This window comes from Allorhizobium ampelinum S4, from assembly GCF_000016285.1.
Taxonomy (GTDB): domain Bacteria; phylum Pseudomonadota; class Alphaproteobacteria; order Rhizobiales; family Rhizobiaceae; genus Allorhizobium; species Allorhizobium ampelinum.
Genome location: NC_011989.1, coordinates 2,179,474 through 2,237,144 on the forward strand (window position 1 = coordinate 2,179,474; position 57,671 = coordinate 2,237,144).

General features: G+C 58.5%; 51 protein-coding genes and 1 riboswitch (2 of these 52 only partly in view). Of the genes, 10 read left to right on the forward strand and 41 right to left on the reverse strand.

Going from position 1 to position 57,671, the window contains the following annotated elements:
• From cobJ to AVI_RS10375, 5 genes are all read right to left on the reverse strand, one after another.
• On the reverse strand, positions 1–247 hold the beginning of the coding sequence (gene cobJ, locus AVI_RS10355) for a precorrin-3B C(17)-methyltransferase (protein WP_015916312.1). The gene continues 1,592 nt to the left of window position 1, outside the view; the window shows 247 of its 1,839 coding nt (coding positions 1–247); it begins with the start codon at positions 245–247; its stop codon lies off the left edge, out of view.
• Positions 247–981, reverse strand: coding sequence for a precorrin-2 C(20)-methyltransferase (cobI, locus tag AVI_RS10360; RefSeq protein ID WP_015916313.1), 735 nt, complete (start codon positions 979–981; stop codon positions 247–249). Before cobI ends, cobJ begins: the two co-directional genes overlap by 1 nt.
• Positions 978–2,204, reverse strand: coding sequence for a bifunctional cobalt-precorrin-7 (C(5))-methyltransferase/cobalt-precorrin-6B (C(15))-methyltransferase (locus AVI_RS10365; protein WP_015916314.1), 1,227 nt, complete (start codon positions 2,202–2,204; stop codon positions 978–980). Before AVI_RS10365 ends, cobI begins: the two co-directional genes overlap by 4 nt.
• Positions 2,197–2,838: a precorrin-8X methylmutase gene (locus AVI_RS31405; protein WP_041698059.1), complete on the reverse strand. Its 642-nt coding sequence runs from the start codon at positions 2,836–2,838 to the stop codon at positions 2,197–2,199. The genes AVI_RS10365 and AVI_RS31405 overlap by 8 nt, the downstream gene beginning before the upstream one ends.
• A 1,010-nt stretch (positions 2,839–3,848) precedes the next feature.
• Positions 3,849–5,180 (reverse strand): sirohydrochlorin chelatase, encoded by a 1,332-nt coding sequence (locus AVI_RS10375; RefSeq protein WP_015916316.1) that lies wholly within the window; start codon positions 5,178–5,180, stop codon positions 3,849–3,851.
• A 336-nt stretch (positions 5,181–5,516) separates the two neighbouring features.
• On the opposite strand from AVI_RS10375, the gene AVI_RS10385 reads away from it, so the two are divergent.
• The 3 genes from AVI_RS10385 to AVI_RS31800 all read left to right on the forward strand — a co-directional run bounded on the left by AVI_RS10385 (position 5,517) and on the right by AVI_RS31800 (position 6,914).
• Positions 5,517–6,302: a TSUP family transporter gene (locus tag AVI_RS10385; RefSeq protein ID WP_015916317.1), complete on the forward strand. Its 786-nt coding sequence runs from the start codon at positions 5,517–5,519 to the stop codon at positions 6,300–6,302.
• Positions 6,303–6,366: 64 nt separating this feature from the next.
• Positions 6,367–6,615, forward strand: a complete 249-nt coding sequence (locus AVI_RS10390; protein ID WP_015916318.1) for a type II toxin-antitoxin system ParD family antitoxin — start codon at positions 6,367–6,369, stop codon at positions 6,613–6,615.
• Positions 6,612–6,914: a type II toxin-antitoxin system RelE/ParE family toxin gene (locus AVI_RS31800; RefSeq protein ID WP_015916319.1), complete on the forward strand. Its 303-nt coding sequence runs from the start codon at positions 6,612–6,614 to the stop codon at positions 6,912–6,914. Before AVI_RS10390 ends, AVI_RS31800 begins: the two co-directional genes overlap by 4 nt.
• Positions 6,915–6,948: 34 nt before the next feature.
• Here the strand turns inward: AVI_RS31800 and cobO are convergent, their stop codons facing one another.
• The 6 genes from cobO to AVI_RS10425 all read right to left on the reverse strand — a co-directional run bounded on the left by cobO (position 6,949) and on the right by AVI_RS10425 (position 14,321).
• A complete protein-coding gene (gene cobO, locus AVI_RS10400; protein ID WP_015916320.1) occupies positions 6,949–7,593 on the reverse strand; it encodes a cob(I)yrinic acid a,c-diamide adenosyltransferase in 645 nt (214 codons plus the stop codon).
• Complete coding sequence (cobN, locus tag AVI_RS10405) at positions 7,590–11,372, reverse strand: cobaltochelatase subunit CobN (RefSeq protein WP_015916321.1); 3,783 nt, start codon at positions 11,370–11,372, stop codon at positions 7,590–7,592. The genes cobO and cobN overlap by 4 nt, the downstream gene beginning before the upstream one ends.
• A gap of 3 nt (positions 11,373–11,375) precedes the next feature.
• The gene (gene cobW / locus AVI_RS10410; RefSeq protein ID WP_015916322.1) at positions 11,376–12,449 is read right to left on the reverse strand and encodes a cobalamin biosynthesis protein CobW; all 1,074 of its coding nucleotides are present in this window, start codon (positions 12,447–12,449) and stop codon (positions 11,376–11,378) included.
• A 3-nt stretch (positions 12,450–12,452) separates the two neighbouring features.
• Complete coding sequence (cobU, locus tag AVI_RS10415; protein ID WP_015916323.1) at positions 12,453–12,980, reverse strand: bifunctional adenosylcobinamide kinase/adenosylcobinamide-phosphate guanylyltransferase; 528 nt, start codon at positions 12,978–12,980, stop codon at positions 12,453–12,455.
• 4 nt (positions 12,981–12,984) lie between these two features.
• The gene (locus tag AVI_RS10420; RefSeq protein ID WP_015916324.1) at positions 12,985–13,287 is read right to left on the reverse strand and encodes a hypothetical protein; all 303 of its coding nucleotides are present in this window, start codon (positions 13,285–13,287) and stop codon (positions 12,985–12,987) included.
• 140 nt (positions 13,288–13,427) lie between these two features.
• Positions 13,428–13,810, reverse strand: a riboswitch (cobalamin riboswitch).
• A gap of 46 nt (positions 13,811–13,856) precedes the next feature.
• Entirely contained in the window at positions 13,857–14,321 is a 465-nt protein-coding gene (locus AVI_RS10425; RefSeq protein ID WP_015916325.1) for a hypothetical protein, read from the reverse strand.
• A 450-nt stretch (positions 14,322–14,771) separates the two neighbouring features.
• Between AVI_RS10425 and AVI_RS29565 the strand changes: the two genes are divergently transcribed.
• Positions 14,772–14,915: a DUF1127 domain-containing protein gene (locus AVI_RS29565; RefSeq protein WP_015916326.1), complete on the forward strand. Its 144-nt coding sequence runs from the start codon at positions 14,772–14,774 to the stop codon at positions 14,913–14,915.
• Between the two features lie 153 nt (positions 14,916–15,068).
• Positions 15,069–16,526, forward strand: a complete 1,458-nt coding sequence (gene trmFO, locus AVI_RS10430) for a methylenetetrahydrofolate--tRNA-(uracil(54)-C(5))-methyltransferase (FADH(2)-oxidizing) TrmFO (protein WP_015916327.1) — start codon at positions 15,069–15,071, stop codon at positions 16,524–16,526.
• 71 nt (positions 16,527–16,597) lie between these two features.
• Here the strand turns inward: trmFO and AVI_RS10435 are convergent, their stop codons facing one another.
• The 5 genes from AVI_RS10435 to yajC form a co-directional block, all read right to left on the reverse strand.
• Entirely contained in the window at positions 16,598–17,062 is a 465-nt protein-coding gene (locus AVI_RS10435) for a hypothetical protein (protein ID WP_041696704.1), read from the reverse strand.
• 243 nt (positions 17,063–17,305) lie between these two features.
• Positions 17,306–18,169, reverse strand: coding sequence for a phytoene/squalene synthase family protein (locus AVI_RS10440; RefSeq protein ID WP_041698060.1), 864 nt, complete (start codon positions 18,167–18,169; stop codon positions 17,306–17,308).
• 4 nt (positions 18,170–18,173) lie between these two features.
• On the reverse strand, positions 18,174–18,560 hold the full coding sequence (locus AVI_RS10445; protein WP_015916330.1) for an Mth938-like domain-containing protein: 387 nt from the start codon (positions 18,558–18,560) through the stop codon (positions 18,174–18,176).
• Positions 18,561–18,563: 3 nt separating this feature from the next.
• Positions 18,564–21,134, reverse strand: coding sequence for a protein translocase subunit SecDF (gene secDF, locus AVI_RS10450; protein WP_015916331.1), 2,571 nt, complete (start codon positions 21,132–21,134; stop codon positions 18,564–18,566).
• A gap of 209 nt (positions 21,135–21,343) precedes the next feature.
• Positions 21,344–21,715 (reverse strand): preprotein translocase subunit YajC, encoded by a 372-nt coding sequence (gene yajC, locus AVI_RS10455; RefSeq protein WP_015916332.1) that lies wholly within the window; start codon positions 21,713–21,715, stop codon positions 21,344–21,346.
• A 209-nt stretch (positions 21,716–21,924) separates the two neighbouring features.
• On the opposite strand from yajC, the gene AVI_RS10460 reads away from it, so the two are divergent.
• The gene (locus AVI_RS10460; RefSeq protein WP_015916333.1) at positions 21,925–22,791 is read left to right on the forward strand and encodes an ATP-binding protein; all 867 of its coding nucleotides are present in this window, start codon (positions 21,925–21,927) and stop codon (positions 22,789–22,791) included.
• 115 nt (positions 22,792–22,906) lie between these two features.
• Here the strand turns inward: AVI_RS10460 and AVI_RS10465 are convergent, their stop codons facing one another.
• The 13 genes from AVI_RS10465 to AVI_RS10525 form a co-directional block, all read right to left on the reverse strand.
• Complete coding sequence (locus tag AVI_RS10465) at positions 22,907–24,550, reverse strand: LysM peptidoglycan-binding domain-containing M23 family metallopeptidase (RefSeq protein ID WP_041696707.1); 1,644 nt, start codon at positions 24,548–24,550, stop codon at positions 22,907–22,909.
• 224 nt (positions 24,551–24,774) lie between these two features.
• On the reverse strand, positions 24,775–25,428 hold the full coding sequence (locus AVI_RS10470) for a protein-L-isoaspartate(D-aspartate) O-methyltransferase (RefSeq protein WP_015916335.1): 654 nt from the start codon (positions 25,426–25,428) through the stop codon (positions 24,775–24,777).
• Positions 25,425–26,195 (reverse strand): 5'/3'-nucleotidase SurE, encoded by a 771-nt coding sequence (surE, locus tag AVI_RS10475; RefSeq protein WP_015916336.1) that lies wholly within the window; start codon positions 26,193–26,195, stop codon positions 25,425–25,427. The genes AVI_RS10470 and surE overlap by 4 nt, the downstream gene beginning before the upstream one ends.
• Before the next feature lie 134 nt (positions 26,196–26,329).
• Entirely contained in the window at positions 26,330–27,613 is a 1,284-nt protein-coding gene (serS, locus tag AVI_RS10480; RefSeq protein ID WP_015916337.1) for a serine--tRNA ligase, read from the reverse strand.
• A gap of 41 nt (positions 27,614–27,654) precedes the next feature.
• Positions 27,655–28,467: a twin-arginine translocase subunit TatC gene (gene tatC, locus AVI_RS10485; protein ID WP_015916338.1), complete on the reverse strand. Its 813-nt coding sequence runs from the start codon at positions 28,465–28,467 to the stop codon at positions 27,655–27,657.
• Positions 28,464–29,414, reverse strand: coding sequence for a Sec-independent protein translocase protein TatB (tatB, locus tag AVI_RS31805; RefSeq protein ID WP_015916339.1), 951 nt, complete (start codon positions 29,412–29,414; stop codon positions 28,464–28,466). Before tatB ends, tatC begins: the two co-directional genes overlap by 4 nt.
• Positions 29,415–29,508: 94 nt before the next feature.
• Positions 29,509–29,724 carry a twin-arginine translocase TatA/TatE family subunit gene (locus AVI_RS10495; RefSeq protein ID WP_015916340.1) on the reverse strand — a complete coding sequence of 72 codons (216 nt, stop codon included), beginning with the start codon at positions 29,722–29,724 and terminating at the stop codon, positions 29,509–29,511.
• Positions 29,725–29,918: 194 nt separating this feature from the next.
• The gene (gene scpB / locus AVI_RS10500) at positions 29,919–30,635 is read right to left on the reverse strand and encodes an SMC-Scp complex subunit ScpB (protein WP_015916341.1); all 717 of its coding nucleotides are present in this window, start codon (positions 30,633–30,635) and stop codon (positions 29,919–29,921) included.
• A gap of 5 nt (positions 30,636–30,640) precedes the next feature.
• Positions 30,641–31,522, reverse strand: coding sequence for a segregation and condensation protein A (locus AVI_RS10505; protein WP_041696712.1), 882 nt, complete (start codon positions 31,520–31,522; stop codon positions 30,641–30,643).
• Positions 31,522–32,538 carry a beta-N-acetylhexosaminidase gene (nagZ, locus tag AVI_RS10510; RefSeq protein ID WP_015916343.1) on the reverse strand — a complete coding sequence of 339 codons (1,017 nt, stop codon included), beginning with the start codon at positions 32,536–32,538 and terminating at the stop codon, positions 31,522–31,524. Before nagZ ends, AVI_RS10505 begins: the two co-directional genes overlap by 1 nt.
• A gap of 164 nt (positions 32,539–32,702) precedes the next feature.
• Entirely contained in the window at positions 32,703–35,270 is a 2,568-nt protein-coding gene (locus AVI_RS10515; RefSeq protein WP_187152351.1) for an SPOR domain-containing protein, read from the reverse strand.
• 194 nt (positions 35,271–35,464) lie between these two features.
• Positions 35,465–37,222, reverse strand: coding sequence for an arginine--tRNA ligase (argS, locus tag AVI_RS10520; protein ID WP_015916345.1), 1,758 nt, complete (start codon positions 37,220–37,222; stop codon positions 35,465–35,467).
• Between the two features lie 62 nt (positions 37,223–37,284).
• On the reverse strand, positions 37,285–38,502 hold the full coding sequence (locus tag AVI_RS10525; protein ID WP_015916346.1) for a deoxyguanosinetriphosphate triphosphohydrolase: 1,218 nt from the start codon (positions 38,500–38,502) through the stop codon (positions 37,285–37,287).
• A 194-nt stretch (positions 38,503–38,696) separates the two neighbouring features.
• Between AVI_RS10525 and erpA the strand changes: the two genes are divergently transcribed.
• A complete protein-coding gene (gene erpA, locus AVI_RS10530) occupies positions 38,697–39,029 on the forward strand; it encodes an iron-sulfur cluster insertion protein ErpA (protein WP_015916347.1) in 333 nt (110 codons plus the stop codon).
• Between the two features lie 86 nt (positions 39,030–39,115).
• Positions 39,116–39,910 carry an exodeoxyribonuclease III gene (xth, locus tag AVI_RS10535; RefSeq protein ID WP_015916348.1) on the forward strand — a complete coding sequence of 265 codons (795 nt, stop codon included), beginning with the start codon at positions 39,116–39,118 and terminating at the stop codon, positions 39,908–39,910.
• A 23-nt stretch (positions 39,911–39,933) separates the two neighbouring features.
• Here xth and exoR read toward each other — a convergent pair whose 3' ends face one another.
• From exoR to AVI_RS10570, 6 genes are all read right to left on the reverse strand, one after another.
• Positions 39,934–40,749 (reverse strand): exopolysaccharide production regulator ExoR, encoded by an 816-nt coding sequence (exoR, locus tag AVI_RS10540; RefSeq protein WP_015916349.1) that lies wholly within the window; start codon positions 40,747–40,749, stop codon positions 39,934–39,936.
• A gap of 706 nt (positions 40,750–41,455) precedes the next feature.
• Positions 41,456–42,397 carry an outer membrane protein transport protein gene (locus AVI_RS10550; protein WP_244427782.1) on the reverse strand — a complete coding sequence of 314 codons (942 nt, stop codon included), beginning with the start codon at positions 42,395–42,397 and terminating at the stop codon, positions 41,456–41,458.
• A gap of 762 nt (positions 42,398–43,159) precedes the next feature.
• Entirely contained in the window at positions 43,160–46,003 is a 2,844-nt protein-coding gene (locus tag AVI_RS10555) for a valine--tRNA ligase (RefSeq protein WP_015916351.1), read from the reverse strand.
• A gap of 213 nt (positions 46,004–46,216) precedes the next feature.
• Positions 46,217–47,140, reverse strand: a complete 924-nt coding sequence (locus AVI_RS10560; protein ID WP_015916352.1) for a PopZ family protein — start codon at positions 47,138–47,140, stop codon at positions 46,217–46,219.
• A 305-nt stretch (positions 47,141–47,445) separates the two neighbouring features.
• Positions 47,446–48,849 (reverse strand): TolC family outer membrane protein, encoded by a 1,404-nt coding sequence (locus AVI_RS10565; RefSeq protein ID WP_322267440.1) that lies wholly within the window; start codon positions 48,847–48,849, stop codon positions 47,446–47,448.
• 625 nt (positions 48,850–49,474) lie between these two features.
• Positions 49,475–50,128, reverse strand: coding sequence for a protein-L-isoaspartate O-methyltransferase family protein (locus AVI_RS10570; protein ID WP_041698063.1), 654 nt, complete (start codon positions 50,126–50,128; stop codon positions 49,475–49,477).
• Positions 50,129–50,693: 565 nt separating this feature from the next.
• On the opposite strand from AVI_RS10570, the gene AVI_RS30520 reads away from it, so the two are divergent.
• The gene (locus tag AVI_RS30520) at positions 50,694–51,209 is read left to right on the forward strand and encodes a hypothetical protein (RefSeq protein ID WP_015916355.1); all 516 of its coding nucleotides are present in this window, start codon (positions 50,694–50,696) and stop codon (positions 51,207–51,209) included.
• A gap of 655 nt (positions 51,210–51,864) precedes the next feature.
• Positions 51,865–52,368 (forward strand): hypothetical protein, encoded by a 504-nt coding sequence (locus tag AVI_RS29575; RefSeq protein ID WP_015916356.1) that lies wholly within the window; start codon positions 51,865–51,867, stop codon positions 52,366–52,368.
• Between the two features lie 337 nt (positions 52,369–52,705).
• Here the strand turns inward: AVI_RS29575 and AVI_RS10595 are convergent, their stop codons facing one another.
• The 6 genes in view from AVI_RS10595 to AVI_RS10620 are tightly spaced (at most 16 nt apart) and all read right to left on the reverse strand, a layout consistent with a single transcriptional unit that may run on beyond the window.
• Positions 52,706–53,515, reverse strand: a complete 810-nt coding sequence (locus tag AVI_RS10595; protein WP_049777183.1) for an inositol monophosphatase family protein — start codon at positions 53,513–53,515, stop codon at positions 52,706–52,708.
• 1 nt (position 53,516) lies between these two features.
• Positions 53,517–54,317: a glycerophosphodiester phosphodiesterase gene (locus tag AVI_RS10600; RefSeq protein WP_015916358.1), complete on the reverse strand. Its 801-nt coding sequence runs from the start codon at positions 54,315–54,317 to the stop codon at positions 53,517–53,519.
• A gap of 16 nt (positions 54,318–54,333) precedes the next feature.
• Positions 54,334–55,200 (reverse strand): ABC transporter permease, encoded by an 867-nt coding sequence (locus AVI_RS10605; RefSeq protein ID WP_015916359.1) that lies wholly within the window; start codon positions 55,198–55,200, stop codon positions 54,334–54,336.
• A 1-nt stretch (position 55,201) separates the two neighbouring features.
• Positions 55,202–56,119, reverse strand: coding sequence for an ABC transporter permease (locus AVI_RS10610; protein ID WP_015916360.1), 918 nt, complete (start codon positions 56,117–56,119; stop codon positions 55,202–55,204).
• The gene (locus AVI_RS10615) at positions 56,116–57,165 is read right to left on the reverse strand and encodes an oligopeptide/dipeptide ABC transporter ATP-binding protein (protein WP_015916361.1); all 1,050 of its coding nucleotides are present in this window, start codon (positions 57,163–57,165) and stop codon (positions 56,116–56,118) included. The genes AVI_RS10610 and AVI_RS10615 overlap by 4 nt, the downstream gene beginning before the upstream one ends.
• A protein-coding gene (locus AVI_RS10620) for an ABC transporter ATP-binding protein (protein ID WP_041696726.1) crosses the window boundary here: on the reverse strand, positions 57,162–57,671 show its 3' portion. It continues 438 nt past the right edge of the window; the window shows 510 of its 948 coding nt (coding positions 439–948); its start codon lies off the right edge, out of view — the gene reads right to left on this strand; its stop codon occupies positions 57,162–57,164. Before AVI_RS10620 ends, AVI_RS10615 begins: the two co-directional genes overlap by 4 nt.

Consider the following 57,671-nt stretch of genomic DNA (forward strand, 5'->3'; position numbering starts at 1 on the left):
ATGGGGCCAGCAGCCGGATCAAGGCACCCGATGCCATGACGGCAACGATCGGGCGGCCAGCAGAAAACAACGCCCGGACATCGCTTTTCACATCGTCAAAGGCCTGATCTGCCCCGTCCACGCGGGATGCGGCAGCATGAACCTCACCGCCAACGGCCTCGGCAATGCGCCGCGCCAAGGCCAGCGCCGTTGGCATCAGAATGACAATGGCAGGCTTTACATTGCTAGTCTTTTGAGGCGTTGTCATCAAAGTCTTTCCGTCTGCGGAGCCGCACCGAGCGCCCAGCCCTCAGCCCCCTTGTAAATCAGGATCATCGAGAAATACGGGGCAACGTCTTCCGCGACATCACCCAGCGGCAGCAGGCGTTCGCTATGCAGCGACACCCGCTCGACATAACCGGCATTGGCAGTCAGGCCCATGGCGTCGATCAGCGCCCGGATGCGGGGGAAATGCCGTCCCAGCTTAATGATGGCGACGGCAGAGGCGCTTTCGATCCGGGCGCGCAGCACATCATTCTCCAGCGGGCCTGGTAGCACGGTCAGCACATCGTTGCGGGCCGCCAGCGGGCGGCCATAGGCAGCGGCGGCGGCCATCATCGACGAGACACCGGGAACAACTTCGGTCGGATAGCGATGCGCCAGTCGCTCGAACAGATACATGAACGAGCCGTAGAAAAATGGATCGCCCTCACACAGCACCGCCACATCCGAACCGGCATCCAGATGATGCGACAGGGTGACAGCGGCGGCGTCATAAATTTCCTGGGCTGGGTATCGCTCGACCCGCATCGGCACGATCATTGGCACTTCCAGCTGGTCGGCCCGCAGATAGGGCGCGGCAATCTGGCGGGCAAAGCTTGCACCGGTATCAGGTGCCGGATAGGCAACAACCGGCGCGGAGGTCAGGATGCGATGCGCCTTCAAGGTCATCAGTTCCGGGTCGCCGGGGCCGAGACCAAGGCCATAGAGTTTACCTGTCATTTGGAAACACTCCATGTTGTCACCGGCATCAGCGATTTCCAGCCGCAGAACCGACCGACGGGTGCGGCGCGCGACACGGAAATCCGGCTCATCTCACCGCCATGCAGGCTGCGCAAAGTCACAAGCTGTGCCTCGCTTTCCAGCGTCACGGCATTGGCGACCAGCCGCCCGCCTGGCTTCAGCGCCTGCCAGCAGGCCTCAAACAGACCTTCGGTGGTGATGCCGCCACCGATGAAAACCACATCCGGCGGATCAAGCTTCAGCAATCCCGCTGGTGCTTCGGCCTCGACAATCTCCAGATCCGGTACGCCAAGAACCTCGGCATTGTCGCGCATCATCGCCAGCCGCTCCGGCTTCGGCTCGATTGCGATAGCGCGGGTACCCATTCCAGTCCGCAGCCATTCGATGGCGATGGAGCCGCAACCGGCACCAACATCCCAGAGCAAAGCATTGGGAAACGGTGCCAGATGCGCAAGCGTTGCAGCCCTCACCTCACGCTTGGTCAATTGCCCATCGTGGCGGAAGGCATCGTCCGGTAGGCCCGGCACCGGCGACAGCAGCATTCCGGCAGCGGCGCAATCCACGGCTAGCGTGTTGAAATCCGCGATCCCCGGCGGTTGCGATAGCAAGTCTTGCGCGGTGACATGCAGGATGCGCTCCAGCGCGCCGCCCATATGTTCCAACACATGCAACATGGACGCCCCAAAGCCGCGCCGCGCCAGCAGGTCGGCAGCCTCAAAAACCGTTTCGGCATTGGAGGTCAGGGCGAGGATGCGCGCACCCGGCAGCACATGCCGGTTGAGGTAGGACAGCGGGCGGCCATGCAGCGAAATCTGCGCGACGCTTTGCAGCGGCCAGCCAAGCCGGGCGGCGGCCAGCGAAAAGGCCGAGGGGCTGGGCAGGACGCGCATTTCCTCTGGCTGCACATAGCGCCGCAGCGTCGCACCTATGCCGAAATGCATGGGATCGCCGGTCGCCACCACCACGACCGGCGTGCCGCGCAGTGCCAGAAGCTGATCCAGCGTTTCCCGAAAACCAGCACCCCAGGTGAGGATGCGCCGCACATTGGGAATGGCATCGGCCACCGCATGTTCCAACCGCTCGCCCAGCACCAGCACCTGGGCTTCGCTGAGATGGACAAGCTGCTGCGGCGTCAGGCTGGCGAGACCGCCATCACCGATGCCGATAATGGTCAGCCACGGATCTCTGGACACCTCAGTCATTGGCGCCAAGCCCTCCCGCCAGCGCATTGACCGCAGCCGATGCCATGGCGGAACCGCCTCGCCGGCCTTGAACGGCAATGAACGGCACGCCTCGGCTGTTGGCGGCAAGTTCAGCCTTGCTTTCGGCGGCACCGACAAAGCCAACCGGCAGGCCGAGGATCAATGCAGGTTTCGGCGCACCCTGATCCAGCAATTCCAGGAGGCGAAACAGCGCCGTTGGTGCATTGCCGATGGCAACGACAGCGCCTTCCAACTGACCGGCCCAAAGATTGACCTGCGCTGCCGAGCGGGTATTGCCGGCCCAGGCGGCCAGTGGCCGCACCCTGACATCATTGATGAGGCAGATCACTTCGTTTTCCACTGGCAGAAGACTGCGGATAATACCGTGCCGAACCATTTCCGCATCGCAGAGAATGGGCGCACCGGCGGCAAGTGCCGCAGCACCTGCCTCAAACGCGCCCTGCGAAAACACGATGTCATCAGCCAGATCGATCATCCCGCAGGCATGGATCAAGCGGATCACCAGCGGCTGCATGACAGCAGGAAACCGGTCGAGATTGGCCTCGCGCCGGATGGTCTCGAAGGACTGGCGATAGATCTCGGCTGGCTGGCGGATATAGTCGAGTGCCGGAATCTGCCTGACGTCTTCCGTTGCGTCATCTGGCTCGCCTAACGGAAGCTCCGCAGCTGTTGCGGCCAGATCTTCGTGGCCGATGCCCAGCACCCAGCCCTCTTCCTGCGTCGTCACGTCAATCTCCTCATCCGAGAGCATGCCGGGCCGTTCAAACAGCCGACCCAACATCCCGGCTGCATCGAACCCGGCAAAGGCTCTCGCCACCCGGCGCACCTGCGCGGCATCCTTCACTTCAGTCTCATGATCCCCCAGCGAAAACAGCGAGGGATAAATTTCCGCCAAAACCACATGATGGTTGCCGCTGGAACTGCCCGGATGGCCATCGAGTCGCCGAAAGGCACCGTCTCGTTTTTCCGCATTTCCAGCCGTAAAGCCAGTCTCAAACGGCCAGACCGCAATCTTGTCACGGTTCGGATGCCCGTCGAGAAAGCGGCTCAGCCGGGCAATGCCCAACAGGCTCTGGCTTCCCACCGACCCGGCATAGGCCAATTGCCAGACGGATTTTGCCCCGCGCGCATGGCGCTCCGCAAGCCGCATGGTAAAAGGCGCGCTGGTCGGTGTGGGAGGCTTGGTTGCGGACAGGCCGTCCAGATCCAGCGCCTGCGGCCTGCCCCAGAAGCGCAACTCCCGAGCAAAATAATCCCGGTTCCAACGGGCAGCCAGCGCGAAACGGTTATTGGCATTATCAGCACCGTCTTCAATCTCACGGGCAATGGCGCGCCACAGGCCTTGCCAACCCGGCTCACCCGTCACCCGCTCTGCTGTGCCCGTGGGATAACCGAAGGCGAAATCAAAACCGGCCAGCAGGCGCTTGTCCGCCGCCAGCGCATCGCTGACCACAGCCTCAAACCGCGCCATGAAGGCGGCACGGGTGGGGAAGTTTTCCAGCCAGACGATCTCTGCTCCTGCCTCACCACAATCGACAAGGCAGGCCCAGATGGAGTTCTTGCCCGTCACCGGCTTGGCTGCGCCGGACCAGTCCACGATCAAGATGCGGTCGAATAAGGCCATCAGGTCTTCTTCATGGATTTCGGACCCAGCGGATGATCCGCATGGGGGTAAGGCGCGTGGGTATGGCTATGCCCGTGGTCATGATGGTGGTTATGACCGTGTGAGTGATCCCCGTGGTCATGTGTGTGGTCATGGTGCTCATGTCCATGGTGGTCGTGGCTATGATCATGACCACAGCCGCAATCCGGCCCGTGTTCGTGGACATGCGCCTTACCGCTGGACGGCGCATTCATCACCGCTTCCAGTCCCGCATCTGGGCTGGCATTCAGCAAATGCCCGTATTTGCCGCCAAGCGTTGTCGATGCGCCATAGTCGAAGGCGGGTTGCAGCGGAGCCGGATCGGCATGGCTATGCACCGGCGTCCACGGCAGGCCATGTTTAAGACAGAACGCCTGATCGCGGCAGGAGGCGTCGCAATCGCCCTTGCACGGACAGTCTTCCAGCCCGCCGCCAATGCCCTCGACATGGTGGTGGTGGCTTTCCTGCGGCTGGCCGATATCGGCCTCGAAGCCTAAAACCTGTTCGCGGTATTTGCACATCTGGCAGTTCATCACCGCCGCCCCTTCGAGGATTTCGCGCACCCGATCCTGAAAGGCATCCAGCACCAGCGGATGGTCGTTGAGATAGCTGGCCTTGACGAACTGGATATCCGGGTGGCGGGCTGCCACCTCATCGGTATAGCTGTAGATCCTCTTCACCAGCACGCCGGTAAACAGGAAATAGGGGAAGACGATAATGCGTTTGTAACCCAGCTTGGCAGCATGGGTCAGGCCCGGCTCCACCAGCGGAAAGGTCACACCGGAATAACAGGTTTCGCCCCAGCCAAAGCCCATTCCTTCCCACAGCATCCGCATCACCTTGGTGGCGTTGGAATTGGCATCGGGATCAGAGGAGCCGCGCCCGACCACCATCAGCAGCGTGTCATGCTTATCGACAAAACCCAGTTGCTCATTCGCCTCATCTACTGCTGCCTGGATGCGGTCACCGGCAGCACGGATCATCTTCAGGTCAATACCAAGCTCGCGCCCATAGTTGATCACCATGCCGGGGTTCTGCGCCTGATAGGTATTCAGCACGGAGGGAATATCGTTCTTGGCATGGCCCGCAGCAAACAGCATGCCCGGCACGGCTAAGACGCGGGTGACGCCCTTTTCCCGCAAGCTGTCGAGACCTGCCGAAATCACCGGATTGCAGAATTCCAGATAGCCGTATTCGACCGGCAGGTCGGGATTGCGCGCCTTCAGCCCTTCAGCGATGACAGCGAATTCGCGCGCCGCATTCTGGTTGCGGCTGCCATGTCCACAGACCATGATTCCGAGTTTTTCTGCCATGACAAAAGGCTCCCTGCTTCGTTTCGTTTTATGTACGAAGCGCCGGAGCTGCCGGTTTTCCGGCATCTCCTATGGCCTTTGGGACAGCTCCGGAATTGGCCCCCTGATTGGGTCAGCCGCACCGGACGATTCCAGCCTGTCGAACAGGCGCCGTCGCACATCTTGAGGGGCAGGAATAGCGAAGCGCCCGAGCCGGGTCAAACCGCAATTTCAGCCGGAGACGATCCACCCACGATCAAGATCATTCTCACGGAAAATTTTCCTCTCAAACCGATTACCGTTTCGCAGGGAATGCAGTAAGAGGCTTGATACGCCCCTCTTCTGCGGATTTCCCCGATGACCGATATTGCCATCCAAGCCCTGATCTTCCTGTTTTTTGCCGCCTTCATTGCGGGTTTTGTCGATTCCATTGCCGGTGGTGGCGGGTTGATCACCATTCCCGCCATGCTGATTGCCGGTATTCCACCGCTGGAAACGCTGGGAACCAACAAATTGCAGGGCATGTTCGGCTCGGCCTCTGCCACCATCGCCTATGGCCGCAAGGGTCATGTCAACCTGAAGAAACAATTGCCGATGGCCGCCATGTCGGTGCTGGGCGGCGCGATTGGCGCTGTCATCGCAACCTATGTGCCGGGCGATGTGCTGAAAGCACTGATGCCGTTTTTGCTGGTGGCGATTGCCGCCTATTTCGCCCTGAAGCCGAATATTTCCGACGTCGATAGCCACCAGCGGATGACGCCTTTCCTGTTTGGCCTGACCCTTGCCCCGCTGATCGCCATTTATGACGGCGTCTTCGGCCCCGGCACCGGCTCTTTCCTGATGCTGGCCTTCGTTTCGCTCGCCGGTTTCGGGATGTTGAAAGCCACCGCCCACACAAAACTGCTGAATTTCGGCTCCAATGTCGGCGCCTTCCTGGTCTTCGTGTTCAATGGCGTGGTTTTGTGGAAAATCGGCATTGTCATGGGCATCGGTCAGTTCCTGGGCGCACAGACCGGCTCGAAACTGGCAATGAAAAGCGGCGCCAAAATTATCAAGCCGCTGCTGATCGTCACCTGCATCGGGTTGGCGATAAAGCTGCTACTGGACCCGACCAATCCCGTGCGGGTCTGGATGGGGATTTGAACCACGTTGCTATGTTTACAACCATCCACTATATTCATTTTGAATACAGGATAGAGGTTTACCCATGGCAACAACCAGCCTGACACTTGGCCCGCATTGGGAAGGCTTCATCAAGCAGCAGATAAGCAGTGGCCGCTACGCCTCTGCGAGCGAAGTGGTGCGAGACGCGCTCCGCGAGTTGGAGGAGCGGGAAGAAAAGCTGAAAATTTTGCGCCATCAGATCGACAAGGGCTGGCAACAAGCAGATCGTGGAGAATTTGCTGAGGATTGGTCGCTCCAGTCACTCAATGAAAAACTCGACCGCGAACAATGAGCGGCAAAAGCTATCGGGTCACTGAAATAGCACGTCTCGATGTCGAGGATATCGGTCGTTACACCAACAAAACCTGGGGCAAGCGTCAGAGAAACGATTATCTACGAGCCTTGTTCATCAGGTTCGAGTTTCTCGCTGAATTTCCCTATTCTGGACAAAAGCATGACCACATCAGGGAAGGCCTTTTCGGTTTTTCCGAGGGCGCGCATGTGATCTTTTACCGGATCAATGCCGGTGGGATCGACATCCTCCGTGTCCTTCATCAGCGCATGAGCCTGGTAACAGCCCCGATCAAATAACAGCGCGCGCCCCAGAATACTCAGTTCTGTGCCATCAGAATTCCACACCCAGCTGCGCCTTGATGCCAGAACGGAACGGGTGTTTGACCAGCTCCATTTCCGTGACAAGATCGGCAATCTCGATCAGCTCGTCCTTGGCATTGCGTCCCGTCAAAACGACATGGGTCATGGGCAGCTTTTCTTCCGACAGGAAGGCGACGACTTCGGCCAGGTCAATATAGTCGTAGCGGATGGCGATATTGATTTCGTCAAGCAGCACCATGCTGTTGGCGGGATCGCGGATCAGTTCCTTGGCCTTGTCCCAGGCGGCTCTGGCCATGGCCATGTCGCGGGCCTTGTCCTGGGTTTCCCAGGTAAAGCCCTCGCCCATGGTGTGGAAAGCGCAGAGGTCGGAAAAATGCCGCAGGATCAGATCGCGCTCTCCAGTTGACATCGCCCCCTTGATGAATTGCACCACCGCGCATTTCTTGCCATGGGCGATATGGCGGAAAATCATCCCGAAGGCTGCCGAGGACTTGCCCTTGCCCTTGCCGGTATGGACGATGATCAGGCCCTTTTCGCCGGTCTTGGTCGCCATGATCTTGTCGCGCGCCGCCTTTTTCTTCGCCATTTTCTCGGCGTGGCGGGCAAGATCGTCCGATGCTACTGCAACGGCTCCGCTATCGACGGTTTCGGTCATAGGGCATTCTCCAATTCAATCGTCTGTAAAAGCTCGGCTTGGGAAAGTTGGGACAGATGATATCTCGCCGAATTGCTGCGCGGCGTCCAGAGGCCACGGTCGATGGATTCCAACAACCGCTGCGACATGTCCTTCAAGGCAGCCGGGTTTTTATCGGCCATGAAAGCCCGCACCCGGTCATCGCCAATAAAAGCCCGGTAGACGGCTTCGAAATGCGGCTGGCGCACGGCGCCGGTGGTGGCGGCAAAGGCGAACAGATAATCCACGGAGGCGGCAATTTCGAACGCGCCCTTATAGCCGTGACGCATCACGCCTTCGATCCATTTCGGATTGACGACGCGGGCGCGTACCACCCGGCCAATCTCTTCCTCCAGCGTACGGATCACAGGCTTTTCCGGTCGGGAATGGTCGTTGTGATAGACGGTTGGCCTGCGACCCGCGAGCTGCTCGACCGCTGCCGTCATGCCGCCCTCGAATTGATAGTAATCGTCGCTATCCAGCAGATCATGCTCGCGATTGTCCTGGTTTTGCACCACGGCCTGCACGCCCTGCAAGCGCTCTTCGAACAGGCCGCGCTCGGCCCTGCCTTCTTCGCCCGCGCCGTAAGCGTAAGCGCCCCAGACCAGATAGGCCTCGGCCAGATCGGCCCGGCGCTCCCAGCCCTTTTCATCGATCAAGGCTTGCAGCCCCGCGCCGTAAGCGCCGGGTTTCGACCCGAACACCCGGTAGCCCGCCCGGCGGCTGGCGGTCTTTTCGTCCAGCCCCTGTTGCTGGAACAAGACTGTTTCAGCCTTGATGCGCGCTGCAATCGGGTTATCCGCCGCGTCCTCATCCAGAGCGCCAACCGCCCGCACCGCCTTGTCGAACAAGGCGATCTGCTCAGGAAAGGCATCGCGGAAAAACCCTGAAATCCGAAGTGTCACGTCAACGCGCGGGCGACCCAAAATCGCCTGGGGAATGATCTCATAGCCGGTCACCCGGCGCGAGGCGCTGTCCCAGAGCGGCTTGACGCCGATCAGCGCCAGCGCCTGGGCAATATCATCGCCGCCCGTGCGCATATTGCTGGTACCCCAGGCGGTAATGCCAAACGATACCGGCCATTCGCCATGGTCCTGCACATAGCGGGCAACCAGCAGTTCGGCGGATTTCTGGCCGAGTTGGTAAGCGGCAGGCGTCGGCACGGCGCGGCTATCGACGGAGTAGAAATTACGCCCCGTCGGTAGCACATCCGGTCGTCCCCGCGTCGGCGCACCGGACGGACCGGGAGCGACGAAGCGGCCAGACAGTCCTTTGAGCAGTCCGGCGATTTCCGCTGGGCCGGATTTGATCACGCTCGGTTTCAGCCGGGCTTCAACCTCATCCAGAACAGCGCTTGTGTTTTGCCAGCCTTGGGGACAGGCAAACCTGCACGACACCATGTCTGCGGCCAGCAATTCGATCCGCTCGACCGTATCGCCCTTGGTGCGCCAGGGGGCTTGCGTCAGGTTTCTCAGAAGTTCCGGCTGCGGCCCGTCCCATATATCGGAAAACACACAGTCCAGAGGGTCGAAATCGGCCCAACCGCCAAGCGCATCGGCAGCAATCGCCCGGTGCAGACTGGCATCGCCGCCCTGGCCCCCTTGGCTCTGCCCTTGTCCACGCGGCACCCGCGCCAAGGCCACGACCAGATCGGTCAGCAACCGGCCTTGCGGTGCCTGCCCGAAAATATGCAGGCCGTCGCGGATCTGCATTTCCTTGAGGTCGCAGAGATAGGCGTCGAGCTTGGTCAGCTTGACCTCCTCCGCCTCACCACCGGCAATACCTGCATCCTCATCCAGACCGATATCGGCGACCAGATCGAGGATCTGGGTTTTCAACAGGGTAACCCGGCGCGGATCACCGCCCATCGCCTGGTAATATTCATCGACCAGCGCTTCCAGATCCTTCAGCGAGCCATAACTTTCCGCCCTAGTCAGCGGCGGGGTCAGATGGTCGATAATGACGGCGCTCGCCCGGCGCTTGGCCTGCGTACCCTCACCGGGATCGTTGACGATGAAGGGATAGAGATGCGGCACCGGACCCAGCACCGCTTCGGGATAACAGCTCTCGCTCAGCGCCAGTGCCTTGCCCGGCAACCATTCCAGATTGCCGTGCTTGCCCATATGAATGATGGCGTGAACGCCAAATCTCTGGCGGAGAAATGCGTAGAAGGCGAAATAGCCGTGGGGCGGCACCAGATCCGGCGAATGATAGCTGTCCTTCGGATCGATATTATAGCCCCGCGCTGGCTGAATGCCGACCATCACCTTGCCAAACCGCAGCAGCGGCAGCGCGAAACCATCCCCGGCAAAAAACGGATCGGCCTGCGGCTCCCCCCATCTGTCGCTAATCTCCCGCCTGATCTTGTCAGGCAGGCTCCCGAAAAACCGCTGGTAATCGGCAAGTGGCAGGGTCTCGCGGATCACCCTGCCCTTCACCGCTGCATTGGTGACACCTGCCATCAGTGTCGTCATCAGCGCATCAGAGTTGGCGGGCAGGATGCCGGTGTCGTAGCCCTCGGCTTTGAGGGCCTTCAACACTTCAAGGCTGGCGGCAGGGGTATCCAGCCCGACACCATTGCCAAGGCGCCCATCCCGGTTGGGATAGTTGGCCACGATCAGGGCGACCTGCCGTTCTGGCGCAGGTGTGTGCCTCAGCCGCGCCCAATTGGCAGCCAGGCTGGCGACGAAGGCCATGCGGCCCGGGTCCGGCGCATGGCTGACCAGTGTGGTTTCCACCCGCGCATCGTAGCGGGCAGCGGATTTGAAGGACACGGCGCGGGTCAGCACCCGCCCGTCCACCTCCGGCAGCGCGACATTCATGGCGAGATCGCGGGCGCTCAGCCCTTGCATCGAGGCTTCCCAGACGGAGCGTGGCGACGAGGAAAACAGCGCCTGCAACACCACCGCGCCGTGCTCGTCCAGCACGGTCGAGGGCGCATCGGCACCCGGAACGGACACGGCAAAGCCTGTCGTGTTGACCGCCACATCCGGTGCGGCCTGCTTAAAAATCATCCGCAGCGTCTCAACGCAGACAGCATCTTTCAGACTGGCGACAAACACCGGCAAGACCCGCAGGCCCTGCGCTTGCAACGCCTCGATCATCGCCTCAACCGGCGCGGTCTCGCCGCTCTGGACGAGGGCGCGGTAAAAGCACAGGGCAGCAATCGGCCCCTCACCTGCAAGCGCCTGCCATGCCGGAACGTCGATCGCCCCTCGCCCTGGCCACCACAGCCCGGCTTTCAGCAGCGGCAAAGCCTCCTGCGGTTTCGGTGCATTGGTCAGCAGCGCTTGCGCAAAAGCCACGAAATGGCTGGCATTACTATCGCCGCCTTCGATCAGATAGGCCCAAAGCGCCGATAGATCCGAGGCATCCAGGTTTGAAAAAGCCTCCAGCCCGGCATCCGGCTTGTCGTCGCCGGGCAGGACGGCAATTTTGATCCCATGGCGGCGGGCGCAGGCGTGCAGCGCTTCCAGCGCATAATGAAAATAGCTGGCCCCACCCAAAGCCTTGACCACAATCAGTTTCGCATGGCGGGCGGTGCGCTCGATATAGGTATCGACCGACATCGGATGTTTCAGCGCCATCAGGCTGGCGAGCCGCCATGTCGCGGTCTCGGATTGCCGCGCCAGCGCCGCCGCGATGGCGGACAGCTCGGTATCGGCGGCGGACAGAAACAGGATATCCCCCGGCGTCTGGCCAAGGTCTATCGCGTCATCCCCGTCGCTGATCGAGCCTTGCTGGGCAAGCAGAAGATGCATGGCTTACGCCGCCGCCCGGATGGCATCGGCAATCGCCGATTGGTCGAGATCATGCAGGCCGATCACCACTAGCCGCGTCGCCCGCTGTTCGCCGGAGGCCCAGGGCCGGTCGTAATATTGGTCGATGCGGTTGCCGACCGCCTGCACCACAAGCCGCATCGGCTTGCCCGGCACATCGACGAAGCCTTTCAGCCGCAGCACGTCATGCGCTTCGATCACGGTCTTCAAGCCATCGACAAAACGGTCCGGCTCGCGCACCTGCGGCAGATCGACGACGAAACTATCAAATTCGTCGTGGTCGTGATGATGGTCATGGTCCTCACCGCTGGCATGCAGCGCCTCATGCTCCAGCTCGTGATGGGACTTGCGATTATCGATATCGGCTTCCGAACCCGCTCCAATGCCAAGCAGCACCATAACAGGCACATCGCCATTCTTCGCCTCGATCAGGGTCGGCTTGCGGGACATCCGGGCGGTCACATCGCTCCGCACTTTGGCAAGACCATCGGCATCAAGCAGGTCGGTCTTGTTGAGCACGATCAGATCGGCGCAGGTCAATTGGTCCTCGAACAGCTCCTCGATCGGGCTTTCGTGATCGAGACTGTCATCAGCGGCGCGCTGGGCGTCGATCCGGTCATGGTCGTCAGCAAACCGGCCAGCGGCGACAGCAGCGCTATCGACCACCGTCACAACACCATCCACGGTCACGCGGGTGCGGATATCCGGCCAGTTGAAGGCGGCCACCAGCGGCTGGGGCAAGGCAAGGCCGGAGGTTTCTATGACGATATGGTCGGGCAGCACATCCCGTGCCAGCAGCTTTTGCATGGTCGGCACGAAATCATCGGCAACCGTGCAGCAGATACAGCCATTGGTCAGTTCGATAATGTCGTCCTCGGTGCAGGTCTCGGCGCCGCAGCCTTTCAGCACTTCGCCATCCACACCCAGATCACCAAACTCGTTTATGATCAGCGCGATTTTCTTGCCACCCGCATTCATCAGCATATTGCGGATGATCGTCGTTTTGCCCGCTCCGAGAAAACCGGTGATAACAGTGACGGGAATTTTCTGTTGCAACATTGTTCAGCCTTTCATTTTCAGGGGCAGGCCAGCCGCGACGAAGTAAACCTCGTCAGCGCTTGCCGCGATCAGTTGATGAAGCCGTCCGGCATGGTCACGGAAATGGCGCGCCATGCGGTTTTCCGGCACAATGCCAAGGCCGACTTCATTGGAAACAAGCACGATGGAGGCGGAAAGGCGGGGCAGCAGATCCGCAAGGGCTTGCGCCTCAGCAGCCATGTCGCGCCCCTCCTCCATCATCAGATTCGTGACCCAGAGCGTCAGGCAGTCAACCAAGATGACCCGGCCCGGCGCATCGATAAACTTCAGCCGACCCACCAGCGCCAGTGGCTCTTCATGCGTCACCCAGAGCGGACCACGATCCTGCTGGTGCTGGTCGATCCGGGCGCGCATTTCCTCGTCCCAGGCCCGCCCGGTTGCCAGATAATGACGCTCCAGGCCGGTCTCGGCACAAAGCTGTTCTGCAAAATGCGACTTGCCGGACCGCGCGCCTCCGAGAACGAAGACACGTTTCGAAACTGTGTCTGCCATGGCGTCAGTTTCCACCCGTAGGCGGCGTGTAGAGCCCGCTGGAGCGCGGCACGAAGCCCGGCCATGCGGATGGGGCTGCATCGGCAGCATATGGCGCAGACGTCCGCACATCCGACCTTGGCTGCGACAGCGCCCCGCCAAAGGTGGAATTGGAACCGGACGGTGCGTGGAATTGTTGCTCAGCGGGCCGCTGAGAAGGACCAGAAGGCGCATGACGGGAAAACGGCAGCAACGCAAAAACCAGCGCCGCCAGCACAAGCAGAGCTAAGGCGGCACCTATGCTGCGTGATGACACGAGCGTCATCATGACCTGCCTCCGTTAGGCGCAGGCGGCATACTGCAAAACGGCCAAAAGACCGTGGAGCGGAGGCTGGAAGGCCCGCGATCAATCTGTTGCGCCACGACAACCTCCGTGCTGGCGTCGGGGATCTCTCCCCCAATTGGGCGTAAAGCCCGTCACGGACGGCAGGTCTCCTGGCTCACAGCGTCAAACCGGTACCATAACGGCACCCGTTCGCAGATTTCCCTCACCTTCCCGGAGGTCATAGCAAAAGCGAAAAGGCGGACGATTCGTAGATAAAGAGGCGTCCAACCCCGGCAGATCGCTTTGCCACTCCAGTGGCTTTTCCGGTCCGTCCGCTCACCGCACCGGCCACACCACGCGGCCCGCCATGCAAGGATCGTCAAAACCGGATGGAAAACCCTCGCTGTTCTACAGTCGCGGGGTCGGCTGCGTTTGGCATGCCCTGTCTGGGTCCACGCCTTCGCATTCCCTTTTGCTTTCCAGCCTCAATCTCTTCAGGCCGAAAACCATCCACCTTTAGGGTTAGCAGAATGAGGCTTTAAGTCAATCTGCAAGCCATGAGCCAATACCCGCTATAGCTTTGGCGCGGTCAGGGAAAACAGCGAGCGTATCCGGGCTGAAATTTCTTCCGCCAGGCTTTCAGGGCCAAGCGTCTGGTCATTGGTAATGGTCAGCACCTTGAACGCGCCCTGAGCGACCACATCACCGGTTTCAACCGAGGCAGCACTGACTTTGACCTCGGCCTCGTTATGCTGCTTGTCCAGCCCAAGCCCACTCGCCATCGCCTCGACCCTGACCGTCAGAATCACCCGTGGCAGAACCTCGCTGCGCACCGTAGCGGCGACGGCAGCCGACAGACGCCGCTCCACACCCTGAACCAGAACCAACGGCACTTTTGGACCAGCCAGTACGGTGACCGCACGAATATCATAGTAGAACTTCTTCCGATCTGATTGAAACAGTCCTGCCATGCACCCGGCAAGCGCCATGCAGATCGATAGAAAGGCAAGAACGCGCAAATACCGCAGCAAGGTCATACTCCGCACAAAGATATGGCACGGACCATCAAAGCCAGAGCTTGCCGCAAGCTTACGCTATAAGTCCGCAACGGAGATAGACGTGATGACGGCGTTTTGACGAATTATGCCGCCTTTTGCTGGCCACAAAGCAGGGAATGTTGCGCAAAAGAAAATATCCGCTGGATTCTTGTTAAACAAAGCCATTATGGGACCGTCTTGCGCCTGAAGGTCGGCGATTCCACACCCTCGGACCGGTGAGAATTTCACTCGAAAAAGGCGTGTTTTGAGCGTCCCAAGATCACGCTCAAATCTTAGCCGAAGCACAATTAATAGCCATGAATCTGCACAAACGCATAGCAGTCGCCCATTTATTGCACTGCCATAAAGACCTTCCCCGATGTATAAGCATGTCAACAGCTGAGGCGGGAGAGACCGCCGGATCAGCAACCAAGATCTCGAGGAAACGTCATGAACCCGATCCGCATTGCAAAAAACTGGATTAGCTATCGCCGCACTCTGTCCGAGCTGGGCGGCCTGTCCAACCAGACCCTGTCCGACATCGGCATCACCCGTTACGACATCCGTCACATTGCCAACCGTTCGTTCCGTTAATCGGATCCGGTTTTAAAGTTGAAATTGACTGTATGAACGGCGCTTTTGGCGCCGTTTTCTATTTCTGGATCTCCAAACCAAGCTCGCATCTCCAAAGTGCAATTTGATCGGTTGAAGATTGGAAGCGGCGGCAAGGCGTGATAAGCAGCCGCCATGACAGACAACAACACCTATTTCCCTATTCACATCATTGGCGGCGGGCTGGCTGGCTCCGAAGCCGCCTGGCAGATCGCCGAGGCGGGCGTGCCGGTCATTCTTCATGAGATGCGCGGCCTTCGCGGTACCGACGCCCATAAGACCGATAGCCTGGCCGAGCTTGTCTGCTCCAATTCCTTCCGCTCCGATGATGCCACCGCCAATGCGGTCGGGGTTATCCATGCGGAAATGCGGCTGGCCGGCTCGTTGATCATAGCCTGCGCCGACCGTCATCAGGTACCGGCAGGCGGCGCGCTTGCCGTTGACAGAGATGGCTTTGCCGAAGCTGTGACGCAGGCGCTGCATGCCCACCCGCTGGTAACCGTGGTGCGCGAGGAAATCACCGGCCTGCCGCCACGCGATTGGGATCTCAGCATTATCGCCAGCGGACCGCTGACATCACCGGCGCTGGCCGAGGCCATCCGCTCGGAAACCGGCGAGGATGCCCTTGCCTTTTTCGACGCCATCGCCCCCATCGTCCACCGCGACAGCATCAATATGGATATCTGCTGGTATCAATCGCGCTATGACAAGGTGGGGCCAGGCGGTACGGGCAAGGATTACATCAACTGCCCACTGGATGAGGCCCAGTATAACGCCTTCGTTGATGCATTGATTGCCGGTGACGCGGTCGGCTTCAAAGAATGGGAAGGCACCCCCTATTTCGACGGCTGCCTGCCCATCGAAGTCATGGCGGAACGCGGGCGTGAAACCCTGCGCCACGGGCCGATGAAGCCGATGGGGCTGACAAATTCCCATAATCCGACCGTGAAAGCCTATGCTGTCGTGCAGCTGCGCCAGGATAATGCGCTGGGCACGCTCTATAATATGGTCGGTTTTCAGACCAAGCTGCGCTACGGTGCCCAAGCCGAGATTTTCCGGATGATCCCCGGTCTGGAAAACGCCGAATTCGCCCGGTTGGGTGGCCTGCACCGCAATACCTATATCCATTCGCCCGTGCTGCTGGATCAATCCCTCTCCCTAAAGAGCAGACCGGGCCTGCGCTTTGCCGGGCAGATCACCGGCTGCGAAGGCTATGTCGAGAGCGCCTCCATCGGCCTTCTGGCCGGTCGCTTTGCTGCTGCCGAGCGCAAGGGCGAGGCCTTCAGTCCACCGCCTGTGACAACGGCGCTCGGTGCGCTGCTCAACCATATTACCGGTGGCCATATCGTTTCCAACGACGAGCCCGGTAAAAAGTCTTTCCAGCCGATGAACATCAATTTCGGCCTGTTTCCGGATCTGGAGCCGGGCTCCATCGTCAAGCCCGAGGGCGTGAAGCGATTCCGGGGCAAGGACAAGACTGTCATGAAGCGCCAGTTGATCGCCATCCGCGCCTTGGCCCATTGCCGGGAATGGTTGGGCCTGCCGCCGCACATCCCACAGCCGGTTGAGCAACTGGAAGACGCGGGCCTGTAATTTCAAGGCCCGACAATCTCAATGGACCTGATGGACCTGATGGACCTGATGGACCTGATGGACCATCCTACTCACGAGGACGTCTTGTCAAATCTGTCTTCCGCCGGTTCCAAATCGTTCGGCGCGATATAGTTGCCGAGCAGCCATAGCGACACTTCTGCTGCCTCGGCGGGTTTGGCGAAAATATAGTCGCCGTTATGCTGGGCGGCATCGAGAAACGTGACGTGAAAACCGTGAACGCTCTCCAGTGGTCGGACCTGCACATGCCCCGGCTCGATCAGATGGCAGGCATAATGATTGCGAAGATTGCGCATGAAACCCGCGCGGTTGTCATGTAGCCTGACGAAAACCGCCTTGCCATCAGCCGTGGCATGCAGGCTGCGGATCGCTTCGCCAGGAAAGGCCCGGCCGAATTCCAGGATGGCAAGCCCGACATCGCTTAGGGTTTCGCCGTCATTGCGCTCCGCCATGCGCGAAACGTACCACGCGAAGGCGATAATGCCCAAAAACACAAAAATACCGATCCCAACGCCCACTGGCAACCTCCGGATGATGCAAGAGCAGCAATGCCGATCGAGGATCGTGCAATTGCGGCAACACTTTATATCTGCTGCATAATCCTTTGAATCGATTCCAACTTGCGGATTTTGCAGTCGACAAGATCTAACGGATGAGCCTTGCGTGAGTTTGGAGTTTGGTTGGAGCCAAGGCAGCATTTGCCAAGGAAAAGGGAAAACCTGTGTTCTCAACCGGCTGGTTCAGTATCAACCGGACAAACTCTAGAATCGTCCCGTCATGCTAGCGCGGAGCAGCGTCAGCTGGCGGCGCCACTGGGCTCGGCGGATCGGTGTTTGCAGAATATCGGCGCCGCGCCGGCGAGCATCCCGCAGAATCGGACCGGCAAGCGCCACGGGCAGATAGGCCGGAACCAGAGACGCAGGAAGCTTGCCGCCAGCCCGCGCCTTGGCAAGATGATCAAGCCCCAGACCGGCAAAGGCTTCGATTGCTCCATCGATTCTCATCTCGTCCCTGCCCGACAGGAAGGCCTCGCGGTCAAGGCCAGTCGCCGCCAGGATTTCGTCGGGAATGTAAAGTTGCCCCCGCGCCCGATGCTGCGGCATCAGCGCCAGCAGGCCGGCAATGGACTGAGCAACCCCGGCATGACCGGCAATGGTTGCGCAATTCAGCGCGGCCCCGGCATCCAGCACCAGGCTAGCCAGTTGGATCAGCGCCGAGGCGGTCTCTCCCGCATAGCCTTCCAGCGCCGATCTTGGCCCGATCGGATCGTCGTAAAGATCGGCAATCCGCGCATCGATCATGTCGAGCAAGGGTTGAACCGGTAAACGATAGGATTCCACCGCCGCCAAAAGCCCTGCCGCCAGCGGATTGGCCGTGGTATCGCCATGCCCCTTGCCCGAAAGCAGGTCACGCCAATATTGCAGCCGGATTTCGCCCGGCAAGGGCTCCCGCACCAGATCGCGCACCCGGGCAAGTTCGGCATTGAAGGCATAGAGCGCTGCCAAGGCAGGCTGTTTTTCCGGCGGGGAGAGAAGGCAGGCCAAATACCGGTCGCGGTCGATCTCCCGCAGCATAGCCAGGCAGACATCCGGGACCAATGGCGATGGTTTTGCACTTTCCGCCATGCGATCAGACTGCAATCAATGCGGCGGCCACGGGCCGTTCTTCCGCCAGCATCACATTATAGGTCCGCACCGCAGCTCCTGTACTCATCGGGTCAGAACCGATGCCAGCAGCGGTCAGAACGGCTTTAACGTCACTGGGGATACGGCGCAGTCCCGCGCCCGTGCCGAGCAACAGGAACTCGACCTTATCCGCCTCGTCCAGCAGGCGCTGGAGGGCGGCGACCGTCAGGTCCTCGCCCTCGCGCATATCCCAGCCATAAATGCCTGATGGTAAGAGCAAAAGGGAGCCGCGATGCGACATATCCGCGAACCGGAACCCGCCATTGCCATAGGCATCAATGGGGGACCGGCCCGGAAAATGCGCCTCGCGGATGATAATGCCCTTTGCCAATGCCTATGCTCCCGCCTTGCCCGTCGCGCCATTCTTTTCCGGCTTTGCTTTTCCAGCCTTATCCGGCTCGCCCTGGCCCTCAGGGCGCAGACGGAAGGCGATCAGCACCGGCGCCGCCATATAGATAGAGGAAAATGTGCCGACAAGAACCCCGAACAGCATGGCAAAGGTGAAGGAGCGGATAACTTCGCCACCGAACAGGAACAGGGCCAGAAGAGCCAGAAGCGTCGTCACCGATGTCAGGATGGTCCGCGACAGGGTCTGGTTGATCGACGTGTCGATCAACACATCCAGCGGCATTTTCTTGTAACGGCGCAGGTTCTCGCGCATGCGGTCATAGACGACCACGGTATCGTTCAGCGAATAGCCGACAATCGTCAGGATAGCCGCGATACTACTGAGGTCGAATTCCACCCCGGTGACCACGTAGAGGCCAAGCGTCAGGATGACGTCATGCAGGGTTGCGATGATCGCGCCTGCCGCAAACTGCCACTCAAACCGGATCCAGATATAGACCAGGATCGCCATCAGCGAAATCAGCACGCCGATGGTTGCCGATTTCGTCAGCTCACCAGACACGGACGGCCCGACCACTTCGGTGCGGCGGAACTCATAGGCCTGTTCCAATGCGCCCCGCACCTTGGCAACAGCCGATTGTTCGCCGTTTTCACCCTCGTCCTGGGCCTGCAAACGGACCAGCACACTGCTCGGATCGCCAAAACCCTGAACCTGGACATCGCCGAGGTTGAGACTGCTCAATTGTTCGCGAATGGCGGCGGGATCAGCATTGCCCTGACGCGCCTTCAATTCGATGATCGAACCGCCGGTAAAATCGATGCCGAGTTTCATACCAACTGTGCCGAAACCAACGAGAGCGGCTATAGACAAGGCCGCCGACAGCAGGAACGTGTAACGGCGGACACCCATGAACGGGATGTTGGTTCCGTCGAAAATTCCGGTCCGAACCCCCTTGGGAAGAGCCTTGGGACGGCGCGTGTTGACCCAGACGGTAAACATCCAGCGGGTCAAGCCAAAGGCGGTAAATACGGTGGTGATGATACCGATGGCCAGCGTCACCGAAAAGCCGCGTACAGGACCGGAGCCAAGGAAGAACAGCACGCCAGCAGCAATCAGCGTCGTAACATTGGCATCGACAATCGTCGCCAAGGCCTTGTTGAAGCCGATATCGATCGACTGGATCAGGGAACGCCCGCTCTTGTATTCCTCTCGGATACGCTCGTAGATCAGCACGTTGGAATCAACCGCCATACCGATGGTCAACACAATACCGGCGATGCCCGGCAGCGTCAGCGTCGATCCAAGCAGCGTCAGGATGGCAATAATCATGACGATATTGGCAAACAGCGCCAGAACGGCCAGCACACCGAAGAAGCCGTAAAGCCCGATCATCAGCACGACGACAAGCGCGGCCCCGATGAATCCAGCCGAAACACCTGCGCGGATCGAATCGGCGCCAAGGCTTGGGCCGACGGTGCGCTCTTCGACCACGGTCAAGGTTGCCGGCAGTGCGCCAGCGCGCAGCAGGACGGCCAGGTCATTGGCGCCCTGCACCGTGAAATTACCAGAAATCTGGCCGGAGCCACCGACAATCGGTTCACGGATCACAGGCGCGGAAATCACCTGATTGTCGAGCACGATGGCAAAGGGCCGCCCGACATTCTGTTGGGTCGCCTGGGCAAACCGCTGCGCACCACGGCTATCGAAGCGGAAGCTGACGACCGGTTCGTTATTTTGCTGATTGAAGCTTGCCTGCGCATCGACGAGATCCTCACCGGACACCAGAACCCGCTTTTCGACCAGATAAGGCACCGCGGCCTCATCCTGGCTGTAGAGCACTTCGGACGTGGCAGGCGGGCGGCCGCTGATCGCTTCGGTTGCCGACATGCTGGTATCGACCATGCGGAAGCTTAGTTTCGCGGTCTGGTTCAGAAGATTCTTCAAACGCTGCGGATCATCCAGACCCGGCACCTGCACGATGATGCGGTCGGAGCCCTGACGCTGGATCAACGGCTCGGTATTGCCAAGCTCATCGACGCGGCGGCGCACGACTTCGATGGACTGGGTGAGCGCCGAGGACATGCGGTAATCGATACCGGCATCGGTGAGGTTAAACTTCAACACCCCATCGCCGCTATCGTCCAGTGTCGCTTCCTGGACGCTGCTCGACCCGAAACCGCCGGTGCTGACAGGCGCGGTTAGTGTCTGCAAGGCCTTGCGCGCCGCATCAAGCTGAGCCGGATCGGTAATGCGGACCTGGACCGCCTGGCCAACGCCATTCAGCCCGGTATAGCGAACGCCCGCATCGCGAAGACTGCTGCGGATATCGCCAACCACGGCTTCAAGCCGCTCCTTGACGATATCGTTGCGCTCGATCTTCAGCATGATATGCGAGCCGCCCTGCAAATCGAGGCCGAGCGTCATCTGCTTGCTCGGGAACCAGGACGGAAGACGGGCCAGTTGATCCTTGCTGAACAGGTCGGGCAGCGCGATCAGGACGCTCGCCACGACGGCAAGCCAGAGGAGAATGGTTTTCCAGCGGGAGAAATGCAGCATCGACATCTCGAAGGGTAAGGTCTGGGGCAAATAGACCGGGATCGTCAAACGGAAATGGCGGCTTGATACGCCGAGCAAAATTTACCGCAGGGCAAACCAGCGCTCAACATACAAAGCGGCCATTTCAGAGGACGGAAGCGGCTTTTCTCCAGCAGACAGCAGAAAAAAGTCAGGCCGCCCTGTTGGGCGGCCCGGTGTTCAAACTTGGGTCAAGCGTCGGTCTTGGAACCGTCGGCTTTGGCAATCTCGGCCTTGACCGGTTCGCCCTTGACGCGCACTTCGGCGATCAGGCTGCGAAGTGCCTTGACCTTGACGCCATCTGCAATTTCGACTTCCAGTTCCTTGTCGTCAGTGACCTTGGTCACCTTACCGATCAAGCCGCCACCCAGCACCACCTGGTCGCCACGGCGAATGGCCGACAGCGTTGCTTCCCGCTTTTTGAGCTGGTTGCGCTGCGGGCGGATCAGCAGGAAATACCAGATCACCATCAAGGGTGCGAAAAGCAGAAGCATTTCAAACCCGGACCCCATCCCGCCAGCGGCAGGTGCTGCATCCTGAGCGAATGCCTGTGTTATGAACATGAGAAACTCCTTCGGAACCGGGGCAGCAAAGATCCTGTCCCCCCTGTTTTGCCGCCGGAATATAGGAATACCCCAAGGGAATGCAACAGAAACAGCGGCTTTGCGTACCGAATCCCCGGTCAATACACTTTCGAACCCTGTATGACCATGGTAGCGCAACGATCACAGGCGGTCTTGAACCACTTTTCATGCATGAACGGAGGCAAAACATGTCCGATACGCTGGCTGATCTGCTGCGCGAAGTGACGCGGCTCGCCGATGCCATGGAGCGGCTGGCCGGTCCAGCCCCTGCGCTCAACGATTGGAGCGGAGCGGACTGCTTCGTCTGGCATCCGACCAATCAGCATCTGCAACCGGTGCCAAGGCCCAACCGCGTCGCACTTGGCCTGATCAGGGGTGTCGATCGGGTGCGCGACATCCTGCATGAAAACACCGAACGGTTCGCGCTTGGCTTTGCCGCCAACAATGTCCTGCTCTGGGGCGCGCGCGGCATGGGCAAATCCTCGCTGGTCAAGGCGGTGCATGCCGATATTGTAAAGGCCACAGGCGTGCGGCTGAAACTGGTGGAAGTACACCGCGAAGACATCGCCTCCCTGCCTGCGCTGATGGACCTGCTGAAAAACAGCCAAGAGCGGGTGCTGCTGTTTTGCGACGATCTTTCCTTCGATCATGACGATACCGCCTATAAATCGCTGAAGGCGGCACTGGATGGCGGTATCGAGGGCCGTCCGGACAATGTGCTGTTCTACGCCACCTCCAACCGCCGCCACCTCCTGCCCCGGCATATGATGGAAAATGAGCAATCGACCGCCATCAACCCGTCGGAAGCCGTCGAAGAAAAGGTCTCACTCTCCGACCGATTCGGCCTTTGGCTCGGCTTTCATAAATGCAGCCAGGACGACTACCTGGCGATGATTGACGGCTATGCCGCACATTTCAAGCTGCCGCTACTGCCTGAGCAATTGCACGCCGAGGCACTGGAATGGGCCACCACGCGAGGTGCGCGCTCCGGCCGTGTCGCCTGGCAATATATCCAGGATCTGGCCGGGCGGTTGCGTGTCGATCTTGGACGCTAGGTTTTCCAGCCCAATCGAAAGCCCCTTATGAAGAAAGGCCCGGATTGCTCCGAGCCTTTCTCAACTTTCCTGAAACGCACTACCTTATTCAAGAAAAACTCTTGCGAACCAAAGCCTATTCCAGGAAGCCCATCGGGTTGACCGGCGTCGCATCCTTGCGCACTTCGAAATGCAGGGTCGGCTGGCTGGCATTGCCGCTCATACCCGAGGTTGCCACTTGCTGGCCACGCTGCACCTTCTGGCCGCGCTGAACGGAAATGGCATCGGCATGGCCGTAAACAGTCACAGTGCCGTCGTCATGGCGCACAAGCACGGTGTTGCCGAGTTCTTTCAGACCATTGCCGGCATAGATGACCACGCCGTTTTCAGCAGCCTTGATCGGCGTACCCGTCGGCACGGAAATATCGATACCGTCATTGCGCTTGCCAGCGACATTGGCACCAAACGGAGCCACCACCGCGCCACGCACCGGCCAGCGGTATTTGCCGATGCCAGTTGCATCCGGGGCCTTGTCGCCTGGATCGGCGGAGGCAACATCGGTGACCGACTTGGTCGGCGCGGCAGGCGCCGGAGCCGCAGCAGTCACCTTCGGCGCTTCAGGCTTGGTATTGGCAGGCGCCGTGCTGACAGGTGTCGCGGCCAGCTTTTGATCGGCCTGCGGCAGTTCCAGCGTCTGGCCAACGCGGACACCCTGGGTGCCGAGATGGTTCGCCTGCTTGAGGGCCGCAACGGAAACACCGTTTTCGCGGGCAATCTTGGCAATCGAGTCGCCTGACTTGACCACATAGGTGCCAGCGGCAGGCGGCGTCTTGCCGGTGCCCGCGGCATTGGTGGTGTTGTTTGCGGCAATATCGGTCTTGACCTTATCGCGCAGCTTCGGATTGGTCGGCAATACAGCGACCTTTTCTTCCTGGCGCGGCGTCGGTCCGGGAGACTGACCTGGAGGCAACAGCGTGCCTTCGGCAGCCGCAGCCCTGGTCGGCGTATTGCGCGAACCGAAGGTCGGAATGAGGATGGACTGACCGGGACGCGCAGCCCCTGCCGTCGAAAGACCATTGGCCTTGACGATTTCCTTTTCCGGCACGCCGTAACGCTGTGACAAGGTGGCCAGGCTTTCGCCCGGCTTCAGCACAACGCGGGGTGCATTGACCGTGCTCCAACCATTGGCACCTTGGCCATTGGCACCAGCGCCTTGGCCAGATGGCAGGCCGGGCTTTGCCGGCTGCGGAAGGGTGTTGGTGGACAAGCCGTCGCCGTCTTCCAGTGCAGCCGACTGGTGAGTAGCCGCCGGGAATGGCTGGGCCGAGGCCGTCTGGCGGCGCGAAGAGATCGGGCCTGTCGACGCGGTGGAACCGGACGGCGGTGCAAGCTCGGCCTTCTGAACAGACACAGCCGAGGAGGCACGCCGTGCTGGCGAATAGGTCTGCTGGGCCGGATAGGGCTGCGTCATCGCCTGCTGACGATTGCCATAACCACCGCCACCCATCGATCCGCCGGAGGCCGCTGGAGCATAAGAGCCGCCGCCATCGACATCCGTCTGGGGCACCGGTGCATTAGCCATTCCAGTGATCTGGCCGCCCGTCGAGGCGGTCGTCATCGAATCGGTTTTGGAAAACAGGCCGGAAAAGCGGCTCGAATCGGAACTGCAACCAGTTGCGACGCTTGCCATCAGGCCAACCCAGAGAATCTGGGCAACAGGCATGCCGGATTTATAAGACTGACTCTGACGCATGATACAACCCACTGACGACGCAACCATTTGTGAGTTTATTAAAGCGCGTTAGTGTTACCGGGCGGTTAACCGCGTGGAATCCTTATGAACATTCCGCAAAAAATCGCAGGAAAACCGGGGGCTACGTCTCTGGAAACCCTGCTGTGCCGGGGTTTTACAAAAAAGCCATTAACCATAAAAATTAATGGGACTGAGCCAAGCACCCGCAAACCCTCCCATTTTGGTAAATTTAGAGAGGTCAAAGCTTCCAATCAGAGGAAGGCAGCAACATTCGGGGTCAGGGGAAGATAGGGAACCTCGAACAGGTCTTCCCGCTCAAACCGGCTGCCCGTCCGGGTGAGCCGCACCATGACGCATCGATTTTCGTCCAAAATCAACGGAGCCAGCAGCACCCCGTTATGAACGAGTTGCTCGGTAAAGACTTTTGGCATCGACGGAAACGCGGCGGTCGCGATGATTCGGTCGAATGTCCCCTCGCCCGGCAAGCCCAGGCTGCCATCGCCATGACGAATAATCGCATTGCGGACTGACAATTGCTCGAGACGCGACTGCGCATCGTTGACCAGCGTCTTGTAGCGTTCCACCGAGACGACACGTTCGCAAAGCCGCGCCAGAACAGCGGTCATGAACCCGCTGCCGGTGCCGACCTCCATCACCCGCTGGCCGGGCTTGACCCGCAGCCTCTCGATCAGCCGGACGGCAAGATCGGCCCCTTCCATGAAAGCACCGCATTCAAGCGGGATCGTCTGGCGGGAATAGGCATGTTCGGCCAGATGATGGGCGACGAAGCGCGAGCGTGGCGTCTGTTCCACCGCGGTCAGCAGGTTGATGTCGGAAATCCCCTCGGAGCGCAGCCGCAATACCAGGGCTGCAAAGCCTTCTTTTTCAAGCATTGCGGATTTCAAGACCCCACCTCCGAGTTCAACGCGGCGGCGATGATATCCTGAACCGCGTAGTCGGTCAGGTCCAGCTTGAGCGGCGTGACCGAAATACGGTTGTCACGCAATGTGCCAATATCGGTTCCGGGGCGGAAATTGCCCTTGCGGTCGCCGAATCGCAGCCAGAAATAGGGCAACCCACGTCCATCCGTCCGCTCTTCGACGCTGAGCCCAAAGTCGAGTTTGCCCTGTGAGGTCACATCGACGCCCGCAACCTCGCCCGGCTCGCAATTGGGGAAATTCAGGTTGAGGAATGTGCCGGGCGGCAGGTCGATGCGCATCAGCTTGGCAATCAGCGCTGGTGCATGCGTTTCAACCACATCCCAGGGAATGGAATGGCCCGCCACGTAGCTATAGGCCTGGCTAAGCGCAAACGAGCGCACCCCATGCACCGTACCTTCAATGGCCCCGGCGACCGTGCCGGAATAGGTGACATCGTCAGCAAGGTTTGCCCCGGCATTGACGCCCGATAGCACCAGATCCGGTTTGCCGGGCAGCAGTTTGCGGATGGCCATGATGACGCAATCGGTCGGCGTTCCCCGCAGCGCATAGCGATTCTCACCAAGCTGCCGCAGTCGCAACGGCTCCGACAGGGTCAGCGAATGGGCAAGCCCACTCTGGTCGGTTTCCGGCGCAACAATCCACACATCGTCGGACAGCGTCCGGGCGATTCGTTCCAGAACGGCCAGACCGTCTGCATGAATGCCATCGTCATTGGTCAGCAGAATCCGCATTGGTCCTCGTCAAGACGTTTCCGAAGCCGGTTTTAGAGCATCGCACAGAAAATCGGAACCAGCACGATGCTCTAAGTTTTTGTTTGCGCATCGGATTTATCCGAAAACCGGTTCCCACTTTTCGGTCCGATGCTCTAGCTGGCTTTTTCGATTCTCGTCAGACCGCCCATATAGGGCAACAATACGTCTGGCACAGTGATCGAGCCATCTTCGTTAAGATAGTTCTCCATCACTGCAATCAGGCACCGGCCAACCGCCGTACCTGAACCATTCAGCGTGTGGACGAAGGTCGTGCCCTTGCCATCCTTGTTGCGGTAGCGGGCATTCATCCGCCGTCCCTGGAAATCGCCGCAAACCGAGCAGGAGGAGATTTCACGGAACGTGTTCTGTCCCGGCAGCCAGACTTCCAGATCGTAGGTCTTAGCAGCACCAAAGCCCATGTCGCCGGTGCAAAGCGTCATGGTGCGGAAATGCAGGCCAAGGCGCTTCAGCACTTCTTCAGCGCAGGCCGTCATCCGCTCATGTTCCGCCAAGGCGCTCTGCGCATCGGTGATCGACACCAGTTCGCATTTCCAGAATTGATGCTGGCGCAGCATGCCGCGCGTGTCACGGCCAGCGGACCCTGCTTCCGAGCGGAAGGACGGCGTCAAGGCGGTAAAGCGCAACGGCAGTTTTTCCTGATCGAGAATTTCGCCGGAGACCAGATTGGTCAACGTCACCTCCGCCGTCGGGATCAGCCAGCGGCCATCGGTGGTCTTGAACAGTTCCTCGGAAAATTTCGGCAATTGGCCAGTGCCATACATCGCTTCATCGCGCACCATCAGCGGCGAGGAGACTTCCGTATAGCCATGCTCGCTGGTGTGAAGATCGATCATGAACTGACCGAGCGCCCGCTCCAGCCGCGCCAAAGGTCCGGTCAGGACGGTAAACCGCGCGCCGGAAAGCTTGGCAGCGCGGTCGAAATCCATATAGCCCAGCGCTTCGCCGATTTCCGGATGCTCGATGGCCGTATGGTTCCAGCCTGGCTTCTGGCCCACAACACGCGCCACGACATTGTCGTGTTCATCCGCACCAACAGGCACATCATCAAGCGGAATATTGGGGATGCGCGACAGGGCATCGGTCAGTTCTGCGCTCAGGCGGCGCTCATCTTCTTCGGCAGCAGGCAGGGTGTCCTTCAGCGAGGCAACTTCGGCCTTCAGCTTTTCGGCCAGCGCCATATCTTTCTGCGCCATGGCCGCGCCGATTTCCTTGGAGGCGGAATTACGACGCGACTGCATGTCCTGCATGTCCTGGACGACGGCCCGGCGCTGTTCATCAAGTGCAATCAGGCTCTGCGACAGCGGCTCTGCCCCGCGCTTTGCCAGCGCCTGATCGAGAAGCTCAGGGTTTTCACGAATCCATTTTATATCAAGCATCGTCGTTCCAAATATGTAAGCGGGCCAAATTCTGACGCAGGCTATTTCACCTCGGTCGAGGTGCTGGCCTCTGCCGCAGCTTTCTTCGACCGTTCCCGTTCCACCAGCTTTGCCGCATAGATCGAGACTTCGTAGAGAAGGATGGTGGGCAGCGCAAGACCGATCTGGGACATCGGATCAGGCGGCGTCAGGACAGCCGCGACGATGAAGGCGATGACGATGAAATATTTACGCTTTTCGGCCAGCCACTTGCTATCGATGATTCCAACCCGGGCCAGAAGCGTGGTCACCACGGGCAATTGGAACACAAGTCCGAAGGCAAAGACCAGCGACATGATCAGGCTGAGATATTCCGAAACTTTCGGCATCAGCGAAATCGCCACATCTCCCTCCCCCGGTGCCTGTTGCATGGCCAGGAAGAACCACATCACCATCGGGGTAAAGAAGAAATAGACCAGCGCCGCCCCCATCAGGAACAGGACCGGAGAGGCGACCAGGAACGGCAGGAAGGCCTGGCGCTCGTTTTTATAAAGGCCCGGTGCCACGAACTTGTAGATCTGCGCAGCAATCACCGGAAAAGCGATGACCATGGCAGAAAACATCGCCACCTTGACCTGAGTGAAGAAAAACTCCTGCGGTGCCGTATAAATCAGCTCCGCCTTGCTGACATCCAGATGCGCCCAGATCACCGCCCATTTATAGGGGATGACCAGAAGATTGAACAAATGCTTGGCGAAGAAAAAGCAGACGATGAAGGCCAGGAAAAACGCACCCAAAGACCAGATCAGCCGCGTCCTCAGCTCTATCAGATGCTCGATCAGCGGCTGCGGCTTGTCCTCAATGTCGTCGCTCATGCTTCACCCTTACTGGTGTCTTGCTTGCCAGTGTCTTGATTGCCAGTGTCTTGTTTGCTGGTGTCTTGTTTTTCAGTGTCTGGCGCACGCGACTCAGGCTGGCTGGCCGTAGCCTCACCAGCGACAGTCTTCTTCCTGGACACGGTTTTCTTTTTCAATGCTGGCACAGCAACCGTCTCCGGCAGACCCTTTGTCGGTGCTGGCCGTTTGGTGCGCGTCGTCGTCTTCGGCGACGAATCCGAAACAGCAATATCCGCATCAACAGACGCCTGCGTGATCGGCGCGGTGACGGCCGCTGGTTTTAGATTTTTGACTGGCTTGGAAACAGCCTTGGCTTTCGTGGCTTTTGCCGTCTTTGCTACCTTAGGCGCCGACACTTCAGACGTCAGAACTTCAGTCGCCGTAGCGTCCGACTTTGGCTTTCGCACCCGTTTCACCGGTGCTTTTTCCACTGGGGTGACAGCTTCGGCAGCTTTGACGACCGGCGCTGTCACAGGTGCGGCGGCAGCCGAACCCGGCAATTGCGGCTTTGCCAGGGTGTCGCCCAGCGGTGCCAGTGGTGGAAGATCTTCCGCCGTCATCGGCCTGGCCGGTTCATCCGCCAGTGGCAGGCGGCTGCTGTCATCTTCAGGGAAATGATCCACCTGCGTCGAGCGCTGGAGATCGGACCTTATATCGGCACCCATCTGCCGCAGCGGGTTGATTGCCTCGCGCAGCGCATTGGCGGGGTTCAGCCGTTGGGCATCATCGATCGTGCGGCGCACATCGTCCATGTCGGCTTCGCGCAGGGCTTCGTCGAACTGGGCGCGAAACTCGCCCGCCGTCTTGCGCAACCGCGTCGTCATCTTGCCAAAGGCCCGCAGCATGGGCGGCAAGTCTTTCGGACCGACCACAACGATCAACACGACCGCGATGACCAGCAATTCGCTCCAGCCAATGTCAAGCATTCTTCAGTCTCCTGAAGCCGTCGGCCAAGCGGCGACCCATTCCAGAAACAGACCGGCGCCGTCGGGCACCGATCTCACTCAATTCCAAGCGTCTTTACTTGTGATCGTCAGCCCGGTGGTCCACAGTTTTCGACTGATCGGCAGGCTTGGGCGTTCCATCCGGGGCCGTATCGTCATCAGACATGCCCTTCTTGAAGCTCTTGATGCCCTTGGCAACGTCGCCCATCAGTTCCGGGATCTTGCCGCGGCCAAACAACAACAGCACAATCGCCAGAACGATCAGCCAATGCCACATACTGAAAGAACCCATGGTCCCCACTCCTTATTGATCGGTCATACCGATGTAAGATGTTTGTGCATCTTTTTCAAATTACAAAATCTTTTACCTGCTTGGCATGGGAAATGACTGGAGGCAAGACACCGCCGCCGCCCCATCAACAGTCCCGCGGATTTTCATGAGGATTTCTACTATCCAAGCTCCACGGCTTCATGCTCGCCAACAGATCAGGTCCCACGGGCATCGGCAGGCGCCAGCAAGCCCAGTTCCTCCAGATCAAGCTGGGTGATCGGGTCCTCATCCTCACCAAGCGCATCGCCATCCATGGGCATCGGCACATGGAAATTCGCCGGGATACGCCCTGTCAGCAGTCCCGCCCCTTTCAATTCCTCCATGCCCGGTAGATCGCGCAATTCCTCCAGCCCGAAATGATCGAGAAAATCGCGAGTCGTGCCGAAAGTCACGGGCCGGCCCGGCGTGCGACGACGGCCGCGAAACCGCACCCATCCAGCCTCCAGCAACACGTCAATCGTGCCTTTGGAGGTCTGCACGCCTCTGATATCTTCGATTTCGGCCCGCGTGACCGGCTGGTGATAGGCAATGATCGCCAGCACTTCCAGCGCCGCCCGCGACAGTTTGCGCACCTCGTTGTCTTCACGGCGAATGGCAAAGGCCAGGTCAGCGGCGGTGCGAAATGCCCAATGTCCATCAACCCGCACCAGATTGACACCGCGTGGCGCATAATCGGCCTGGAGCGCCTTCATCAGCCCGCCAATATCGGTGCCGCGCGCCAGACGTTCAGCCAGAAAACTTTCCGAGACTGGCTCTGCCGAGGCAAAGACCAGCGCCTCGACGATCCGCAAGGCCTCGCGCTCACGAATAGCGGCAAGCCCGCCTGCCCCATCCTTTGCATCGGCTTCATCTGGTTGATTGTCGCCCGTCATTGCCATCACACGCCACCATCAGCATGAGGCACCAACATGCCTGCTGCATCCCGGCCCTTGCCGCCCCGCATATAGATCGGCTCGAAAGCGCCAGCCTGGCGAATTTCCAGTTTGCCTTCCCGCACCAGTTCCAGCGAAGCGGCAAAGGCGCTGGCAATCGCCGTGACCCGCTCAGCGGGATCGGCCAGATATTGCAGCAGATAGGCGTCCAGCGCCGTCCAGTCGCTGATCTCGCCAATCATCCGGTTGAGCAGCGTGCGGGCGTCAACGAGCGACCAGACCGTGCGCCGCTCAATTGTCACCTGCGTATAGGCCTGACGCTGGCGCAGATTGGCATAAGCCGACAGCAGATCGTAGAGACTGGCCTCGAAGGCCGAATTCACCCGATCCGGTACATGTTCTGGCGCGCCGCGCTGAAAGATGTCGCGGCCCAGACGGTTGCGGTTGACCAGCTTTCCAGCCGCATCGCGCATGGCCTCCAGCCGCTTCAGCCGGAAGGCCAGTGCTGCGGCCATTTCCTCACCGGACGGCTCGTCGTCCTTGGCCTGTTGGGGAATCAGCAGCCGGGACTTCAGATAGGCGAGCCATGCCGCCATGACAAGGTAATCAGCGGCAAGCTCGATGCGGATACTGCGGGCCTGTTCGACGAACAGCAGATATTGTTCGGCCAGCGCCAGAACCGAAATCCGCGACAGATCGACCTTCTGATTGCGGGCCAGAAACAGCAGCAGATCCAGAGGGCCTTCGAAGCCAGCAACATCGATAACCAAAGACGGATCATCGCTGGCCCGCTCGCCCGCCACATCGCCCTGCCACAGCTTCTCCATCGGTGTGGCGGCGCCCCCCTTCACATTAGAAGCCGGAGCGGGTGCGACAGGCTCTGCCATCACGCCACCGCCATCAGAGAGGCAAACTCCTCACGGATCGCTTGTTCATCGGCGCCGTCGTTACCGCCGAAGGCCGCCTCGACAGCCTTTGCCCGCGCAAGCGCCGCTCCGGCCAATACCGGAGCGCGCGCCGCAACCTGCACCATTTCCTCCATAATGCCGTGGCAATGCAGCAGAACGTCGTTGCCAGCAGCAACCACCGCCGCTGCCCGCTCGGAAATCGTCCCCTTCAGAGCATTCATGGAGAGATCGTCATTCATCAGCAGCCCCTGGAACCCGATCAGTCCGCGGATCACCTCATCCACGACAATGGATGAGGTCGAGGCCGTATAATCTGGGTCATAGGCAGAATAGACCACATGCGCGGTCATAGCCATCAATTCACCGTTGAGACGCCGGAAGGGCGGGAAATCATGCGCCTCCAACTCGGCCCGCGATGCCGTCACCACTGGCAATTCGTGATGGGAATCAGCCATGCCCCGGCCATGGCCGGGAATATGCTTGACGGTCGGCAGTACACCGCCCGCCTTCAATCCAGCCGCCGCCGCCTCGCCCAGCGCTCCAACCGTGTCAGGATCGAAACCATAGGCGCGGTTGCCAATCACATTGCTGGCCCCTTCTACTGGCACGTCCACCACTGGCAGACAATCAACATTGATGCCGTAGCGTAAAAGGTCAAAGGCATGCAGCCGCGACATCAGCCAGGCGGCGCGAAGCCCTTTCTCCTTGTCCTGACGGTAAAGCGCGCCGATCTCGGCACCCGATGGATAGCGCGGACACATCGGCTCGCGGATACGCTGAACGCGCCCACCCTCCTGATCGATCAGCACTGGCGCGTTGCGCCCGCCAACCGTATCGCGCATCTGCGCAACCAGATTACTGATCTGCGCACCATCAAGGCAGTTGCGCCCGAACAGAATGAAGCCCCAGGGCTGATGCTCTCTAAAGAAAGCCTGCTCATCGGGGGTTAGAACCGGGCCGGAACAGCCCAAAATCATTGCTTTTGCGTGGGTCATGGTCTGACAATAGTCCAGCTTTGCGAAAAGCCGAGGGCAAACCGCCGATCATGCACAGGAATCCACGCAAAAAGCAGCAGAAAGGGCGCTATTCTTAGAGAAAAGCGCCCTGAAACGAAGTCACATTCAATCAAAGGGAACCGTAAAAAGGCTCCCCTATGCCTTTAGCGCACCACCATGCAATTTCCGCCAGCGCCGCGATAACGTTCGCAGAGCGACACGGCTTCATCCTTGCTGCCAGCAGGGATACGGACACGGTAGTAGGTGCCCTTGCCCGGAATATCGGCGGCCTTGATGTCGACGCCCCGGCCACCGATCACGCTGCCGAATTTGGCCGACAGGTTCTTGTAGCTTTTCTGAGCATCGGCTTCGCTTGGCAGCGATGAAATCTGCACCAGATAACCACCGGAGCCAGAGGACGCGCTCACGGAGGCAGGAGAGGCTGAAACAGGCATAGCAGCAGGAGGCGTTGGGCTCTTGGCAGCCGCCGCAGCCGTCTGCACTGGGGCAGACGCCGGTCTGTTGCGCGGAACTGGCATATTGGGAGCCGGAACGCCTGCACTATCCTGCGCCGCCGTTGCCGTATCCGCAGAGGCCATGGCCTGTTCCACGCTCTGCGGAGCAGCGGATCCTGGCTGGGCCGCCGGCTGAGAAGCGCCACCTTGGGCGGTGGATGGCTGGGAAGTCGCAGGCTGCTGGGCCGGGGCTTCCTGCGCCACCAGCGAGCCGTCCGGCCGCACAATCATGGTTTTCACTTTGCGCGGCGAAAGGCTCTGCTGGTCGCCTTGCTTGGCGGGATCGCCCGGCTGGCCATTCTGGCCCGCCTGTGGCGCATCGCCGCTCATCCCAGCCCCGTTCATACCAGCATTATCAGCTTCCGATTCCTGTTCCAGGGGCAGATTGTCAGGCTCCAGCGTGCGCTGCGCAACATCAACAGGCTCTTCCTGCGAAGAGATCAGGCTCTTTTGCTGAGGCTGGTCAGGAGCAGAACCAGACACGCGGTCATAGACCGCCTTGTTCTGGTTCGGAACGGATTTGCCCCCGGGATCGGCGGGCACGACCTTGACCGGCCCCTTGTCAGCCATCACCACTTTCGGTTCGTTGGAGCTGAACGTTTCGCCCCCACTGGTCTTCATCCAGGCATACACGCCGCCGCCGCCAACCAGCACGACCACCGCTGCGGCAGCCATCGCCACCCAGCGACGCGAACCGCGCGGTTCTTCGTAATCGTCATAATCCTCGGCTTCCAGCGGCATCGGCACAGGCCCGCCGGGCTTGGCACCGAAACTATGGGGACCATCGAGGCTCTTGCGAAAATCTTCCTCCAGCGCCTTTTCGAACACGTCGAAATCATCGCTGGGCATATTTTTGACCTGCTCGGCCAAGGGCGGCATAGGCGCTACCGGAGCAGCAACAGCCGCTGCGGCCACAGCCTGCGCCGGCTTTGATGGCGCAGATGCTGAACGTGGCTCCACCGTCTGATCCAGCAATGTTGCCAGTTCGGAATCGATATCGAAATCGTAATCCTGCCGATAGGTGGCAGGAGCGGCGTCTTCCACCGGTGGCAAATCGGGAACGTCCAGATGCGCGACCGCTTCCAGATGTTCGTCTTGATCCGAAATTTCTGCGGCATCAAACGGCAGCGGAACGGGTTCACTCATATGCTGCGGCGCCGGTTCAGCAATGGGCGCTGCCGCCTGAACAGGTGCGGCCTCTGCCGGACGGGAAGGCTGATATGCGGCAGGACCAGCAACAGCGGCTGCCACGGGCTGCGGCGGCCGATGCTCTGTCACCGATGGCGCGGACTCAGCCTCCAGCTCGGAAAGGTCGAGTTCGATATCTTCGAGATCGAAATCAAAATCGCCACCGAAAGGATCGGCCTCCTGCTGGGCGAGAGATGTTTCGTCCTGGAACTCGGGCTGATGTTCATCGCGCTGATGATCAGGGCGCTGATGGTCAAGGCTTGGGGACGCCGCCTGAGGTTCGAATCGAGGCTCTTGCACCGAATAGGCAGAAGCTGCGACGGGCCGAGCCTCCACCTCTTCATTGCGCGCCAGAGCCTCGAAAAAGCTAGGAACCTCCCGCGAGGGCGGGGCAAGCGGCGCACCTGCGAAAACCGATTGGGCAACAGGCTGGAAAAGCGGCGGTTCGCGGCGCTGGGCGACAGCATCCTGCGTAGCAGTTGCCGATGCTGGTGCTCGCTGTTCTTCAGGACTGAACCCAAAATCGAAATCCTGCTCCATTTCTCGCGCATCAGGCTCCGGGTGGACTACAGGGGCGGCTGCCTCAACCGGAGCAGGCTCCATCACCGGCTCTTGCCGCTGGCGGGTCTGCTCTTCATGGCGAGCCGCACTGGAACGCGAGGCGCCAGCACTGACCGGATTGAAATTGGCAAGCGGCAAACGATGACGCCCATAGCCTTCGGTTGGATCGGCTCCACCGGAACGCGCCGAAGGCGGTTCTACGGCCACATCGCCCACTGACCACTCAATTTCATCGGCAAGGGATATGTCCGAAGCAGGAGCCTCGTTGCCACCAAAGGACACTGGCTCTCGCGCCGATACCGCTTCATGGGAATAACCGGCTGACGGCTGGGACACGCCTACATAGGCAGGCGCATCGACGTAACCATCGAGATCCTGAAGCAGTTCGTCCTGCAAATTGACCTGATCATGCGCTGGCGAATGCCGGTGCGGCTCTGGCGCCGCAGGCGGAGTCATACTCTGAGTCATGGGAGGGTCACGACGCGCCACCGGCGCATCGTAGCCGACGAGACGGGCCAGCTCTGCCAACGGATCGTCGTCCGCAAACGCACTGCCTGCTGGATCCCTGCTATATGCAGCCTGTTTTTGCACCATAACCCTACACTTCCACTCGCTACGCGACCATCGGCTTGCCAGCGCAATGTGGGGAATTGGTGACGATACTATCGCATCTCTTGCGGAGCATCCGTGCCGGTAATGGCCAGTCCGGACTGCAACACAGAAGCGACAGCATGCACCAGCCCAAGTCTGGCAAGACTTGATTGTCGGTTTTTATCGTTAACAAATCGTAATTCCGGCTGATCCTTGCCCTTATTCCAGTGAGCATGGAACGAACTAGCCAGATCGTAAAGATAAAATGCGATGCGATGCGGTTCCATTGACTGGGCCGAAGCTTCAATGATTCGCGGATATTCCGCAAGCTTGGCAATCAATTGCACTTCGCTCGGCTCGGTAATACCGGTCACGGCAGCTTCCAGAACATCCGGCGAAAGATCGATATCGCCGAAAGCTTCGCGCGCCTGCCTAAAGATCGACATGCAACGGGCATGAGCATATTGCACGTAGAAGACCGGATTGTCCTTGGACTGCTCCGTCACTTTGGCAAAATCAAAATCCAATGGCTCGCTGCTCTTGCGGTAAAGCATCATAAAGCGCACCGAATCACGGCCCACTTCCTCGACCACATCGCGCAACGTCACGAAATCGCCCGACCGCTTCGACATCTTGACCGGCTCGCCGTCGCGATAGAGTTTGACGAGCTGGCAGAGCAACACCGTCAGCTTGGCCTTGCCCTCGGACACAGCCTTGGCAACCGCCTCCAGCCGCTTCACATAGCCACCATGGTCGGCACCCAAAACATAGATCATCCGGTCAAAACCGCGATCATACTTATCCTTGAAATAAGCGACGTCGGCGGCAAAATAGGTATAGCTGCCATCGGACTTGATCAGTGGACGGTCGATATCGTCACCGACTTCGGTGGAGCGAAACAGCGTCTGCTCGCGATCCTCCCAATCTTCAGGCAATTGTCCCTTCGGCGGCGGCAGCGTGCCGCGATAGACATGGCCTTTGAAGGTCAGGTCGTTGATCGCGGTGCGGATCGCGGCGGCCCCATTGGCATGCAATTGCCGCTCGGAATAAAACAGGTCGTGATGCACGTTGAGTGCTGCGAGATCCTCACGGATCATCACCATCATTGCATCGATGGCGCGATCCTTGACGATCTCCATCCACTGCTCTTCCGGCATGTTGTGCAGACGCACGCCATATTCCTGCGCCAGCGCCTCGCCGACCGGTATCAGATAATCACCGGGATAGAGCCCAGCCGGGATCTCGCCGACGGCCTCACCCAGCGCCTCGCGGTAGCGCAGGAAAACGGAACGGGCCAGCACGTCGATCTGCGAACCGGCATCGTTTATATAATATTCCTTGGTGACGCCATAACCGGCAAAGGCCAGCAGATTGGCCAGCGCATCGCCGACCACGGCTCCCCGGCAATGGCCGACATGCATCGGTCCGGTCGGATTGGCCGAGACATATTCAACATTGACCTTGCGGCCAGCACCGGTTTGCGAGCGGCCGAAATCCGTGCCTCCAGCAATCACATTGGCCAGCAGCCGCTGCCAATAGGCAACCGACAGGCGGATATTCAGGAAGCCGGGACCGGCCACGGAAACCTCGGCAATATCGGCATCTTCCTTGAGTTTTTCGCCGATCAGATCGGCCAGAACCCTGGGGCTGACGCCCAGCGGCTTGGCCAGAACCATCGCCGCATTGGTTGCGGCGTCGCCATGGCTCGCATCACGCGGCGGCTCGACGACGATCCGGTCGAACGACAGTTCACTTCGCTTTTCCTTTACAAGATCAAGGGTTTCCAGCGCAGTTTTGATTCGATTTTCGAAATCGGCGAACAGGTTCATGAGGATCAATCCAGACAGATGCAGGTCGAAGCCGGCCCAACAGGCGGCGTTTCGCCCGCTGCCTAGCGCAAATCGGGTGTATGGTCAAACAGCTGCCGGTGGACACGCACCGCATAGGTGTCGGTCATCCCGGCCAGAAAATCGCCGACATGGCGGGCTTTGGCAGGCGTTTCCAGCCCTGCCGTATGCTCCACCCAATAGTCGCTGCGCATCAGGGTCGGATCGGCCATATAGGCCTTGAACAAATCCGTGACGATCTGGGCCGCGCCAGCGCGAATACGCATAATATCGGGATGGCGGTAGATTTTCGAAAACAGCAGTTTCTTGATCTGCCGGTCGGTCTCGGCCATTCCTTCCGAAAAGGTAATAACGGTTTCACCCGCCTGGCGAATATCGTCAGCCGACATCGGGCGAATACGCGCCAGCCGCTCCTGGGCCACCGCAATCACGTCCTCAACCATCCGGGTGATCTGGCGGCGCATGATCTCATGCGTAAACCGGTCGGCCTCTAGATTGGGATAGCGGTCGCGCACATCGCGCATCAAACCAGCCAGAAACGGCACATCCTCCAGCATATCAAACGTCAGATAACCGGAGCGCAGACCATCATCGATGTCATGGGTATTATAGGCGATATCGTCGGCGACTGCGGCAGCCTGGGCTTCCAGGCTGGCATGGCTGGCAATGTCGAGATCCTGCATCTGACAATATTCTGTGATCGGCAAAGGCACCGGTCCGCGCGTCCCCTCGCCGTCCGCATTCATCAGCGGCCCATTGTGCTTGACCAGGCCTTCCAGCGTTTCCCAGGTCAGGTTAAGGCCATCGAATTCGGCGTAGCGGCGCTCCAGCTTGGTGACGATCCGCAACGACTGGGCATTGTGATCGAAGCCACCATAGGGTTCCAGCAATTCGTGCAGCGCATCCTCGCCGGTATGGCCAAACGGTGTGTGGCCGAAATCATGCACCAGAGCCACGCCTTCGGCCAGATCCTCGTCGATGCGGAAGGCGCGGGCCAGCGCCCGGGCAATTTGCGCCACCTCTATCGTGTGGGTCAACCGGGTGCGGTAATGGTCGCTGTCGGGGCCGATGAAAACCTGCGTCTTATGCTTGAGGCGGCGAAAAGCTGTCGTATGAACAATGCGGTCGCGGTCGCGCTGGAAATCGGACCGGGTCAGGCTGCCGCCTTCCGGATAGAGGCGCCCACGCGAGTTCCAGGGATCGGCAGCAAAAATTGCCCGTTCTCCAACACCGAATCCCAATGCATTTCTATCGATTGTCATGCCTGCTCTTCATCCTGCCCATTGACGCTCTCGCCTATGGTTCATACCTATAGGAAAATCCCGTGCAAGGCACCGGCTTCCTCTTTATAATGACCTAACTTCCTGCCAATTTTTGCTGCTTCGCCGCGAAGTTGACAGGAAAAAATAGACAAACCCCAGGTTTCTACGGGCCTTGAACCCGTCAGGAGGCAAAAATGACCACGCAGACAGTTACAGTTTCTAAAAATGCAGCCAAGCGTATCGCCAAAATCGTCTCCAGCGAAAATGACAAGCACGCTCTGCGCGTCTCTGTTGAAGGTGGCGGCTGTTCTGGCTTTTCCTATAAATTCGACCTGGATCAAGGCCCGCAGGACGGCGATCTGGTGATTGAGCGCGATGGCGCCACGCTGCTGATCGATCCGGTATCATTGGTTTATATGGCCGGGTCGGAAATTGATTTTGTTGATAACCTGATGGGCCAGTCCTTCCAGATCACCAATCCCAATGCCGTCGCCAGCTGCGGTTGTGGCACCAGCTTTGCCATGTAGAGGCTTTTGTGGGTTCGGTATAATTCTCCGTGGCAAACGGCAGGCTTTCCGTTAGAACCGGGGCCTGAACCAAGGAAAGCCTGCCGATGAAAATTGCCACCTGGAACATCAATGGCGTGAAAGCCCGCCTTGCCAATCTCTGCCAATGGCTGGAAAGCTCATCGCCAGACATCGTCTGCCTCCAGGAAATCAAATCCGTCGATGAAGGCTTTCCGCGCGCCGAGATCGAGGCTTTGGGCTATCACGTCGAAACCCATGGGCAGAAGGGGTTCAACGGCGTCGCACTACTGTCAAAAATCAGGCCAGATGAGGTCAATCGTGGCCTGCCCGGCGACGAGGCCGATGAACAGGCGCGCTTTATCGAGGGCGTATTTTCGGTAGCCGATGGCGTGTTGCGGGTCTGCTCGCTTTACCTGCCCAACGGCAATCCCTCCGACGATCCGGTGAAATACCCCTACAAGCTGGCCTGGATGGCGCGGCTGCAACGCTTTGCAGCGGATCGACTTGCGCTGGAAGAGCCGCTGATTCTGGCAGGTGACTATAATGTCATTCCGCATCCGCATGATTGCTTCGACCCGGCGGTCTGGGCCACGGATGCGCTTTTCTTGCCACAAACCCGCGCCGCATTCCAAGCGCTGGAAAATCTGGGCCTGACCGATGCTGTCCGTGCCACGACGGATGCGACGAAGCTTTACTCGTTCTGGGATTATCAGGCAGGTGCCTGGCAGAAGAACAATGGCATTCGCATCGATCACCTTCTGCTCTCGGCGGAGGCCACCGATCGGCTTGTTTCGACAGAGATCGAAAAGCATGTGCGCAGCTGGGAAAAGCCATCCGACCATGTGCCGGTGATCGGTTATTTCAATTTCGTCGCAGCATGAAGAGGATTAGCGGGCCAGCCCGTTCAGGGCTGTTCCTGCACCTGCGGCACGAGCGCCACGGCAACGCGGCGATCCTTTTCATCGGCAAGCGAGAAGGCGCGCTCCTGGAGATCCTCGATCCACGGACAATCCTTCGGCGCACATTTATCAAGCGCCGCCGTCAGGAAGGCGAGGCCACGGGCTGCCTGTCCTTCTTCGAAAATCACATCGCCAAATAGCGCCATGGCGCCCGCATGGCCGTTCTTCCGAGCAAGGTTAAGCCATTTCTTGGCTTGCTGGACGTTGCGTTTGCCGCCCTCGCCCGCTAGCAGCATTTTCGCCAGTTCGAATTGGGCCTCCGGGAAACCAAAGGCGGACGCCGCTTGAAAATAAAGCTGACGGGCCTGGACCAGATCGGACTTAACCGGGCTGCCGGCAATGCCCTGCTGATAATAACTGGCAAGCGAGATCAGCGCATTAACGAAATAGACCGTGTCTTCCGAGCCCGGCTCTACACCCTGGTTGGCAATTTCGGAATAAATCTTGAAGGCTTCATAATCGTTTTTGACGACGCCATCGCCATCGGCATACATATTGGCCAGCGCCCAGCGCGATCCGGTATGACCTTTTTCAGCCGCATACCGATAGGCTTCAACGGCATCCTGCGTCTTGCCGCTCTTTTGAGCGTTGAAGCCGAACTTGAACAGATCGAAGGGACCGGACTCCTTGGAGACACCGGCCTTGAAGTCGAATGCATGGGCACAGCCCGTATAAAACAGATTACCGAGCGCCAATGACAGCAGCAGAAAGGCTGAAGACTGTCCGATTGTCCGCCCCTGATTACCGTAAACCTTAAACATTTCCACGACCAAAGGCCCTTCTACGCACAAGCGAAGGATTTACGACAGCGCCAGAGCCAACAACGTCCGCAGCCGGGTACAGATCCAAATCCCATAAAGAACGCAACCAGATTGAAATCCGGTAAATTATTCTTCGCGTCCTCTCTATTTTCCCCAACATAAAATGCCTTTCGGGCGAGAAAGCGGCCTGAGACCTGAAACTGCGGCCGGTATACTGCTCCACGCCTTTTGCTGTGCCGAATAAGCCGGAGCCTCCTGAAAAACCGAGGTTTTTCATCCGAACCCATCTTCTCTCGATCAAGCAAGCGCAGGGATTGCACACCCGGAACTTCGCAACGAACTTGTGCTGCGCTCTCTTTGTGGCGGGAAATAGACATTTTAGCGCTAAGAGGATTACCATGGAGAGGATATAAAATATGTTGCAAATAAAGCACAGAACGGACAACCAGAGCACAGCAAAATCAGCTATAGTCAGGGCAACGCATCCACCTGTCGAGACCCTCTCCACAGGGCCGCGCGCCATATTTAGCGGACACATGTTCACGATCGCTACGAAGCTCTCAAGGGCGACGTCCGGCATAACGAGGGGACAAGGGGTAAGACATGCTGAAAAGCCTGGGTCGGCTTCGTCGTAGCTCCATTAGGCAAATGGCACGATCGCTCATTTAAGAGCAACCGTGCCATTTCATAGAGTCATGAACTGATATCAGAACTTGATCTGGTAGGAGCTACCGAAGGCATAGGCCCAGTCTCCATTAGCGGTCGCATCATAGGATGCCCCCTTGGAATAGCTTTGGCTCCCGGCGGTGAGGTAGCTGACCCCTGCCCCAACACGCAGATCGCCTGGGCCAAGCTTGATCTCGGTTCCCACACCCAACGTCCAGGTATCGGTCATGATATCGGCGCCATTGCCTACACCCTTGTCCCAGGTGATATTGACGGTACCGGAAACGCGATCATTAAACTTGTGGCCAATGCCCGCCTGGATGGTCCAGCCATCTTTCCAGAAAAAATCGTCCCTCTGGGCGCCGAGGCCAGTAATATTGTAGTTAAGCGTTTGCAAAACGCTCCAGTCCGTCCACTTGACAGAGCCGTAGGCAAGCCAACCGGGTGCGATACCGCTTTGCAAGCTTAGCTTGAGTGATTGAGGCAAGGTGCCATAACCATCGGCAGAAACGGCACCAGTGCCCAGTAGCGCCGACAGGGCACGCGGCGTGAAGTCACCATCGGCCTCTTCCTTGATCTGCGAACGATACATCAGCTGGGCACGCATCGCATATTCGGGAATGTCATAGCCCACACCCAAGCGATATCCGACAGACGAATTATCCTTCAGGTGCAGCGTTCCATAATAGGAATCGGCCGTGTAATCGAAATCCTGGAAGAAACCGCCACCCAACACATAGAGCTTGCCAGGACCAACATCGAAACGCACGGCGCACGTGCCGCCATATTCATTGGTGATGAAATGCTTCTTGGTGTAATAGTTGAAATTGCCTGAAGCAGCCCCGGCCAACTGGTCAGCACGACGTGTATCCGTTCCATAGGTAGAGGATGCGCCGAAGGGCTGGGTATAGGTAAAGGCACAGCCCACTGCATCGGAAATCTGGACCTTGGCGGCAACACTGGGAATCCCAGTAACTGTCACTAAAACTACCGTCAGATGATTTCGATCCGCCCACCGTGTCATATTTACGCTCTGGCGAGACGAAGACAGCGCCAGCGCGAGCCTTGACTTTCCCATCCTCGTAAAGAATGTCGGTATCGGCCTCACCTCGGGAAAAGCCGCCCGCCAGAGCCGCGGTGCTGGAAAGCGCCGTCGCGACCAAAGCCAAAACGCTCAGCGTAATTTGTTTTTTTGACATGTCCCCTCCACACATAGGAATTTTGTTGAATGAAGCCTAACCTATTAAAACTAAATGACAACTTCACGAAACACGATTGCAGCGCACCATATGAATGGATCGTTTTACGTAAGGTCTTATTAACGCCGTAAAATTGACAAATTGAAAGGAACCTTTTGCGTCAAACTAGGATTATCCCCGAGTTTGCGGAATAATATTTTACATTTCTTCGCAACCGTTGCGAAACTGCAACGCAGTCCTTATTCGTTATTCTTGATTTTCCAACGCCATTTTTTGCAGCGCAAAAGCAGCATTCCGCTGGACGATTAAGTCACTGGCGTAAGCTGTTTCACGATCAAAAAACCGAGGGCGTTTCCACCTTCGGGTACAATCACAATGGAAGTGATTTCGGATGGCTACGGCATCCCTCGTGGGTTTTAGATCACACACGGCCACAGAAAACCTGTCTGGTTTTGATTGAACCAGACAGGTTTTCATTTTTCCTATTATCGTTTGTTTTGCTGGGAAACGTGAAACCCACGTTTCCCAAGACAAACTCCAAGAGGTCAACCGGCCTCGTTGACCCGCTGCAGGGCCACGGCCAGCACGCCGCGCTGCTCTTCCAGTTCGGCAAGCCGCTGACGCTCAGCGGCGACGACTTCCGGATCGGCATTGGCGACAAACTTCTCGTTGCCGAGCTTCTTGCGCCCCTTCTCAATATCCTGGTCAACCTTGCCAATGGACTTCTCTAGCCGGGCTCGCTCAGCACCAAGATCGATCAGGCTGCCGAGCGGCAGGCAGGCCGTGGCCTCGCCGACGATCACCTGAGCCGAACCCTTCGGCGCTTCTGGGGCATGGCTGATCTCACCCACCCGCGCCAGACGCTTGATGGCGGCTTCATGGTGCTCCAGCCTGGAGCGGGTAACGCCGTTAGCGCCAACGACTGTGAGCGGTGCGACGGCGGAAGGCGGCACATTCATTTCCGCGCGGGCCGAGCGAATGCCGCTGACCAGATCCACCAGCCAGTTGATATCGGCCGCCGCCTGCTCATCGTTGAAGGTCAGAACCGGCCAATCGGCATGGCACAGCAACGTGTCGCGCTCGACACCCTCACCTGCGGTATGCGCCCACAATTCTTCCGTCATGAACGGCATGAAGGGGTGCAGCAGCTTGTAGGTCTGCTCCAGCACATAGGCAGCGCACGCCTGAGCTTCAGTCTTGGCAACCTCGTCTTCACCGGCAAAGACCGGCTTCAGCAATTCCAGATACCAGTCGCAGAACTGGTTCCAGACAAAGCGATAAAGCGCGCTGGCCGCATCATTGAACCGGAAATGCGCGATGGCCTCCGTGACCTCGCGTTCAGCCCGCGTCAGTTCCGTCAAAATCCAGCGGTTGATGGCCAGAGTCGCCGCTTCCGGCAGGAAGGATGGATCGGACTTCACACCGTTCATCCCGGCAAAGCGGGTGGCGTTCCACAGCTTGGTGCCGAAATTGCGATAGCCGGCAACGCGTGCCGTATCGAGCTTCACATCGCGGCCCTGGGCGGCCATGATGGTCAGCGTGAAGCGCAGCGCATCGGCGCCATATTCATCGATCAGCTCCAGCGGATTGATGACATTGCCCTTGGATTTCGACATTTTCTGACCGTTCTTGTCACGCACCAGCGCGTGGACATAAACGGTTTCAAATGGTTCGACGGGATTGCCCGCTTCATCCTTCATGAAATGCAGGCTCATCATCATCATCCGGGCAACCCAGAAGAAGATGATGTCAAAGCCGGTGACGAGCACATTGGTCGGATAATAGCGCGCCACTTCCGGTGTTTTTTCCGGCCAGCCAAGCGTCGAGAACGGCCAGAGCGCCGAGGAAAACCAGGTATCGAGCACGTCTTCATCGCGGGTGAGGATTTCGCCCGGTTTAAAGTTTTCGATCTTGTCTTCCACGAAAGCCTTCATCGGCCCTTCATGCGACAGATAATGTTGAATGGCGGCGTGAAGCGCCGTTTCCTCGTCCTTTTCGACGAAGACCTGACCATCCGGACCATACCAGGCCGGAATCTGGTGTCCCCACCAGAGCTGACGAGACACGCACCATGGCTGGATATTCTCCATCCATTCGTAATAGGTCTTGTCCCAGTTCTTCGGCACGAATTTGGTACGGCCCTCGCGCACGCTGTCGATGGCGGGCTTGGCCAGCGTCTTGGCGTCCACATACCATTGCTCGGTCAGGCGCGGTTCGATTGGCACGCCGCCTCGGTCGCCATGCGGCACTGTGTGTTTATGCGGCTCGATCTTATCAAGCAGCCCTTCCGCCTCGAAGATCTCGACGATCTTCTTGCGGACGAAGAACCGCTCCTGGCCTTCAAGCTCGGCCCAAACCATCTGCTGTTCACGGCTTGGGGTCAGTCCCTCCAAGAAATCGTCATTTTCGACAATGGTCACGGTCGCATCGATATTGAGGATGTTGATCATCCTCAGGCCCGCGCGCTTGCCAACATCAAAGTCGTTGAAGTCATGGGCGGGTGTCATTTTTACAGCACCCGTACCGGCCGTCGGATCGGGATATTCGTCACCGACAATAGGAATTCTGCGGCCAACGATCGGCAGGATCACATGCTTGCCAATGATCGACTGATAGCGCTCGTCATCGGGATGAACGGCAATGCCGGTATCGCCCAGCATGGTTTCCGGACGCGTCGTGGCGACCACCAGATAGTCGCGGGTCTCCCATTCCGTCGCCTTGCCGTCTTCATCGAAGGCCACGGGGTGCTGGTAGGTCACGCCCTCTTCCAGCGGATAGCGGAGGTGCCAGAGATTGCCATTGACCTCATGCTGTTCGACTTCCAGATCGGAAATCGCCGTCAACAGCTTAGGGTCCCAATTGACGAGGCGCTTGTCCTTGTAAATCAGGCCCTGCTTGTAGAGTGTGACAAAGACTTCCAGAACCGCCTCGGACAGGCCCTCGTCCATGGTGAAGCGCTCGCGCGACCAATCGCAGGATGCGCCAAGCCGCTTCAGCTGGTTGAAGATCAACCCGCCCGATTCGTCCTTCCACTCCCAGACCTTGTCGATAAAGGCATCGCGGCCCATCTCGCGGCGGCCCGGAAGCTGCTTTTCCATCAACTGCCGCTCGACAACCATCTGCGTGGCAATGCCGGCATGGTCCATACCCGGCTGCCACAGCACATCCTTGCCGCGCATGCGCTCGAAGCGGATCATGATGTCCTGCAATGTATTGTTGAGCGCGTGGCCCATATGCAGCGACCCGGTCACGTTCGGCGGCGGGATGACGATGGTGAAGCTTTCCGCACCCGGTTTGGCATTGACACCGGCGCGGAATGCCTCCGCCTCATCCCAGGCCTTGGCGATTTTCGGTTCTACGCTTGCGGAATCATAGGTCTTATCGAGCATGTTCTGACCAGACATTAAGGCCCTACCGGTTCACGGGAACGCGGATGGACGTTGGATTTCATTGTTTTCGTCAACCACGTGGTAAAGCGGACAGGTCGCGCAGTGTCAAGAAAGGAAAGCAAAAAGCCGCCCATTCACAAGGCGGCTTCTGATTGTTCCAGTTCGATGTTTTCGAACGCACGCTTGCCAACAACAACCTGCGGCACGGTCCTCTTAGCGGCGCGGACCACGTGCAATTCGTTCGATTTCTTCGCGCACCAGACGCTCAACCAGCGTCGGCAGATTGTCGTCAAGCCAGTCCTGCAACATTGGCCGCAACATATCCTGGGCGATTTCATCCAGCGACCTGCGCTGCTGACCATCGACGACAGCTGCCAGTTCCTCAAAGGACTTGGCCACCTGCGCACCGGCCTGCATGGACAAAAGCGCGCCTTGTCGAGTATCGCCTTGCGTATCTGCCTCTTCGGCCTGCTCCTGAGGGGCGACCGCAGCCTGGGCCACAGGTTCCGACTGCAATAGAGCTTCGATATGGCGCTGGCTGGCGCTCATGGCTTCCGGTTCGGCGATTCGCGCCTGTGCCATCGGCCGGATCTGCCCCAGAGGCGCCGCTTGCTCCGTAGTAATCTCGCGAAAACCACCAATAGTGTCAGACATGTAGGAAGAGGCCCCACGACCATCGCGAGACTGTGGCTCTTGCTTGGAAAAAGCGGAGGGAAATTCAGAAGGAAACTCGGAAACGCCAGGCTCTTCGCGCCGATCGGACGTGGCGCGCACCCGCGCCGCAAGATCGGCAAGCGAGACCGGCTTTGCAGCATGTCTTGGACTATCTGCTCTTGCGCCATCTGCTATCTGCTGTCCGCCAGCACCGTGATCGACTGCCCCCTCAGAGAAACGGTTTGTAGCAGATGCCGCTAGCTGAACCGGACCTGGCTGGTTGGCCGCAACCGGCAAATCCATGGGCACAGCCTCAACGGAAAACGCATTGCCTGCAATATCCAGTTCGTCCACTTCACTGTCATAACCATAGGCATCATCGAAAGACCGGGCGGGTGCCGGCTCATTGCTTTCGATAATCCGGCGAATGGAGGCCAGGATCTCTTCCATGGACGGTTCACGCGATACATTCGGCTGGGCCATTACATTCCCCATTTGGCTTCAAACCCCATCGGCTTTTGCCATGTGATTCGCTTGACCTTAGGATACCCCTTTGCTCGAGGAAATCGCCTTCAAAAGCTTAAAGCCCAAAATACACAGTTTTATGAGTTCAATCGAGGATTGTTTCGCCAGCCGGGCCGAATTATCCGGGATGAAGGGCATAATACCAAGGCGAGAACATGCTGACGCATCCCCGCCTTGAACGCTTTGCAAATATCTCAAATGCATCCGACGCTTGAGATATTTGCAAAGGGAATACCAACTGCCCTTCTCAATGACCCATTGGTTTACTTGCCGTTGGCAGCCCGCAATCCAAACCACTGGTCCTTGACGGCATCGTAATGCTCTTCTGCATTATACTCCGCCACCTGCAATCCCTGGCTCCTGACCGTCAAGGTGCCGGTTGCCGCCAGCAACGAGTAACTCGCCACCACTTCATTGCGCTGCGCGTTCACCAGGCTTTCCTGCGCGTCGAGCGCGGTCTGCTGCGAGTTCAAAACGTCAAGGGTGATTTTCTGGCCGACATTGCGTTCCTCGATAACGCCTTGCAAGGCGAGCTTTGCAGCAGCAACCTGCTTGCGGCCCGAGGTGATGGCCGCCGTTGCGGCTTGCATCTGGGCAAAAGCGGTCATGATCTGCTTTCGCACGCTCAATCGGGCGTAATCGACTTTCAGTTCCTGCGCACCAACGGTTTCCTTGGCTTTGCGGATCTGACCATATTCCGAACCGCCCTGGTAGAGCGGAATTTTCAGCTGCGCTGTAATCGAGGCCGCGGAATAATCGCGGTCGGTCGACTCGCTGGGATTATCCGTATTGTGCCGATCAAGGCTGCCCTGAATGCTGACGCCTGGAAGCAGGCTGCCTTCAGCCGATTTCACCTGGTATTGCGCCGAGGTTACCGCATGCAGCGCGGCAAGCACGCTGGGATGCTCTCTGATTCCCAAAGCAACGGCCTTGTCGAGATTGGTCGGCATCGCCTTGGTGGCGCGCACAGGCTGACGCACATCCTTCGGCATCTCGCCGACCACCTGCATATAGGATGCTTCGCTCTGTCTCAACTGGGCGATTGCGGAGGCCAGCAGACTGTCGGCACCCGCCAGCTGCGCTTCTGCCTGGCTGACATCGGTTTTGGTGCCTTCGCCCACCTCCAGCCGCGCATTGGCGGCTTTCAGCTGTTCCTTGAGGAAGTTCAGGTTCTGGCGGCGGATACTGACAATCTGCTGGTCCCGCGCCACATCGGCGTAGGCCTGGGCTGCGCCGAGCAGGATCTGGATTTCATCCGCCTTCATACTTTCCCGATTGGAAAGCACGCCCGCTTCCGAGGAGCGCACATTGTTCAGCGTCTGGAATCCATCGAAAATCTGCTGGGTCAATGTCACCTGCACGTCGGATTTATAATAATCCGCCGAATATTTATCCGCTGGGATATTGCCGACCGCGGTGCCATTGAAATTGGCAAAGGAAGACTGAGTGCCGGAGACGGAAAAGCCCAGTTGCGGCCTGTAGCCGGCCTTGGCAATCGTCACGCTCTCATCCGTTGCCCTCAGAGCGGCACGCACCGAGTTCAGATCAGGATTGTTCTTATAAGCCTTCTCCATGGCGCCGAAGATGGTTTCGGCATGCAGCACGGCAGGTTGAAAAAACAGCGGAAGAAATGCTGCGGCATACGCCACGTTACGAAGGCTCGACAAGGATACATCTCCCAACTTTAATTAAGCCAAGGCCCTATCCATCATGGAGGGGCCGGCCCCGAAGGACCGCCTGAATGTTTTACTATCATTCTCATGTGAAGCCGATTCTCTCCAACTTGTCACCAACATTGGAAACGGGCCTCACCCATTCCCGGCACTGCTGACAAGATGACGACAGACTCACCATCAAACGACGACAGCCCTTATTCTAAGGGCCTAGATTGCGTGAAGCTGACCACAAATCATCCTAGGAGAATTCATAGGCTGAGCCCGCAGGTTTACAGGAGTTTGACAAGAGCCTGACAGCTTGCATTTCATGCCGCCCAAAAAATCAATGATGTTAAGAATTGAACGAAAATAACTTTAAAACAAGAAACAGCCACCCGGTCATCCACAACCAAAATGGATATAAATAAAAAACACAACCATTTTACGAGGATGGATGCAGGACCGGTCCGGGGCAATGACAGAAGCCATGCCAATAATGACCAAGGCTCGAAGGTGTGAACCACATCCTCGCCTTGAAGACATTTTGAATATCTCAAATGCTTCATGAACTGAGATATTCAAAATGGATACGAACGATCATTCACAATGACCGTTCGCAAACCTTCTGCCGCGATGATCAGAATACGAATTCGCGCGCTTTTTCAAAACCGGGAAGCGGCTTGATCGAAGCATTGAAAAGCGAGCTTGTCGAAACCGAACCACCGGCCTTGACGAAGACATGGGCACGGACGGCACGGCCGCTACCGACCACTCCAATCAAACGGCCACCGTCACGCAATTGATCGAACAGTGCCGGAGGCACTTCCTCGACCGACCCACTCAGGAAAATCAGATCGTAAGGAGCTTCTTTGGCATAGCCAGCCTCCAGCGGACATTGAACGACCGTGACATTCGCAGCGCCCAGCTTTTCAAGATTGGACTTTGCAGCACTGGCCAGTTGATCATCGCTTTCAACGGCGAAAACCGCACCGGCCAGCCGTCCGAGCAAAGCCGAGACATAACCGGTGCCCGCTCCGATTTCCAGGACCAGTTCGCTGCGGCCAATTTCAGCCAGCTGCAAAAGCTTGGCAAGCGGCGACGGATCCATCAGATAGCGGCCAGGAGCGACCTGAATATCCTCATCGATATAAGCCAGGGCTTTCAGATTGTCCGGCACAAAGGCTTCCCGTGGTACGGACAGAAAAGCCGAAAGCACGGAATGAGAGGTTACATCCGTCGTTCGAATTTGGCCGTCCACCATTTTCGCCCGCGCTGCTTCAAAATCGATCATATCGTTGCCCATTTTACACCGGTTGCGTCTGCCGCGGGACACCGCTGGCAAACAATCCAAAGCCGCCGCCCCGACATGTTCCGAAGCGGCTCCATATCACCGCTCGCCGCGTCTCCGATGACCGAAAACAACGCCGTAGAACCTGAGAGCTGCCACTGCCAAGGGCGCCATCCCCAAAGGGATCACACCATTTGCTATAGCGTGTTTAATCGGCGGCAACGCAGCTTTCAAGCCATGTCGGGCAAGAGCCTCTAAAATCTCTGCCTGCAATGGATCAAGCCCCGCAAAGCCCTTACAGCGCCGTGCGTTTCATAAAACGCACAAAGGACACAGTAACACTTTAAATTTTCTGCATAATTTTCTCCTAAAGCGACTCCGACTTAAGGAACTATGCAGTCGCTTTTCCAACCTGGATCTGAAACGTTCAAGGCCGGAAAGCGTTGCGCATGGAGACATGAAGTTCATCGCAATGAAATTGCATTAAGCACGAATCAACCCAATATTGGTCAAAAAACCCCTAGTAATTCAGTGTATTTTTTCTGCATTCTAGATTACGAGTCAAATCGTGGGGACTGAATCAAAGCAATACCGGGATCAGGCAGCAGGTGCAACGTATTACGACGGCATGACAACATCAAATTTGATGTCGATTGCTGCGGATACATCCTGCGCGAAATTCACCATACCGTATTTGCTACGAATTGAGCATCCCACTCGCATATCAAATGAAATAAACGTTGCAGACGGCGCGACCATGATAAAACCGAGAGACATCGTTGGAAGTTCAATCAAGGAATTGGCCTTCTGCGCACACTACATGCATATAACTTTCTCCAATCACTATCGGCTGACGGCTTCTCTTGCCGCAATCTTTGGTGATGAGCCGAAAGAGAAATATGTCGGTGACATCATCCTGTCCGTCAACGATTGCGGCGAAGGCATGCTCATCCGCTTCCTGCGCCGCTGGCCGCTGCTGATCGGCGCTCCCGACGAGGCAACAGCAAACCCGGCCATCATGACGCTGCGCCACGGATCACAAGTGCTGACCTGGCAATTCGAACACCAGGATGCCGAGATTTAAGACAGAGAGTCATTAAAAATGGCGGCCCGTGTTTTGCGCATGGATGTTATCGTTGATATTGATCCCAGTTAAACGCGACATTCGATAGTATAAATCGCACTATCGAAATAATTTTCGCAAAAATGGAAATAGAACCGGCGGCTCCTGCCCTATAGCTCCATAGCCTGACCTCGTCAGCGAAAACAGCTTATCCTCTCCCCGCTCCGAGCGCGTCATATAGAGCATGTTCAATGCTTGCAGGATCGCAGGCGTCATCCCTGTCGACCAAGGCAAATCCTTCGCATTCACGTCCCGGCCTCCGGCATCGTAAAGCGTCTGCAAGATATAGTGGAGATCACCGTGCTTCATACGCCATTGTTACATGCCGACGCTGATTTGAACAGCCGCAGGTCCCAACCGATACACGGATCGATGATTTGTTATAGCACATGGAAACCACCAATCCACAGGTCTTGCGAAATCCGATTGCGCGTTGACGGCTAAGATCAGCTTGAAAAACCGATTATCACCACCCTTGCTGATATTGGGTCAATTGCCAGAACGGGCTTCGGATGTGGGTTTTCGGCTTTTCAAGCTCAGACCTCCATTGACTTGAAAAGAAGCCGCCACGCGCCATCCTATTTGGATGATCCAATGAGTTTGCGGAGAGCCGCTATTGAACGTTTCAGACTTCAGCCAACATCGCTTTGCGCCATTGCTGATTGCCGCGGCAATTGTTTGCCTTGGTCCGGTCAGCGTATCTCTCGCAAATAGCATTACGGTCGCACAAGCTCTTGCCGTTTGTCGATCCACAAGTGTCGAGGAGGCAAGGCAAAAGGGAGACCAGCTCGGATGGCCCCGGATGCCGGAAGACAAGAATTGGAAATCATCTTACGAGAGCTATAACAAGGTGACGGTCGACGTCGTTGGATGGTCGGATGAAGAGGCCGGGAGCCGTTTATCATTCTGGGTCGCGACAGGGGTAAATCCGGGCCGGGCATGCAGCTACAGTTTGACCAACAATGACAGCCTGCTCGCCGACCTAAAGGTTGAACTCGGCAAGCCTGAAAATGAAGATCACAACGAGATATCTGATACCGCATACTGGCAACGGCCCGGGGCGGAAATCTATTTCACAAAAGTAGGATCATCGTCAGGTTTCACCATGGGCGATAAATAATGATCGGAAGAACGTGGGTAGACGCAAAGTGCGAGCCTACAGACGCAGAACAGAGCAAAATCGCCGACGCCATCGCCATTCGTGGACGCATCGAAACCATGCGCTCTCTCCTGACAAAGGATGAACGCGAGATTGAAAGCCGCAGCCAATCGACGGTCACCAAACCACGCATGGAGGATATTGGGAGCTCAAAAGCGCAGTCCTTTAGCCGACGCCGATCATATCTCAACCTCGAATGGCTGAATTGCGATCGCAGCATCCGCCCTTACCGCAGCCCTCCGGGTTAGGTGAAAATGGTATAGCACGCCTCAGCTTCCTTGTTCCATAGCTCAGGCGATTATGCTGGCAGCGGAATGCGCTCGAGCAGTGGGCGAAGCTTGTTTAAGAACTCAGGGCTGCCACATGCGAAGCGAAGCTTCGATGACAGGTCAATCTTGCCCCAGTCGATCGTATGGGAGGCACCGAGGTTGTCGAGTATCGGCAGCGCAGCCATCACATCCCAAGTCGAATCCCCAAGCGACAGATAGCCGTCCGTTTCGCCCATCGCCACCTCGACCAGGGAAATCGTCGCCGCCCCTCCGACGCGAAAGCTGATGCCAAGGTCGTCAGAGAGACAGCGTATGACCTCAAGTCTGTCAGCCGTCGATACCGAGGGATGGAAGCTCAACCCCGTTACGGCCCGTGACATGTCGAGGACGGGAAGCGGCTTGATTGGCTTGCCGTTGAGTCTTGTCGGCACCGACCTGCCTCCGACGAAGGTCAGGTCCCGGGCAGGTGCGTGGATGACCCCAAAGACCGGCCGACGGCTTGCGTAAAGACCGATGGAAACTGCCCAGTTCTGGTTGCCCCGAACGAAGTTGAACGTCCCATCGATCGGATCGACAACCCAGATGCGGCCCGAGGTTCCCGCGATCTCTCCGCCCTCTTCGCCGAAGACGCCGTCATCGGGAAAGGCTTTCTGCAGGCTCGCTATCAGGAGGGTCTCAACCTGCCTATCGGCCTCGGTCACAAGATCGAGGTGACCCTTCTTTTCGACCGGAAGGCTCGCCAGAGACTGAAAATAGGTCAGGGCCAATCTTCCGGCTTCCCTCGCAATGTCTTCGACAACAGCCTCGACCGCACTGGTGGCCGAGGTAGAAGCATGCATGTCAGCCACGGGCCATATCCCTCAGCCTTGTCACCTGCGCCACGTCGTCGCCGAGAAGCTGATCCAGCTGGCCTTCGCGAACCCATTTGACGATCTGGGCTTCAATATCGGTGCCGTACTGCATCAGCTTTTCGTGATACTGAGCCGGCAGGTAGGTGAAGACGGCAAAACCCTCTTCGTGGAGTTGGTGTGCCTCGCCGCTGGCGAAATGATACATCTCGATGTTCATCGCATCGAGATTGGCCTGACGGGCAATCGCGGCGGGATCGATCAGTCGGGAATGCATCAGACCGACGGTCGGCACATCAGGGATTGCCTTTTTCACCGCTTTCAGCTGAACGTAGTCGAACGAGGAAAACTGCAGAAGGTCTGCGCAGGCCAATTCATCGATCAGAGTCTTCAGCTTCGGAAACAAGACGTCATTTCGGTCGTAGATCTTCAGTTCGAGCTGATAGATGATACCGAGTTCGCGGGCGAGCTGCAGCGCATCTCTGAGACGCGGAACCTGTTCTCCGGCAAATTCCGCGCCGAACCAGCTTCCGGCGTCCAGCCTGGAGACTTCCGAATAAGTCATCTTCTGGATGATGCCACGGCCGTTGGTGGTCCGATCGACCGTCTTGTCGTGCATCAGCACCAGTTCGCCATCGCTGGTGATGCTGAGATCGGTCTCGCAAGTGACAAGAGGGCCGGCATATTCGAAAGCCTTTCGAAACGCGGCAAGTGTGTTTTCCGGCGCTCCGGCGCTATGTCCGCGATGGCCGCCAAGGAGCATCGTCTCAATGGTCATTCTGAGCGGATTCATCTTATCTTCCTTTTGTTTAGCGCAGCCGTGCATCGAGACGATCGCGCAGGTAGTCGCCGAGCAGACTGATGGAGAGGGTCGTTAGGACGATGACCGTGCCGGGAAAGGCGGCGAGCCACCAGGCGACCGCCAGATAGTTTCGACCGTCGGCCACCATCAATCCAAGGCTCGTTTCCGGCGGCTGAATGCCGAGCCCAAGAAAACTCAGGCCGCTTTCCAGCAGGATGATTTCCGGGAAGTTGACGGTGAACTGCACGATCAGCGGGCCGGCGATGTTTGGCAGCATATGACGAAGGTAGATGCGCATCGACGGCACGCCGACAATGCGGGCCGCTTCCGCATAGCCCTCTTCCCTGGCGCTGATCACCAGGCCACGCGTCAATCGCGCATAGCGCTCCCAGCTGGCAAATCCGACGAGAAAGACAAAGAGCAACGGGCTTGAGCCGAAGAGAGCAAGCACCCCGAGTGCGATGACGGTGAAGGGTATCGAGGCCATGGCATCGGCAAACCCCATGATGAGATTGTCGACAAAGCCGCCGAAATGCGCGGCCGCGAGCCCGAGACTGGTGCCGACAAGGGCGCAGATGATCGAGCCTACCAGCGCGATCATAAGGGTCATCTGCGTAGCAACCAGGAGATTGCTGAGGATGTCGCGTCCCAGATAATCGGTTCCGAAGGGAAAGGCCACCGAGACGAGCGGCCGCATCAGGCGGACGAGCGGGTTCTGGTTCAGCGGATCATGCGGAGCGATCCATTGCGCCGTCAGCGCAACGACGACTACAAGCGCTATCCAAACGCAGCAAACACCGATGCTGGCCGGCATCCCCCGAAACGGAGTTTTCATTCCACGCGCTGCGGGCGTCGCTGTGGTCGATGATCGCATGTCACGGCTTCCTGATCTTGGGGTTGAGCAGGCCATAGAGAATGTCAACAGTCAGATTGATCGACACCATGAAGACCGTGAACAGAATGATCATCGCCTGGACTACCGGCAGATCGCCGGTGGCCGTGGCCCTTACAAAGCCGATGCCGAGTCCTGGCCATGCAAAGACGGGTTCGATCAGTGCCGCCCCTCCCATCATGCCACCCGCGATAAAGCCCAGCGTGGTGACCATGGGGATCGCCGCATTCGGCAGCGCGTGCCACAAGATAATCTCCCAGTCAGGCGCCCCGTCGGCACGCGCAGCCGCGATATAGGGCTGCCCCAGCACGTCGAGCAGCGTCGAGCGCATGAAACGCGCAACGGCCGCAGCGTTGAACAATGCAAAGGTCGCGATCGGCAGGATCGAATGGTTTAATGTCGAACTGCCCGAACTTGGCAGCACACGCAGCCAGACGGCAAAGACAAAGATGAAGACAAGGCCAAGCAGAAAGTTGGGAACGCTATAGCCCAGGACGGCACCTGCCATGACACCCTTGTCGAGCGCGGATTCGCGCCGGATCGCGGCCAGAATGCCGGCGGGAATGCCGATCAGCATGCTGAGCAGCAAGGCTGGCACCGTGAGCATCAACGTCTTTGGTATCCGTTCCGCAACAATGTCGAAGACCTGCCGTCCATCGCCAAAGGAGATGCCGAAATCACCGCGCGCGGCGTTTGCGACATAATAGGCATATTGTTCTGGAAGCGACCGATCCAGACCCCATTTGGCATTGAACGCGGCAACCGCCGCAGGACCGACATCGTCGCCGAGCATCTGCTGGGCTGGATCTCCGCTCAGGCGCAGAACGATAAAGACGAGCGTGACGGTGAAGATGAGCACCGCGATGGCTCGAACCAGACGGGCAAGGATAAAGGCCGTCACAGCGCCGTCTCCTTCTGTGAGACTGGTTGCCTGTCTGTCATCATGTCCATTTGCGGCGCGATCGATCGCGGTAATTCCTCCGCACGATGACAGGCAGTGTGCTGGCTGACGCCATGCGCCGAAATGAGCCGGAGTTCGGGTGTTTCAACGGCGCATCTGTCGAGCGCGAAGGGACAGCGCGACCGGAAAGAACAACCCTGCAACACTTTCGACGCATCCAGTTCGCCCTTGATGGGCGGCTCGATATTGCGAACCCTTGGATCCATGGTCGGGACAGATGCGAGAAGCGCCCGCGTATAGGGATGGCGCGGCCACGCATAGATGGTTCGAATGTCGCCAGTCTCGACGACACGGCCCAGATACATGACTGCGATGCGATCGACGAGATGGCGGACGATACGCAGGTCGTGGGTGATGAAGACATAGGCAAGATCGAGTTCCTGCCAGAGCGACCGTAAAAGCGCGACCACCTGGGCCTGAACCGATACATCGAGAGCGGACACCGCCTCATCGAAAACAACCAGTTTCGGGTCGAGGATCAGGGCGCGGGCAATCACGACACGCTGTCGCTGGCCGCCCGACATCTGGTGCGGATAGCGGCTCATCATCGTGCTCGACAGGCCGACGCGCTCGAGCATAGCGGCAACGCGTTGATAAGCGTCTGCCCGGCTGGCAATATGATGGACCAGCAGTCCCTCGGCCACCTGCTGTCCAATGGTCATCTGCGGGTTGAGAGCCGAGAGCGGGTTCTGTTGCACCAAAGAGGTGCGAGCCCGAAACTCCTTCCAGTCCCGTGTGTGACGCTGCTTGTGGTTGATGCCTTCGAACCAAACATCGCCCCGTGTGGGCTCCGTCAATCCGAGCAGAAGACGTCCGAGTGTCGATTTGCCGCTTCCGGATTCGCCAACGACACCGAGGCGCTCGCGGATCGCAAGTTCAAAGCCAATCGAGTCCACCGCAAGCTGGGTGGTCGGCCGGGCGAAGAGGCCGGTCTTGTGGCGGAATGCCTTGGTCAGACCGCTAGCTTGAAGAAGAGGAGCGCTCATGCTGCCACCGGATGGTAACAGGAGGCCTCGTGGGCGAGACCGATAGTGGTGGGCGCCGGAAAGTGGGTGGAACATTCGCCGCTCGCACGCAAGCAGCGTGGGTGGAAATGGCATCCCACCGGAAGGCTATCGAGCAGCGGGACAGACCCAGGGATTGGGACCGGCGGTGCAAGATCATCCGGATCGATGCTGGGCATGCAGTCGATCAGCGCGCGTGCGTAAGGATGCGCCGGTCGTTCGAGCAGTTCAGCGACGGGTGCCGTCTCGACGATCTTGCCGCAATACATCACGGCCGCCCTGTCCGCGAGCCGGGCAATGACGCCGAGATCGTGCGATACGATCATCAGTGCCATGCCGGTTTCCGCCTTCAGCTCTTCCAGCAGATGCAGGATCTGGGCCTGCATGGTGACGTCGAGCGCCGTCGTGGGCTCGTCGGCAATCAGCAACTTGGGCTTGGCCGCAAGCGCATGCGCGATCATGACGCGCTGGTTCATGCCGCCGGAAAA

What these genes read in the sequence shown, in the direction of transcription:
- AVI_RS10525 (WP_015916346.1), bottom strand. Translation starts at nt 38,502, where the DNA reads ATGACAATCGATAGAAATGCATTGGGATTCGGTGTTGGAGAACGGGCA.
- AVI_RS10555 (WP_015916351.1), bottom strand. Translation starts at nt 46,003, where the DNA reads ATGCTCGATAAGACCTATGATTCCGCAAGCGTAGAACCGAAAATCGCC.
- trmFO (WP_015916327.1), top strand. Translation starts at nt 15,069, where the DNA reads ATGACAGACAACAACACCTATTTCCCTATTCACATCATTGGCGGCGGG.
- tatB (WP_015916339.1), bottom strand. Translation starts at nt 29,414, where the DNA reads ATGCTTGACATTGGCTGGAGCGAATTGCTGGTCATCGCGGTCGTGTTG.
- AVI_RS10505 (WP_041696712.1), bottom strand. Translation starts at nt 31,522, where the DNA reads ATGGCAGAGCCTGTCGCACCCGCTCCGGCTTCTAATGTGAAGGGGGGC.
- AVI_RS10560 (WP_015916352.1), bottom strand. Translation starts at nt 47,140, where the DNA reads ATGGCCCAGCCGAATGTATCGCGTGAACCGTCCATGGAAGAGATCCTG.
- AVI_RS10365 (WP_015916314.1), bottom strand. Translation starts at nt 2,204, where the DNA reads ATGACTGAGGTGTCCAGAGATCCGTGGCTGACCATTATCGGCATCGGT.
- surE (WP_015916336.1), bottom strand. Translation starts at nt 26,195, where the DNA reads ATGCGGATTCTGCTGACCAATGACGATGGCATTCATGCAGACGGTCTG.
- AVI_RS10375 (WP_015916316.1), bottom strand. Translation starts at nt 5,180, where the DNA reads ATGGCAGAAAAACTCGGAATCATGGTCTGTGGACATGGCAGCCGCAAC.
- AVI_RS10495 (WP_015916340.1), bottom strand. Translation starts at nt 29,724, where the DNA reads ATGGGTTCTTTCAGTATGTGGCATTGGCTGATCGTTCTGGCGATTGTG.
- cobO (WP_015916320.1), bottom strand. Translation starts at nt 7,593, where the DNA reads ATGACCGAAACCGTCGATAGCGGAGCCGTTGCAGTAGCATCGGACGAT.
- AVI_RS10390 (WP_015916318.1), top strand. Translation starts at nt 6,367, where the DNA reads ATGGCAACAACCAGCCTGACACTTGGCCCGCATTGGGAAGGCTTCATC.
- cobU (WP_015916323.1), bottom strand. Translation starts at nt 12,980, where the DNA reads ATGGCAGACACAGTTTCGAAACGTGTCTTCGTTCTCGGAGGCGCGCGG.
- cobW (WP_015916322.1), bottom strand. Translation starts at nt 12,449, where the DNA reads ATGTTGCAACAGAAAATTCCCGTCACTGTTATCACCGGTTTTCTCGGA.
- AVI_RS10515 (WP_187152351.1), bottom strand. Translation starts at nt 35,270, where the DNA reads ATGACTCAGAGTATGACTCCGCCTGCGGCGCCAGAGCCGCACCGGCAT.
- AVI_RS10595 (WP_049777183.1), bottom strand. Translation starts at nt 53,515, where the DNA reads ATGCATGCTTCTACCTCGGCCACCAGTGCGGTCGAGGCTGTTGTCGAA.
- xth (WP_015916348.1), top strand. Translation starts at nt 39,116, where the DNA reads ATGAAAATTGCCACCTGGAACATCAATGGCGTGAAAGCCCGCCTTGCC.
- erpA (WP_015916347.1), top strand. Translation starts at nt 38,697, where the DNA reads ATGACCACGCAGACAGTTACAGTTTCTAAAAATGCAGCCAAGCGTATC.
- nagZ (WP_015916343.1), bottom strand. Translation starts at nt 32,538, where the DNA reads ATGACCCACGCAAAAGCAATGATTTTGGGCTGTTCCGGCCCGGTTCTA.
- serS (WP_015916337.1), bottom strand. Translation starts at nt 27,613, where the DNA reads ATGCTTGATATAAAATGGATTCGTGAAAACCCTGAGCTTCTCGATCAG.
- AVI_RS10465 (WP_041696707.1), bottom strand. Translation starts at nt 24,550, where the DNA reads ATGGTTGCGTCGTCAGTGGGTTGTATCATGCGTCAGAGTCAGTCTTAT.
- AVI_RS31800 (WP_015916319.1), top strand. Translation starts at nt 6,612, where the DNA reads ATGAGCGGCAAAAGCTATCGGGTCACTGAAATAGCACGTCTCGATGTC.
- yajC (WP_015916332.1), bottom strand. Translation starts at nt 21,715, where the DNA reads ATGTTCATAACACAGGCATTCGCTCAGGATGCAGCACCTGCCGCTGGC.
- AVI_RS10615 (WP_015916361.1), bottom strand. Translation starts at nt 57,165, where the DNA reads ATGAGCGCTCCTCTTCTTCAAGCTAGCGGTCTGACCAAGGCATTCCGC.
- AVI_RS10570 (WP_041698063.1), bottom strand. Translation starts at nt 50,128, where the DNA reads ATGATCGATTTTGAAGCAGCGCGGGCGAAAATGGTGGACGGCCAAATT.
- AVI_RS10600 (WP_015916358.1), bottom strand. Translation starts at nt 54,317, where the DNA reads ATGAATCCGCTCAGAATGACCATTGAGACGATGCTCCTTGGCGGCCAT.
- argS (WP_015916345.1), bottom strand. Translation starts at nt 37,222, where the DNA reads ATGAACCTGTTCGCCGATTTCGAAAATCGAATCAAAACTGCGCTGGAA.
- exoR (WP_015916349.1), bottom strand. Translation starts at nt 40,749, where the DNA reads ATGTTTAAGGTTTACGGTAATCAGGGGCGGACAATCGGACAGTCTTCA.
- AVI_RS10440 (WP_041698060.1), bottom strand. Translation starts at nt 18,169, where the DNA reads ATGGCGGAAAGTGCAAAACCATCGCCATTGGTCCCGGATGTCTGCCTG.
- AVI_RS29565 (WP_015916326.1), top strand. Translation starts at nt 14,772, where the DNA reads ATGAACCCGATCCGCATTGCAAAAAACTGGATTAGCTATCGCCGCACT.
- scpB (WP_015916341.1), bottom strand. Translation starts at nt 30,635, where the DNA reads ATGACGGGCGACAATCAACCAGATGAAGCCGATGCAAAGGATGGGGCA.
- AVI_RS10605 (WP_015916359.1), bottom strand. Translation starts at nt 55,200, where the DNA reads ATGCGATCATCGACCACAGCGACGCCCGCAGCGCGTGGAATGAAAACT.
- AVI_RS10460 (WP_015916333.1), top strand. Translation starts at nt 21,925, where the DNA reads ATGTCCGATACGCTGGCTGATCTGCTGCGCGAAGTGACGCGGCTCGCC.
- AVI_RS10385 (WP_015916317.1), top strand. Translation starts at nt 5,517, where the DNA reads ATGACCGATATTGCCATCCAAGCCCTGATCTTCCTGTTTTTTGCCGCC.
- AVI_RS10420 (WP_015916324.1), bottom strand. Translation starts at nt 13,287, where the DNA reads ATGATGACGCTCGTGTCATCACGCAGCATAGGTGCCGCCTTAGCTCTG.
- tatC (WP_015916338.1), bottom strand. Translation starts at nt 28,467, where the DNA reads ATGAGCGACGACATTGAGGACAAGCCGCAGCCGCTGATCGAGCATCTG.
- cobN (WP_015916321.1), bottom strand. Translation starts at nt 11,372, where the DNA reads ATGCATCTTCTGCTTGCCCAGCAAGGCTCGATCAGCGACGGGGATGAC.
- cobI (WP_015916313.1), bottom strand. Translation starts at nt 981, where the DNA reads ATGACAGGTAAACTCTATGGCCTTGGTCTCGGCCCCGGCGACCCGGAA.
- secDF (WP_015916331.1), bottom strand. Translation starts at nt 21,134, where the DNA reads ATGCTGCATTTCTCCCGCTGGAAAACCATTCTCCTCTGGCTTGCCGTC.
- AVI_RS10425 (WP_015916325.1), bottom strand. Translation starts at nt 14,321, where the DNA reads ATGACCTTGCTGCGGTATTTGCGCGTTCTTGCCTTTCTATCGATCTGC.